The organism is Mycobacterium sp. Soil_C_30, assembly GCF_057656995.1.
Window position 1 is genome coordinate 1 of sequence record NZ_JBDGJH010000031.1, and the last position, 57093, is coordinate 57093.

Consider the following 57093-nt stretch of genomic DNA (forward strand, 5'->3'; position numbering starts at 1 on the left):
AGAACTCTCCCGCGCCATCGACGCCCTCAGCAAAGAAGTGAGCCAGGTCCAAGGTGTCATCGCCCCACAATGATTCAAGGCGCGGACGATTCAGGCGAGGACGGCGCGCTGTGCCAGCGACTCCAGCAGCACCAGCGCGTCGTTGAGCGCGGCGACCTCCGCCGGCGACAGGTCGAGCGCGGTCATCTCCACCAGGTCCGCGGCAGCAGCGCGTTGACTCTCCACGCCTTTGGTGGTGATCTGCACCCACATCTTGCGGCGATCCGAGAGATCCCGGAAGCGGCGAACCAGGCCCAGGTCTTCCAGTACCCGCATGTGTCCGGCAAACGCTTTCTGGGACAGACCCTCGTGTGCGGCCAGATCCGTGACGGGTACCCGGACACCGTCGCGCAGGACGTAGAGCAGTGAGCGCTGGGCCGGAGTCAACGTCTGGCCGTTGATCTCCAGGTGTTCCCGGCGGCGCAGTGACGAGATGACGCCGAACAGGCGGGAGTGCAGATCTTCGGCCAACTCGTGAACGTCGATGGGCGTTGCGTCAGATGGTCGGGCTTCCGCGGGCTGGTGCGGGACCGTCATGTGTGCACCGTGCCAGAGCAACGCTGAAGGCACGCTGAGAACCGTCAGGGCACGGAGAACGCGAGCACACCGCCATCTACCCGGATACCGATTTCTTGGCCGACGTGGCCGACGTCGCCGGGTTGGCGCACCTCGAGCGAGGTCCCGTCCGCCAGGGCGACCCGCACGGCGACGTCTGGACCGTAGAAGCGGTGTCCGGTCACCACGGCGGTGACGGCGCCGGACTCGGCGATGCGGACTTGCTCGGGGCGGAGGACAACAGTGACGCAACCTTCGCCCACCTCGTTGCTGACGGGGTGGCTGCCCAGGGCGGTGCTGACCACCCCGCGGTGGTGTTGTCCGGCGAGTTCGACTGTGCCGCCTACGAATCGGGCAACCTCCAGCGAGACGGGCCGCCGGTAGAGTTCATGCGGTTCGCCACATTGGGCGATCGACCCGGCCAGCAGGACGGCCACCTGATCGGCCAGCGACAGCGCCTCGGCCTGGTCGTGGGTCACCAGAATCGCGGTGGTCCCGGCCTCGCGGAGGATGGCGGTGATGTCTTCCCGGACCCGCACCCGGAGCCCGGCATCCAGCGAGGCGAACGGTTCGTCGAGCAGCAGTACGCGCGGACGGGCGGCCAGCGCGCGAGCCAGTGCAACACGCTGCTGCTGGCCACCGGACAACTGATGTGGGTGGGCGTCGGCCAGACCGTCCAGACCCACCACCGCCAGCCACTTCGCCACCACCGCGGCCCGCTCCGACCTCGACGTCCGGTTCAGCCCGAAGGCGATGTTCCCGGCCACCGTGTGGTGCGGAAACAACGCGCCTTCCTGCGGCATGAGCCCGACCCGCCGCCGATGCGCGGGCACCGACATCGAACCGTCGGCCAGGGCAGCCCCGGCGACCCGGACGGTGCCGCCGTCCGGGTTCTCGAAACCGGCCAGGATGCGTAGCAGTGTCGATTTTCCACACCCTGAGGGTCCGAGGACCGCGGTGACGGTTCCGGCCGCAACCTCGAGATCCACGCCCGTGAGAACCCGGCGCCGGCCGAAAGACTTGGTGATACCGGCGATTTCGACTTCCGCGCGGTCAGGCATCAAGAGTCCTCACCGTTCCGGACGTCCACACACCGAGCAGTGCCGTCGGAATCGCAGCGAAGACCAGCAGCGCCGCGGCGTACGGCGCCGCGGCGGCGTAGTCGCTGACCGAGCTGTATCCCCACAACCGCGTGGCAAGGGTGTCGACCCCGGTCGGGCGCAACAACAGCGTCACGGGTAGCTCTTTCATGCACGTGAGAAGGACAAGTGCTGCAGCAGAGGCGATTCCGGGAGCAGCTGCCCGCGCGGTGACCGCAAGGAACACCCGCACGGGGGAGTGGCCGAGCGATTGTGCCACCTCATCGAGTCGGGGTGGGCACGACTCGATGGCAGCACGCACCGACCCGACGGCCAGCGGCACGAACAGCACCAGATAACCCAGGATGAGCAGAGGCTCGCGTTGGTAGATCGGCAGCAACAGCAGCACGCCCACCGACACCATCGAGATCGCCACCACGATCGACGGCAGACCGTGCGCCAGGTAGCCGGCGCTTTCCAACAGCCGGGTGGCCGCGGTGCGGTACCGAGCCGCCAACAGACCGAGAGGCAACGCGGCCAGGGTGCACACCACGGCCGCCACCAGCGACAGCCAGACCGTGGCGGTCAGCGCGCTCCACCAGCGTTCGGTGTCCCACCGCAAGCCACCGGCAATCAGCCACTCCGCCAACGCGATCGAGGGGATGCCCATGGCGAGGGTGATGACCGTCAGGCCCGGCGCGGCAGCCAGGTGCCGCCACCGGCCCAGCCGGGCGCGCGGTGCGGGCCGTGGGGAACCGGGCCCCAGGCGCGACGCGGCCAGCCCGCGGGCCCAGCGTTCAGCGACCACCAACAGCACGGCGAAAAACAGCAGGATCAGGGACAGGACGGCCGCCCGGGACGGGTTGAATCCCGACCGGTAGGCACCGTAGATCACCCAGGTGAACACCTCATAACGCATCGCGGCCACCGCCCCGAAATCACTGAGCACATAGAGCGCCACCAGCAGCGCCCCTGCCGCGATGGCGGCGCGGGCCTGGCGCAGGGTGACCCGGAACAGCACCGCGACGCTGCCCAGCCCGAGCGACCGGGCCACCTCTTCGTGCGCGGGATCCACCCGGGCCAGCGCGGCCATGGTGGTCAACAGCACGAACGGATAGCTGACGAGCGTGAGAACCAGTGCGGCGCCCCAGAATCCGCTCACCGACGGGAACACCGACACCCACAGGAAGGCGAGCAGGTAGCTGGGCATCGCCAACGGCAGTGTCAACGCGACGGTCCACCACCGGCGTCCGCCCAGATCGGTACGTGACAGCAACACCGCGAACCCGACACCGAGTACCACGCACGCCGAGGTCACCACCCCCACCAGCAGCAGTGACCTCCCCACCAGCGCCACGGTGTGCGGACGGCCGAGTTCGTCGACCACATATGCGCCGCCGCGTTCGAAAGCGCGCTGCCCCAGGTAGATCAGCGGCAACAGGGTGGTCGCGACCACCGCCCCCGCCGCGAGCAGCAGGAACACCGGTGGGCGGCCCGGCCGGCGACGAACACCGGCCCGGACCGCCCCGACGGTGATCAATTGGTGAGCAACCCGGCGTCCACCAGCATCTGCTGGGTGGTCTCGATGTCATCGAGCTGGGACAGATCGACAGCGGGCGGCTGCAGATCAGCCAGCGGGGGCACCTCGCCCACCACGGCCACTCCGTCGATCAGCGGGAATTCGGCGGTCTCCGTGGCGAAGTACTGCTGCGCGGACTCGCCGACGAGGTAGGCCGCGAACTCCTGGGCCGCTTCCGGATCCGGCGCGGTCTTGAGCACGCCCACCCCGGCCACGTTCACCAGACCACCCGGATCTCCCGGGGCCATGAACTGCAGTCGCGCCGCGACGTTCTCGGCGCCTTTGCTCTCCATGAGCTCGTACATGTAGTAGTGGTTGATCAAGCCCATGCCGATTTGACCGGAATCCACCGCATCCCGGATCTGGCCGTTGCTTTCATACGGCTGGGGATCGTTCGCCTTGAACGCGCGCAGCCACTCTTCGGCGGCTTCGTTACCGCGCAGGACACGCAGTCCGGTCACGAACGACTGCCACGACGCGTTGCCCGGCGCATACGCGATCTGACCGCGCCACTGCGGATCCAGCAGCGCGTCGACGGTGTCCGGAGGGCTGGGTACCATTTCCTGGTTGTAGACGATGGCGCGCGCCCGGCCCGAAACACCGACCCAGGTGCCGTCGGCAGCCGAATACTCGGCGGGGACCGCCGCCAGTGTCTCGGCGGCGATCGGAGCGAACAGACCGGCTTTCGACACCGCGCCCAGCGCTCCGGCGTCCTGGGACAAGAACACATCGGCGGGGGAGTTCTCACCCTCGGTGATGAGCTGGGCGGCCAGCTCACCCGAACCCGCGTAGCGGACCTCGACCTCCACACCCGTGTCCGAGGTGAATTGTTCGAGCAGCGGAGCGACGAGCTCCTCGCTGCGGCCGGAGTAGATGACGACTTTCTGGGCGGCGGCATCCGCGCTCGCCGGTGTGGACGTCTCCGGTGCGGAGTCGGAGCCGGAGCTGCAGGACGTGAGTGCGAGCATCGCCGCACACGCGCTGAGTCCGGCGGCGAATCTGAGTGTCGACCTGGCCATCGCCTACCTCGAATACCTAGTTGCTGTGGAGTTACTGTGCGGTTGCCGTAAATAACCTGGGGGCACCGCACTCACTGTGGACAAACGTCGCTGTGAAATCGCTGAGAGCTGTTCGATGCCCCATCCGGGCGCGGACTCTCGGTACCGTGTCTGGGTTGGACCCGAAGGCGCCGGGGGAGTTGTCGTCAGATCTGGAGATGCATCGTGCCGTTGAACACCATCGCGCTGGAGCTGGTGCCGCCGAATGTCGAGCGCGGAACCGGGTTCGCACGCGACGAGGCGCACAAGGTGCTGCGCCTGGCGGCGGAATCCGGGATCGAGGGGCGGATCGGCCACGTCATGATCCCCGGCATGATCGACGAGGACGACGACCGGCCCATCGACATGAAACCCAAGCTCGACGTGCTCGACTTCTGGTCGATCATCGCGCCCGAACTGCCCGGTGTTCGCGGGCTGTGTACGCAGGTGACGGCGTTCATGGACCAGGAGTCGCTGCGGCAGCGCCTCACCACGCTGGGCGCCGCCGGGTTCGAGGGCATGATCTTCGTCGGTGTCCCGCGCACGCTCAAAGACGGCGAAGGCGGGGGTGTCGCGCCGGCCGACGCGCTGTCCCTCTACGGCGACATCGTGGGCAATCGCGGGGCGATCCTGATACCCACCCGCGAGGGCGAGCAGGGGCGCTTCTCCTTCAAGTGCGACAAGGGCGCCAACTTCGGGATGACGCAACTGCTCTACTCGGATGCCATCGTCGACTTCCTGACCGAACATGCCGCCACCACGGATCTACGGCCGGAGATCCTGCTGTCATTCGGTTTCGTGCCGAAGATGGAGGCCAACGTGGGTCTCATCAACTGGCTGATCCAGGATCCCGGTAACGATGCCGTGGCGCGGGAGCAGGAGTTCGTCGCAACCCTGGCAGGCAGCGATCCCGACAAGCGGCGCGGGCTGCTGGTCGAACTCTACAAGCGGGTGATCGACGGAGTCGCCGAGCTCGGTTACCCGTTGAGCATTCACTTCGAGGCCACCTACGGCGTCTCGAGAGCCGCCTTCGACACCTTCGCCGAGATGCTGGCCTACTGGTCACCGGATCAGGCAAGCTGACCCAAGAGCGAGCGCCCCGCCCGCGGGTAGGGTCCGGCCATGGCAGACAGTCGCAATCGGAACAAAGCCAAGCAGGCGCGACGTGACGCCCGGCAGAACAAGGCGCGTCGGCACTCGCAGCGGACAACGCAGGACGAAGCACCGCTGATCGACGAGATCCGCGAAGCCCTTGCCGGGCATCCGCTGGATCTGCTGTTCATGGGCAGCATGGTGATCGAGGCCTCGGCGCCGGCGAACACCCCGTTGTTGACCTCACCGGACGAGGTGGCGCCTCCCCGGTTGGACGAACTCTTGGCCGCCTTCATCGGAACACCCGTTCCCGAAACCACCGCGTTGCTGGCCGTCCTGCGTGAGTTGGTCGACGATGACCTCTTGCGCGCCCGGTGCCGGCGGGAGGTCGCCGCGCGCCACGACAGCCTGCCACGCTGGCTCACCGAACTGGCCGACACCACCGTCGTCCGAACGGTCCGGATGACCGACGTATTCGGTGACGCCGATGAACTGCTTGTCGGTGTGCGGCTCGCCGACGGGCAGGAGATCACTTGCGCAGTTCACGTCGACCATTTGATGATGTCGTCGGTCAAGGACGCGTTCTTCGTGCCGGAGTCCATCAGCACCGTGCTCGGTGTCGCCACGTCGAGCAACACCGATCCCGACACCAGCTTCCACGAGATGGAGCCGGCGGAGTGTCGCGTCCGTCTGCAGTATGCGCTGCAGCGGCCGCCGTCGCTGCTGCTGGTGCACCAGTCCGACACCTGGCCCAGCAGCCGGGCGCTGGTGCGGTGGCTGGTCCGGCTGATGCCCGGCGAAGGCTCGGCTTTCACTGTGCCGGAGAAGATCCCGGTCGACGAGGACCTGCTGGACCGGTTTTTTGCCTCACCGCTCGCGACGTCGATGAATGATCGAGATCACCGAGAGCTGCTTCGGCTGTCCATCGACGACGGCACCGGGGACCCGCTGCGCTGGAGCGAGGTACGTGTCCGGGAGCTGCTGAGCACCGCGGTGGTCTTCGACGACGAGATCCCGGTGGCGACGCAGCTGGACCTGCCGGCGCTGCTGCGTGCATTCGTGCCATTCGCCCACGCCGAGAGCGGGATTCGGCCCGAGCTGACCTCCGACGCCCTGGCCGCCATCGATGACGCTGCCGACCTGTACCGCGCCGAGGTGCTCGACGAGGCCGGCGACAGAGACGACTGAACATCAGAACGTCCGGCCCCCGCAGTGATTTTCGGCTTTGCCCAGGACTGTGGTCCCGGCCGCGTCGACACCAGGACGCTGCGCCACAGACCTCCGGCACGGCGTGCCACAAACTGTGATATCTGTCGCGCTGACGGGCCACAACTGGCATCTGCGTCGCGCCGGTGTCAGCATGCTAGGGGTGTTCTCGAGATTCGCAGTACTGCAGGTGGTGACATGTTGACGGGCGTCACATCGTTTGCTCGGAAGTGTCGCTGGTATTTGCGCGCACTGGGACGCAACCCGCTGGTTCGCCTCAGCGACCGGCTCGAGGCCTTTGCCGTTCTGGGAGTTCTGGTGCTGGCACTCATTGCGGTACCTGTCTCGGTACATCTCGGGAGCAAGACCTACGAGTCGCGGATGCACACGGCCGCCGAGCAGACCCAGACCCGCCACTCCGTGGAGGCCGTCGTCGTCGAAGGCAGCATGGGCATGCCGGCGGACTTCGACAGCCCTGCCTACGTCCAGGTGGAGTGGCGCGAGGGAGCGGTGACCCACAACGCTCAGGTCATCAGCCCCGAGACCGTGAAGGCGGGGGCGCCGCTGACCATCTGGCTCGACGACAGCGGGAAGGTGGTCGGTGCCCCCTTGACCCCCGTCGATGCGAAGGTGAGCGCACTGGGGGTGGCGTGGACCATCTGGATCAGTGCCGTGGTGCTCAGTGTGTTCGCCGCGTTGGTGGTCCGGCAAGGGCTGGACCGCTCGCGCGCCCGCGCCTGGGAACGCGAACTGCTTCTTCTCGCGCACAACGACGACGGCTGGGCGAACCGCCACACCTGAGCCCGGCTGACTAGACTCGCCATCCCGTGGCTTACATATTGCAGCTGGACTCGTCCGCCAATCTCGCCTCCTCGGTGTCCCGCCGGCTCACGGGGGAGTTCGTCCAGCGCTGGGCTGCTGCGGGCCCGGGCCGCGAGATCCGCCACCGGGACCTGCACGCCGAGCAGTTGCCGCACCTGCCCACCAATGCCCTGCACTTCGCCGAAGCACTGCGGCCGCAGGACGCGGTGCCCCCCACCGCCGAGGCCGCCGCACTCCAGTCGGTGTTGCTCGAGGAACTGGCCGGCGCGGCCGCGGTGGTGATCGGTACGCCCATGTACAACTTCTCGATGCCGTCGACGCTGAAGGCGTGGCTGGACTATGTGCATGTCATCGGCGTCAATTCGCCGGCCGCCGAAGGAATCGCGCCGTTGCGCTCCAAGCCCGTGGTGGCGGTGTCCGCGCGCGCCACCCCGACCGGCGCGGACACCCGCACGGATCCGGTTCTTGCGCCGTTCTACGCGATCCTCGGCGGCTTCATGAGCATGGACGTCCATGGCGTCGTCGTGCACACCGAACCGCCCGCCGCACCCGGCGACTTCCACCGTCCGGTCGACGAGGTCCGGGCCGAGCTCACCGCGCTGGCGGACAGCTGGCCCTGAGGCTAGGCGAGCACCCACGGGTCGCTGGCGCCCAGCGCCCACGGATACGGCTGCCCGTCGCGCTGCACCGTGGTCGAGGTGCTCGGCGGGATGACCCCGGCACCGGTCAGTCGAGCCACCACCTGAGCGATGGCGTTCGTCACCGCGTACACCGCGTCGCCGATGAACTGCACCGGGAACACCGCCAACGCCGCGATGTCACTCACCAGGAAGATCCCCTGGTCGGCCACGGCCCGCAGCTGGTCGGTGATGTCGGTGGTGAAGGTGTCCACGTAGTAGGGGATGGTGGCGAAGATGGTGCGCAGACTCAACGCCACGTTGGTCTGAATGTCCGGCCAGCCGTACATGTCGATCGCGTCCTGCAGGGCCTGATGCAGATCTTCGGGATCGACGGTGCTGGTGCCGAGATCGGCCAGGGGCACGCCGTCGGCGTCGCTTCTCGGGTTGAGACCGAACATGCTCACCACGGTGGGCGTGACGTCGACGATCGAATACTGCAGGTTCATCTGCCCGTCCCCGTAACCGGGTCCGTCGACGATCACGAATGTCGATGTCTCGTCCGGGGATTGGAAGCCGTGACCGAAGCCCTGCTGCGGCTGGTGGCCGTGGTCGGTGACCATGATGATGGTCCAGTCTTCGCAGGTGCTGGGGCCGGCCGCGCAGGTGGCGGCCTCCCGCTGCGCCACCGCGTCCAGGATGAGCCCGACGTTGGTGTCGGCGCGCTGAATCGCCGCCGCGTACTCAGGTGACGCGCCGCCGTAGAGGTGGCCGGCTTCGTCGACCCCGGTCATGTAGGTGAACAGGAAGTTGGGCACGTCCTGATAACCCAGCTCGGTGCCCAGGATGGATTTCACGGTCTCGTTGGTGACCGCGGCATCGGCTTCCGCATAGACGGGGTCGTTCTCGCCCTGCGGGATGTAGATCACCACGTCGGCCGGTGTCGTGCCGCCATTGGCGATATCGGCGATCACCTTCCAGTCCGCGATCGCCTTGGTCTCGATATCCCGGTTGTACTCCTCGAGCTGGTTGAAGACCGTCGGCCAGGAGTAGTAGGTCGACGGGGTGAAGACGTTGTTGATCACTCCGCTCTTGGTGTCCCACACGCCGGTCAGGATGGCGGTCCACGACGGGTTGGAGATGGTGGTGTGGCCGACGATGGTGGATGCCGACGTGGTGCCGGTGTCCATCAGCTCGAAGAAATTGGTGTTGGCCGGGTCGTCGAGGATGCGGCTGAGATTGGTGCCGTCCACGCCGATCACCAGGACCCGCTGTTTGGTGGGGTCCACCACCTGAGCGGTGACGTCGGCGGTGGTGATGGCGCGGTTGCGAGTGGTCGAGGCCGTGGCGGCGCTGACGGTGGTGGCGGCCGCCGGCGCGGGCAGCAACGGCAGCGGAAGGAGCGGAACCTTCGGGGTACGCGCCGGCAGGTAGGAGGACAGGATCTGCCGCTGCGGCGCAGGCGTCACCACTGTTTGGGCGACGGCTGTTTGGGCGACGGCGGCTTCGGGCGCCGGCGACGTACTCGCCTGTGCGACAACAGCCTGGGTGACCTCGGCGGGAGCTTCGCTTGTGGCGGGGGTGCTCTCGGGCCTGCGGACTCCGAAACTGCGGGTGCCGGCAGCCTGGGTGGGGGCCGCCTCAGTGTCGGAGTCCGCGTCGGTCTTTGTGCCTGACGCTGATCCCGCCGTGCGGCCGGTATTTCGGGTGGGGGAGTCGCTGGGCTCGGTACTGGCGTCGGCGCCTGCGGAAGCGGTGCTCGGCTGCCGGTCGGCCGAATAACTCGACCGCTGCCCGTCGCGCCGAGAAACCTTGCGCGACGGGGCTTCTGAGCTATCAGAAGTCTTCGAGGCCTCAGAGGAGGACGTGGCACCGGAGTCCGATGCGCTCGGTGCATCGGTGGGCTCGGCACAGGCAACGCCGGTGGCCAACACCGAGCCCGCGCCGGCGACCACACCCGCTACCGCAACACCAAGGCACAACTGCTTCACCGTCGTCACGACACGATCTCCCCTCGGATGTTCGGGCATGGCTGGTGCCCTCGCGCGCGACGGCAGGAGTCCAGGTGGTGCAGAGGTTACAAGCCGTGCGGCGGCCGCGGATCGGTTTCTGGACTGCGCGTCAATAATTCATGTCGGTGTGGTTCGCCAGTGGGGGCGGGGCGCAACGACTCAGTTCCGGCGCATGGAGCCGATGTAATAGGTCTCTTTCCCGCTCGGGTAGCCGCCACCGGTGGTGGCGATGTGAATGTGGTCGAAATGGTTCGCGGTTTCGTTGCCGTAGTCGGCGGTCCAACTCGGCGCGCCCACGCCGGGGTAGAAGCCCTGCCGCCAGATCACGTGAAGGACACCCCACCGCTCGGCATTGGCCAGTGCAAGTCCGGCGATCTGGTTGCCGAGCTGAATCCCTTCCTCGCTGTTGTGGTTCGGGATCATCACATCGATGGCCAGCCCTTCCGGGTGCCACCGCAGCGGATCCTGCCGATACCCGCCGATGGTGGTCACCTCGGGGAACAGCACACTGATGGCGCGGGCCACCCAGATGGTTCGGACCTGCAGGCCACCCTCGGGTGCGACGCCGGCCGGCAATGCGAACGGGACGTCCTGGGCGCCGACGGGCACGCTCGCCATCAACGGCGCGGCATCGGCAGCCAGCGCCGCGCTGGGCTCGGTGGCATCGAGGGCCTGACCGGCAGGCAAAGCCGTCGCGGGCTCGACAGGGCGCGGTGGCGGTGCACTCTGGGCGTAGAACATGGCGGCGGACACCGTCAAGGACGCACCGATCGCCAGCCAGCGGCCCCGCGAGCTGGTCAGCACTCCTTTGCCCACGAGCAGCACCATAGCGCCACGGCAGCGAGCCGGCAGGCGATCCGGGGGGAATAGTGCGGCGGGCGACGGGCATTCTGCTTCGAGAAGGCCACTGTGAGGAGACTCGTATGAAGTTCGGTATCTCGACGTTCGTGAACGACGACAGCATCGACCCGGTGACACTGGGCCGCGCCGTGGAGGAGCGAGGCTTTCACTCGCTGGTGGTGGCTGAACATTCGCACATCCCGGCCAGCCGCGAGTCCGCCTATCCGGCCGGCGGCGAGCTGCCGTCGGTGTACTACAAGACACTCGACCCGTTTGTTCTACTCGCTGCGGCCGCCGCGGTGACCGAGAACATCGAACTGTTCACCGGGGTGGCACTCCTGATCCAGCGCGATCCGATCCACACCGCCAAAGAGGCCGCGAGCATTGATCTGATCTCGGGTGGCCGGTTCGTGTTCGGTGTGGGGGCCGGCTGGAATCTCGAGGAGATGCGGCATCACGGCACCGACCCCAAGACCCGCGGCGCCCTCCTGGACGAGCGTATCGAAGCGATCAAGGCGCTGTGGACCGAGGAACCGGCCGAATACCACGGCAAGTATGTCGATTTCGACGCCTCCTACAGCCGGCCCAAGCCGGTGCAGAAGCCGCACCCGCCCATCTACATCGGCGGCGACTCCGATGCCACGGTCAGGCGCGTCATTCGCCATGGGGCAGGTTGGATCTCGAATCCGCTGCCGGTGGAGTCGCTGTCCAAGCGCATCGATCAGATGCGTGACGGCGCCGGCCACGACGTGCCGCTCGCGCAGTTCGGCACCCCGGCAGACCCCGAGTATTGGCGCGCCTCAGACGAACTGGGCTTCGATCAGGTGGCGCTGCTGTTGCCGTCGCGGCCCACAGATGAGTCACTGCGGTTGCTCGACGAGTACGCCGCACTGGTGGACAAGTATCGGGGCTGACCCTCGATCGGACTCGGGACTTCAGGCGGTGTGACCGCGCCAGATGCCCGAAGTGTCAAAGTGCGTGGTGCGGGCGGTTCACAGCAGTTTCTCGAGGGTGATCGGCAGGTCGCGGATACGCCTACCGGTGGCGTTGTAGACCGCGTTGGCGATGGCACCGGGAACCCCGACCATGACGACCTCGCCGAGTCCCTTCACCCCGATCGGTGCGGCGATATCGTCACGCGCGTCCAGGAAGTGGGCATCCAGTGCGGGAACGTCGGCGTTGACCGGAACCAGGTAATCGGAGAGGTTGGCGTTGACGATACGACCGTCGCGGTGATCGGTTTCGGCTGCCTCCAGCAGTGCCATTCCGATGCCCTGGGTCATGCCACTGAGAGCCTGGCTGTGCGCCAGACGCGGATTGATGATCCGGCCGGCGTCGTACACGGCGTAGATGCGCCGGATGCGCACGGTGCCCAGCAAGTCGTCGACGCCGACCTCGGCGAACACCGCCCCGTAGGAATGCATCGAGTAGCGACTCGACGCGTCGTCGGGGGTATAGGTCTGTGCGGAGTCCAGACTTTGTAAACCTCTGCGGCGCAGGAGATCCTGATAGGTCTCACCCCGCCCGGGCGCACTGCGAAGGTGCATACGGCCGTCGGTCACCACAACGTCCTCGGGACGCGCGCCGGTCAGCGGTGAACCGGGGTCCAGCACCGCGGTGCGGATCGCCCGGTCCCGCAGCATGTCAGCGGTCAGGGCGATGCTCGAGCCGACGCTGAGCATGGTCTGCGATCCGTATTGCACGGCGGCTCGCGGAAACTGGGTGTCTCCGAGTGAGAAGCGGACCCGGTGCAGCGGCAATCCGAGCGCATCGGCGGCCACCTGGGTCATCGATGTGTAGGTTCCCGGTCCGATGTCGCTGGTGGCGGCGAACACGTCGACGGTGCCGTCGGCATTGATCCGGGCCGACGCCGAGGATTCGTTGCGCACTACATGGTAGAGCGCCGCGGCGGTGCCCATCCCGATCAGCTGGTTGCCTTCGCGAACTGCACGCGGCGTCGCATTGCGTCGCGACCAGCCGAACGCCTGGGCGCCTTCGCGGAAGCAGTCGGTGACCCGGCGGGTCGAGAACGGCACATCCTTGCTCTCGTCGCGGCTCGGCTCGTTGCGCAGCCGCAGTTCGATCGGGTCCATACCGAGGCGTTCGGCCAATTCGTCGAGAGCGCATTCCAGGGCGAACGCGCCGGTCACCGCACCGGGACCGCGCATATATGTCGGCTCGCTGGTGTCGAGCGCGACCACCCGGCCGGAGGTGCGGATGGCCGGCGAGCTCCACAGGAACTGCGTGCCCTGGGTCGGCGCCTCCTGATAGCTGCCGTACCGGGACACCTCCACTTCGCTGTCGTGCTCGATGGCGGTGATCCGGCCGTCGGCGCCGGCTCCGATGGCCACGCGCTGGCGGCTGGCCGGTCGGTATCCGATGGCTGCGTACATCTGTGGGCGGGTGAGGGTGAGCTTCACCGGACGGCCCACCTGACGGGCCGCGTGTGCGGCCAGCAGCTGGTGCGGCCAGGTCTCGCCGGCGCTGCCGAATGCGCCGCCGACGAACGGGGAGACGACACGGATGTTGTCGGCGGGGATGCCCAGCGCGTCGGCGTACGCGTCACGCGAGTAGTGCACGCCTTGCACTTTGTCCCAGACGGTGAGTCGGTCGCCGTCCCACGCCGCGATGGTGGCCGGAATCTCCATGGGGTTGTGGTAGTTCCGCGCAATGGAATACGTGCTCTCGACGACCGCTGACGAGGCGGCCAGCGCGGCGGCGGTGTCACCGCGGGAATAGTCGGGGCTCGAGCCCGCCGCGGGTGGCGCGCCCGGTTCATCGAAGTCGGTGTGCTCGTTGGCCTGCCGGTAGCGTACCGAAACCTGTTGCGCTCCGTGGGTTGCGGCTTCCAGCGTATTGGCGACCACGATCGCCACCGGCTGTCCGAAGAACCACACACCGGCACCCCAGGGCAGAGTGACACCGGTGAAATCGGTGAGCACTCGCACCACGTCGGGGTGAGCTGTCGCTGCATCGGTGTCGAGGCCGTCGATGTCGCCTCGAGAGATGGTCGAGGTCACCAGGATGGCGTGCAGGTGATCGGGCACCGGGTTGTCAGCGGCATAGCGCGCCTGGCCGGTGACCTTGAGCCGGCCATCCACCCGGGTGATCGGCTGTCCGCTCAGTGGGGCGGCCGCGGGAACCGGGTCCGTCATGGCAGCCCCGCCACGGTGGTCAGCTGGCGTTGGACGGTGCGTTTGACCAGTTCCACTTTGAATCCGTTCTCCGACAACGGTTGTGCGCCGTCGCCGGCGGCTGCAGCGGCTTCCCGCCAGAGGGTGGGCACGGCTGGGCGTCCGATGAGTCGCTCTTCGACGGCAGGCAGCCGCCAGGGCACGGTGCCCACGCCGCCCACGGCCACCCGGGCGGCGCGCACCGTTCCGCCGACCAGATCGAGTGCGACCGCGGCTGAGCACAGGGCGAATTCGTAGGAGGCTCGGTCACGGACCTTGAGGTAGCCCGAGCGGCGGGTATCCGGGCGCACCGGGACCTCCACCGCGGTGATGATCTGACCGGGCGACAGGTTGTGCTCGACGTCGGGGGTGTCACCGGGTTGCCGGAAGAACTCGGCCACCGGGATCGACTGTTCGCCGTCGGAGTCTTTGACGATGACGGCTGCGTCCAGTGCCACCAGGGCCACAGCGAGATCGGACGGATGGGTGGCCACGCAATGATCGCTGGTGCCGAAGATGGCCAGCGTGCGGTTGCGACCCTCGATCGCCGCGCACCCCGCCCCGGGGTCGCGCCGGTTGCAGGCGGCGCCGACGTCGCGGAAGTACAGGCAGCGTGGCCGCTGCATGAGGTTGCCGCCGATGGAGGCCATGTTGCGCAGCTGCGCCGAGGCGCTCAACTCGAGAGCTTGGCTGATGACGGGAAACTGGTCGCGAACTCCCGGGTGGTCGGCGAGTTGGGCCATCCGGACCAGGGATCCGATGCGCAGGCGCGCCGAGTCCAGCTCGATGTCGCGGTAAGGCAACCCGTTGATGTCGATGATGCGGTCCGGGCGTTCCACCGTCTGACGCATCAGGTCCACCAGCGTGGTGCCCCCGGCGATGTAGCGGGCTCCGTCGGATCCTGCTCGGATGGCTGCGGATTCGTCTGCGGCGGTGCTGAATTCGAAGGGGAACACCGGCTCACACCTCGCCGTCTCGGGCGGTCCGGGCGATGGCGGTGGCGATGTTGGTGTAGGCGCCGCACCGACAGATGTTGCCGCTCATGGCTTCCCGGACCTGTTCGGGTGAGCCGGCGCGGCCCTCACGGATGCAGCCGATGCCGGACAGGATCTGGCCGGCTGTGCAGAAACCGCACTGGAAGCCCTCGTCGTCGATGAACGCCTGCTGCAACGGATGCAGCCGGCCGTTACGTTCCAGCCCCTCGATGGTGGTGACCTCGGTGCCGCTGGTCATCACAGCCAGGGTCAGGCAGCTCAGTACCCGCTGCCCGTCGACGAGCACCGTGCACGCGCCGCAGGCGCCCTGGTCACAGCCCTTTTTCGTACCGGTCGAACCGACTCGTTCGCGCAGCATATCCAGCAACGAGGTGCGCGTGTCGACGTCGACCTCGTGGGTCTCTCCGTTGATGGTCAGCTGCACCTGCGTCGAGTTCGACGCCGCAGCCGGTCCGGCACTGTCGTCGTCGGCGCCGCAGCCGGCCAGCAGGCCGGTCACTGCCACGGTGCCGCCGATGGCAGCCGATGTGCCGACGAAGGTGCGTCGGCTCATCTGGAAGCCGGGCGGCCGGGTTTCGGGTACGGAGGACTCGTCGTCGTTGATCAACGTCAGCTTCTCTCTGTCGGGCTGGGACAAAGTACGGCCATCAGACGGGGGTCTGGAGCGGTGTGGGCAACGGCGGGTCAGGTGGTCGAGTTGTCGGTGTCGGTGAAAGCCGTTGCCGCCCAGCTGGCCAGGAGTTTGAGGCCGTCGGCAGAGGTGGAGTCCGCCGCGGCGGTGTAGGCCGTCAGCGACAATCCACTGTCACCGGGCAGATCCATCACGTCATAGTTGAGGGTCAGGTCACCGACGGCGGGGTGGTGGAACACCTTGCAGCCGCTGTAGTGTGTGCGCACATTGTGCGAAGCCCACCGAACCCTGAATTCGTCACTACGCGTTGACAGTTCACCCACCAGGGCGGTCAGCGCAGGGTCGTGCGGATTGCGGCCGGCCTCCGTGCGGAGCAGTGCCACCGACACGTTGGCGGCGCCTTCCCAATCGGGGTAGAAGGCTCTGGCCGCTGGACTCAGGAATGCAAACCGGGCCAGGTTCGGCCGGTCCGGCTCTTCGTCGTAAGCGGGGGAGTACAGCGCACGGCCCAAGGTGCTGGACGCCAGCAGGTCCATCCGCCCGTTGCGGACGATGGCGGCGACATCGGACATGCCGTCGAGAACGCGTTGGATACTGGGGCTCAACTGTGGGCGCTTGGTGGCCCGCCGGGCGCGGGGCACGGGGTTGGCGGCGCGCGCCAGACGGTTTAGGTGCAGCCGCTCGGCTTCGTCGAGTCGTAACGCGTTGGCGATCGATTCGAGGATGGCCTCGGAGACACCGGCCAGATTGCCGCGCTCCAGCCGGTTGTAGTAATCGACGCTGACACCAGCCAGTGCGGCGACCTCTTCCCGTCGCAATCCGGGCACCCGTCGCTTCCCGTAGTACGGCAAGTTTGCCTGCTCCGGGGAGATTTTCGCCCGGCGCGTCGTCAGGAACTCGCGGATGTCGTTCTTGCTGTCCACCCCATCGAGAGTATGTCGGCTGCGGGCCGCCAGGGATGTACTGCCAGTACCTGGGTAGCCAGTCACTGCCTGGCCGCTCCAGACGGCGTCATGGTGGAGGAGAACCGCACAGAAGGAGTTGACGATGAGACGGATGATGTCCGTGGCCGCTGTCCTGGCCGCGGCGGTGCCGCTGGGGCTGTGGAAGGCGACCCCCGCCGGCGCGGAGGCCCCAATGGAGATCTCGCGTAATGACGAGCGTCCGGCGGCCGCGGGACCGGCAGAGACCTTCACCGGTGACGTGACCGTCAAACCGCTGTTCGACACCAACGACTCCCGCAACTTCAGCTCCGCGGAGGTGTCGTTCACTCCGTGCGCGCGAACCGCGTGGCACACGCACCCGGGCGGCCAGACGCTGGTTGTCACCGAGGGCACCGGCTGGGTGCAGGAATGGGGCGGGCAGAAGCAGCAGATCAGCGCCGGTGACGTGATCTGGACCCCGCCCGGCGTCAAGCATTGGCACGGCGGTGGCAACGAGACCGCCATGACTCACATCGCGATCCAGACCTTCGTCGACGGCACTCCGGTCCACTGGATGGAACACGTCACCGACGAGCAGTATTTTCAGTAGGGAGACGAGAACATGCGTGGTGTCGTCATGCACGCCCCCGGTGAGGTACGCGTCGAGACGCGGCCCGATCCGACGATCATCGAACCCACCGACGCCATCATCCGTCTGTCGGCCGCCTGTATCTGTGGCTCGGACCTGTGGCCGTGGCGCGGACTGGACGACGTGAGCTCACCCACCCCCATGGGGCACGAGTACGTCGGCGTCATCGAAGAAGTCGGCAAGGACGTCAGCACTCTGAAGCCGGGGCAATTCGTCGTCGGATCATTCTTCGCCTCCGACAACACCTGTGAGATCTGTCAGGCCGGTTACCAGAGCCGATGCGAACACGCCGTACTGATGGGCGCGATCGGCACCCAGGCCGAGTACGCGCGGATCCCGCTGGCCGACGGCACGCTGGTACCCACCCCCGAGGTGCCGGAGCCTGAGTTGATTCCCAGCCTCTTGGCTGCCTCGGATGTGCTCGGCACCGGGTGGTTCGGGGCGGTCGCCGCCGACGTGGGCCCGCGGAAGACGGTGGCCGTGGTGGGTGACGGAGCGGTGGGATTGCTGGGGGTTCTGGCCGCCAAACAGCTGGGCGCCGAGCGCATCATCGCCATGAGCCGTCACGCCGACCGGCAACGTCTTGCCCGAGAGTTCGGTGCCACCGACATCGTCGAGGAACGCGGCGATGAGGGTGTCGCCATGATCAAAGAGCTCACCGGTGGACACGGTGCACACAGCGTCATCGAGGCCGTCGGTACGCAGGAGTCGATGATGCAGGCCATCAGGTCAACCCGGCCGGGGGGCCACGTCGGCTATGTGGGCGTGTCGCACGGTGTCGAGCTGCCGGGCGAGGAGTTGTTCTTCTCGGCGGTACACCTACACGGCGGACCGGCCCCGGTGCGGCGTTTCCTGCCAGAGTTGATTGACGTGATCTGGAATCGAGACATCAACCCCGGCAAGGTTTTCGACAAGACGTTGCCCCTTGAAGCCGCTGCTGAGGGATACCGTGCCATGGACGAGCGCAGCGCGGTCAAGGTCCTGCTGACCACCTGATGCTCGGTCGGGCTGTCGGGTCACCACTTGCCCGCCGGACAGTGGCACCGTCACTGGGTGATACCGCCGGCCTGTGATGAGGTGTGTTGATCCGATACGGAGTTGGCTGTCCACGAGGCGAGTAGATCGAGCGCGTGCGCGGTGCGGGAGGCAGGTTCGGCCGCGTACAGCGTGAGGGTCAAGCCTGGTTCGGAGATCATATCCACGCTCTCGTAGAACAATTCGAGATCGCCAACCACCTCGTGATGAAAGTGTTTTGCGCCTGCGCCATGCTGGCGGACGTCGTGTGCGGCCCAGCGTCGGCGGAAATCTACGCTGCGCGTAGACAATTCACCTACCAGGTCCTGGAGCTGGTCATCGAGCGGGTCACGCCCCGCTTCGGTGCGCAGGATGGACACGCAGATGTCGGCGGCGTCATCCCAGTGTGGGTAGAAGCGATGGGAATCGTCGTCGAGGAAGGTGTAGCGGGCGAAGTTCGGTGGCCGGGATGGATCTGACCTGTCGAACAACGATGAGTGCATCCCGCGGCCGAGGTGGTTGACGGCCAAGAGATCCATGCGGCCGTTACGCACGATTGCCGGGGCGGCGAACTTGTCGAGCACCCACTGCAGACTCGGGGGCGGGCTCCAACGCTTGCTGGCGCGGCGGCGCGGTCGCATACCGGCGATGGTGCCGTCAGCGGCGTGCGCGAGATGGAACAGGTGGGCGCGTTCGGCGTCGTCGAGTTGCAGCGCGCGTGCGATCGCATCGAGGACCGAGGACGACACCCCGCCCAGGCCGCTTCGCTCCAGCTTGCTGTAGTACTCGATACTCACACCGGCCAGCGCGGCGACCTCTCCGCGGCGCAGCCCCGGCACCCGCCGCGTTCCGTACACCGGCATTCCGGCCTGCTGCGGCGTGATCTTGGCACGCCGCGACATCAGGAACTCGCGGGTCTCGGCACGATTGTCCATGCCATCTACGGTACGAGCGTTCCCCCGCAGCTGGGGTGCACTATCGGTACACCCCACCTCAGGCAGTGCCTGTCCGATCCGAAGCAGTGTTTCGTGGCAGCCATGCCAGTTACGGACCGACACAAGCCGAGTACGCGGGACTTCGGACGCACGCCGACCGAGCATGAGCAAGGCACCTACCGCGGCCGCCTCCCGAACCTCGTGTATGTGATCGGCGCCGGCATCTTCCTGATGGGCACCACGGAGTTCATGATCGCCGGATTGTTGCCCGAGGTGGCCGCCGGCCTCGATGTCGATACCGCCCGGGCCGGACTTCTGGTCACCGCCTTCGCAGTCGGCATGATCATCGGCCCGCCGGTGATGGCGCTGGCAACTCTGCGTTTGCCGGCCACCGCCACACTGGTCGGCGCGCTGACCGTCTTCGCTGCCAGCCATGCGGTGGCGGCGGTCAGTGACTCCTTCGCCGTCGTGACCGCAACGCGGGTTGTCGCCGCGCTGGCCACCGGGACGTTCTGGGCGGTGGGTGCGGTGTTGGCGACGACCTCAGCGGGGCCCGGGGCCGGTGCGCGGGCGTTGGCGGTGATGTCGGGCGGATTGAGCCTCGCGGTAGTCCTGGGCGTGCCGCTGGGAACTCTCGCCGGCCAGGTCGCCGGGTGGCGCGGACCCTTCTGGATGCTTGCGGTGCTGGCGCTGGTGATGATCGCGGCCGTCGTGCGGTTCGCGCCCCGCGCCAGCGGGGACCGGCCGGCGGCGACACCGATCCGTGGCGAGATCGCCGCCGTGCGGCCGTGGCGGATGTGGATGGTCCTGGCGGCGATCGTCTTCGCCCAGGCGGGCTTCCTCGGTGCCTACAGCTATGTCAGCCCGCTGCTGACCGAGCGCGCCGGAATTCCGGCGGCGCTGGTGCCTTTCGTATTGGTCGGATTCGGTATAGGAGCGCTGGCGGGGACAGCGCTGGGCGGTCGGTTCGGCGACCGTCGACCGCTGGCTGTGGTGGCGGTTGCAGTCTCGACCACCGCGGCGGCGTTGGCGCTGCTGTCGATGGTGGCGGATCATTCGACGATCGTGGTCGGGCTCGTCGTGCTTCTCGGCGCAAGCGGCCTCGGCGCCAACCCGGTGCTGATCGCTCAGGCACTCCAGCACGCGGTCGGCGACTCCACGCTGGCGTCGTCACTGGCCACCGCCGCATTCAACTTCGGCACCGCAGGGGGTTCGGCGTTGGCCGGCGCCACCCTCGCCGGCCCACTCCATCTCGTCGGCCCGGCGGTACTCGGTGCCGCGCTCACCGGTTGTGCGCTGGTTCCGGTGGCGGTGCTCGCGTTCACCAGGCAACCGGCCCGGGCATCGGCACCTGACCGCTGACGTTGTAACCAAACACATTGTGCGCGAGACAGTCTCGCGCATGACAGAAGGAGAATCGACCGTGAACAGACAAAATTCCGCCGACTACGTACCGACGGTGCCACGTCGGCGTCGGCGCAGCCTGGTGAGACTGGCTGGCGCGAGCGCAGCGATTGTCGGAATGCTCGCCGCGTCGGGCTGCACCGCGTCCGGTCCCGCTGACACTGCGGCGCCCTCGGCTGCCGAAGCGACCCCCGTACTACCGGCCGGCGACACCTCCGACGGGGCAGACAACTTCTACACAAGCGACCAGGTGAGCGTCGAGGACGTCAGCTTCCAGAACCAGTACGGGATGAATGTGGCCGGGAACCTCTTTGTCCCCAACGATATCGACCGCGACAGCGGGCACCCGGCAGTGGTGGTGGGCCACCCGATGGGGGCGGTGAAGGAACAGAGCGCGGATCTGTATGCAACCAAGCTGGCCGAGCAGGGCTTCGTCACCTTGTCCATCGACTTGTCGTTCTGGGGTGAAAGTGATGGCGAACCGCGCAACAGCGTCTCCCCGGACATCTATGCCGAGGACTTCAGCGCCGCGGTTGATTACCTGCGTACCCAGTCGTTCGTCGCTGACGAGAAGATCGGCGCACTCGGTATTTGCGGCAGCGGCAGTTTCGTCATCAGTGCGGCCAAGATCGATCCGCGGATCAAATCGGTTGCGACCGTGAGCATGTATGACATGGGCACGGCGAATCGGCAGGGATTAACCAGCTCCTTGTCACTCGACCAGCGGCGGGAGATCCTCGAGCAGGCGGCGCAACAACGGGATGTCGAGTTCACCGGAGGCGAGACCCAATACACCAGCGGCACCCCGGAGGAGCTGACCGACCAGTCGACGGACATCGACCGGGAGTTCTTTGATTTCTACCGCACCGAAAGGGGTTTCAGTCCTGACACCACCACCCACCCCACGCTGAGCAGCAACGTCAAGTTCATGAACTTCTATCCGTTCGAGGACATCGAGACCATCTCGCCGCGCCCCATGCTGTTCATCACCGGTGATGAGGCACATTCACGGGAGTTCAGCCAGCAGGCCTACCAATTGGCCAACGAGCCCAAAGAACTGGTGGTGGTGCCGGGAGCGGGTCACGTCGACCTCTACGACCGGGTTGACCTCATTCCGTTCGATGCATTGACAACGTTCTTCAGGACCAATCTGGACAATCGATGATGTGACCCGGGGCGTCCGGCGACTGGGCTCAACGAGTCCGTCGCCGGGCGCTCTGCTGTCCGGACCATGGCAGCTCACGCGGTCCGAGGCCCCTGAGCGTCAATCCTCGGTTGCTTCGAGGTTGTGGGCACAACGCTGCAGCAGCTTCACCAGATGTACCCTGTCGGTCCTCGAAAGACCTTGCAGCATAGCGAAATCGATGGCCATCACCGCATCGTCCGCGGCAGCCAGCCGATCGCGTCCGGCCGTGGTCAACTCCAGCGAGCGCGCCCGCCCGCGCGGGGGAGTGTCGGCGTCCTGCACCAGCCGCGCGGCTCGGAGACCGGCCAGCACGTCCTGCAATGACTGACGGGTCACGAAGCACAACCGGGCCAGTTCCGAGGCCGAGGCGTCGGGATGGTCGGCCAGCGCCCGCAACACGGCATACTGCGCCATCGACACCCCGGCACTGCGCAGGGCGGCATCGCTGCGCCGCCGGAAAGCCTGCTGCACCCGCTTGATCAGATAACCGGCCGCACGCTCGGTCGCGGGCACCTCCATGACAGGAACCTTACAGCAGTGCTAACCTGATCATGTGTAAGGAACCTGACAAGGAGGAACGATGACCACCATTCAGGCCGGCGGGCCTTACGTCACCCTGATCAACGTCTTCACCGTGGAGCCCGGCAAGGCGCACGAACTCGCCGCGGTCTTGACCGCCGCCACCGAGAACGTCATGCAGCATCAGCCGGGCTTCCGGGCGGCCAACATCCACGTCAGCACCGACGCCACCCGCGTCGTCAACTACGCCCAGTGGGACAGCGAGGAGGCCTACCGGCGCATGTTCGAGAATCCGGTGGCCCGCGAGCACATGGGGCAGGCGGCCGCGCTCGCCGTCGGTTTTGACCCGCATCTGTACACGGTCGAATCGGTCCACACGAATTATTGACCAACTGTTTTCGCACGAGCCGCTGCGGGTATTTCGCGGCCATGACCATGCCCGGTACTCCACTTCCCGATCCCTTGGGTCACGGACTCCGAGAATCCGACATCGGCCGACGTCGTTTCGGCGGTCAGTGACGACATCGAGACCTGAAGCAGCGTTATGCTTCTCGATGAGTTGAACGATGTCGCCGTGATCTCCGGTGGCAACTAGTCGAGCGTGGCGCCAGCGACGGTGAGGTCTTCTTGCGCGACCGACGGCCTCGAGGGCATGGCAAGAAGAGTGCCTGCTGACGTCCCCCGTGATGAACGCTGGCCCGGACGTGCTTCCTGATGGGGTGGAACACGCGCGCTGCTGTGTGTCAAGACCCGCGCCATCAGACTGTGGATAAGTAGGCGCTTGTCGTGGTGGATTGCCTTGTGGCGCATGTCTTGTCGGTGGGTGTGGGTAGTGCCGAAAGCATGTTCGAAGAGCTGATCGATCCGTCCACCTGCGTGGATCTGTCCCCGCGGCGATGGTCGATGCCATCGGCGCCTTCCACCGGGCCGAGGCCACCATGGTCGCGCACAAGTGGACGATGATCGCCCAGCCCCGAGTTCAGTTAACTCGCGTGTGTGAATTTCCGCCGCGGTTGCGACTGGTGTGTGGAGCAGTTCGAACTCTATCGGGGTGAGTCTGCCGAGGGCGCTTTTGCCGGCGGCGTCGGTGGTAGGTCCGCTCTATCCACGACACGGTCGCCAGCCTTCGTTCGGCTCGAGCGGACCAGCGCTTCCGGTCGAGGACGTTGCGTTGCAGAAGTGCGAAGAACGACTCCATCGCCGCGTGGCCCGCAGGGCATCAACGCGGCTCACCGATCCGTGTAACCCGTTGTGCGACAGTGCACGGCCAAATTTTCGCGACCGAAAATGACTAACCCGGTCGGAGTGAACGCTCGTCGCCACAGGTGAGCGCAGCGCCTCGGCGTAATCTAGGGCAGCCACTGCGAGTGAGGACTTCATTCGCGAGTCGATCGAGTACCTCACCGGTTCCGGGCAAGCCAACTCAGATGACCTATCCGTGCAGCAGGCCCCATCGACCGCCCATGCTGATCACGGCAGTCGTAGCTGTTGTGTGGCTACAGCCGACTCAGCTCTCCGTATTGTCCGTTCGCCTCGCCTTTGACCCGGCCAGGTGCGTGATGCCGAGTCCGGAGGTGTGCGGTGGGTCGCTCGAGAGATTGCAGGCGACCCACCGTATTGACTGTCCGGCTAGCGAATGAACTCCCCGGCGGCGGCGCGGGCGACCAGACTTTCCGGCGGCAGGAAGTGGTCGCCGTAGCGCTCGGCGAGGACTCGTGCCCGATCCACGAAGCTCTGCAGGCCACCGGGATAACCATTGATGTACTGCACCACTCCACCGGTCCAGGAGGGAAACCCGATCCCGAACAGAGAGCCGATGTTGGCGTCGGCGACCGAGTTGAGAACGCCCTCGTCGAGGCATCTCACCGTGTCGATGGCCTCGGCGAACAGCATCCGCTCCTTGAGATCCTCGAACGGAATTTCGGTGGCGCCGTCAGCTCCGAAGTGTTCCCACAAACCGGGCCACAGACGGGTGCGCCTACCGGCTTCGTCGTACTCGTAGAACGCCCCACCGGTCGAGCGGCCCTTGCGGTCGAATTCGTCGATCATCCGATCGAACACCACCGCGCACCCGTGCTCCACCCACGTCCCGCCCGCGGCTTCCAGCGCAGCGCGGTTCTCCTGGCGGATCTTGCGCGGAAGCGTCAGCGTCAGCTCATCGAGGAGTTGCAACGGCGCCGACGGGTAGCCGGCCTGCAGGCCGGCCTGTTCGATGACGTTCGGGTCCACACCCTCGCCGACCGCGGCGAGCGCCTCTTCGATGAACCTGCCGATCACCCGGCTGGTGAAGAACCCTCGACTGTCGTTGACCACGATGGGGGTCTTACGGATCTGCAGCGTGTAGTCGAACACCTTGGCCAGCGTGGCATCGGAGGTGTTCTTGCCCTTGATGATCTCGACCAATGGCATCTTGTCCACCGGTGAGAAGAAGTGGATTCCGATGAAGTCGGATTGGCGGTCCACACCCTCGGCGAGCGTGGTGATCGGCAGTGTCGACGTGTTGGATCCCAGCACCGCGTCCGGCAGAACGACGTCTTGAATTTCCTTGAACACCCGGTGTTTCAGGTCGACGCTTTCGAACACGGCCTCGATGACGAAGTCCACTCCGGCGAAGTCGGCGGGGTCGCTGGTCGGTGTGATCAGGTCCAAGAGGGCACGGGCGCCGGCTTCGGTTTGGGTGCCCCTGGCCACGGCCTTGGCTTCCAGCTTCTCCGAGTACTGCTTACCGCGTTTGGCCGCGTCGAGATCCACGTCCTTGATGACGACCTCGATACCGGCCTTCGCCGACACGTAGGCGATGGCTGCGCCCATCATGCCCGCCCCGAGCACCCCGACCTTCTTGGCCCGGTAGCGTTCGAAACCTTCCGGCCTGCTCTTGCCGGCATTGATGGACTGCAGGTCGAAGAAGTAGGCCTGGATCATGTTCTTGGCGACCTGGCCGGTGGCCAGGTGCACGAAGTAGCGGGTTTCGATGAGCGAAGCGGTGTCGAAATCGACCTGCGCTCCTTCGACAGCTGCCGCCATGATGGCGCGGGGAGCTTCTAGTGGTGCTCCCCGGAGCCGTTTGCGCAGCACCGCCGACAGTGCCGCGACACTTGGCGGGATGCCGCCGGGGATCTTGTATCCCGGGGTGTCCCACGGCTGCGAGGCAGTGGGATTAGCGGCGATCCACGCCTTGGCCGCCGGAATGAGCTCGTGCGCGGAGGCGACCGTCTGATCGATCAGCCCGATTTCGCGTGCCGCGTCCACGCCGAGGCGCGGGCCGCTGAGCAGGACCTTTTCCAGTGCATTCTCGACCCCGAGCATACGTACTGTCCGGATGACTCCGCCGCCGCCCGGTAGCAGCCCGAGCCCGACCTCGGGTAGTCCGACTACCACGCTCGGGCTGTCGACAGCGATGCGGTGGTGCGTGGCCAGAGCGATCTCGAGGCCGCCTCCCAACGCGGCGCCACCGATCGCCGCGACAACCGGCTTGCCGAGGAGCTCTAGTCGGCGTAGTTGTCCCTTGACCCGGTTGGTGTGCAGCGTCAGCGCTTCCGCATCTTCGGGCTGCGCCGCGATCAGCTCATTGAGGTCGCCCCCGGCGAAGAACGTTTTCTTGGCCGACGTCACGATCACCCCGCTGATCGTGTCGCGAATTTCATTGAGCCGCTGGACAACAGCGTCCATGGACTCAACGTATCGCGAGTTCATGGTGTTCGCCGATTGTCTCGGGTCGTCGAGCACCAGTACGACTATGCCGTCGGGCCCCTGCTCCCAACGGATGGTTTCAGATTCAGTCACGTCTGCCTTCCCTCTACACGCGTTCGATGATGGTGGCGATGCCCATGCCGCCGCCGACACATAGGTTGATCAGCGCTCGGCGCTGCTGTCGTCGCTCGAGTTCGTCGACCACGGTGCCGACCAACATGGCACCGGTGGCTCCCAATGGGTGACCCATGGCGATCGCGCCGCCGTTCACGTTGAGGATCTCGTCGGGGATGTTCAGGTCCTTTTGGAACTTCAACACCACTGACGCGAAGGCCTCGTTGAGCTCGAAGAGGTCGATGTCACCGACGGACAGTCCGGCGACGGCGAGTGCCTTCTCTGCGGCGGGGGTCGGCGCCGTCAGCATGATGGTGGGGTCGGATCCGGTGACGGCCGTTGCCACGATGCGTGCGCGAGGCGTTAATCCTGCCTTGGCGCCCGCTTGTTCGTTGCCGATGAGCACCAGTGCGGCGCCGTCGACGATGCCGGAGGAGTTGCCGCCGTGGTGTACGTGCTGGATGTCCCCGATGTCGATGTACTTCTGCAGCGCTACCGCGTCGAAGCCCAGCGCGCCGACTCCGGCAAAGGACGGCTTGAGCTTTGCGAGGGTGTCGACGGTGGTCCCTGGGCGGCGGTGCTCATCGTGATCGAGGATCGTCACACCGTTGAAGTCCTTGACCGGAACCACCGACTTGGTGAAATAGCCACTGCTCCAGGCGACGTCGGCGCGTTCCTGGGATCGAACTGCGTAGCGGTCTACGTCTTCGCGGCTAAACCCCTCGATCGTCGCGATGAGGTCGGCGCCGATTCCCTGCGGCACGATGTAGTTGTCGTATCCGATTGCCGGATCGTTGAACAGTGCACCGCCGTCGGAACCCATGGGCACGCGGGACATCGACTCCACGCCACCGGCGAGCACCAAGTTCTCGAACCCGGACCGGACCTTCTGCGCTGCCAGGTTGGTCGCCTCCAGGCCGGATGCGCAGTAGCGACTGATCTGCACCCCCGCCACGGTGTCGGGAAGGCCGGCGACGATCGCGGCGGTCCGGGAGATCACGGCGCCCTGATCTCCGACCGGTGCCACGACGCCCAGCACGATGTCGTCGATGTCGGCTGGATCTAATTGCGGATGCCGGGATTTCATCTCGTGGATCAGGCCGACAACCAGATCCACGGCTTTGGTGCCGTGAAGTGCGCCGTTCTTTCCTTTGCCGCGGGGTGTTCGAATTGCTTCATAGATGAATGCTTCGTTGGTCAACAACAGAACCTTTCGTATCTCGGGGCGTCGAGGCTTGTCTCGGGTGGTCCGGGCTGTTCGGCGATTTCAACGGGACATGAACCTCATCATTCGCTGCACGATTCCGTTGTGAGGGGGGTATGCGAACGACGGGTCGAGTGAGGCGGGCTTGCGGAGCACGGCCTTTCGGTGGCTGAACGTCTCGAATCCGGCACGCCCATGGTAGGCACCCATGCCGGATTCGCCGATTCCACCGAACGGGAGCTCGGTGAGCATGGTCTGGTAGAAGACGTGGTTCACACACACCGAGCCCGACGACGTCCTCGCGAGCACCGACTCCTCGTCCTCGCGGGACGCGGAGAACAGATACAGCGCCAGCGGTTTGTCGCGCCCAGTGATGAAATCGACTGCTGAATGCAGTGATTCGACCTCCACCACCGGCAGGATCGGACCGAAGATCTCTTCCTGCATCAAGGGTGAGCTCAGGTCAGGATCGACGATGACCGCGGGACCGAAGGTTCCGTCACCGCGAGCGCCGCCTGCCACGGCCTCGATTCCACCGTGATTGTCGAGCAGTGCCGTCAGTCGTGCGACGTTGCGATCGTCGATGATGCGTGTGGTTTCGGCGAAGCGGTCGGACGTCTTCACCTCGTTGGTCAAGGCCTCGATGAACTCGGCCCGGACCGACGACTCGACGAGTACGTAATCTGGTGCGACGCAGGCTTGGCCGGCCGCGGTGACCTTCGCCCAGGCCAGGCGGCGCGCTGCCACCGCGATGTCTGCGGTGGAGGTGATGATGGCGGGTGTCTTGCCGCCGAGTTCGAGTGTCACGGGGGTGAGGTGTTTGGCAGCGGCTTCCAGCACGATGCGGCCCACGCGTCCGCTACCGGTGTAGAGGATGTGGTCGAATCGGGTCTTCAGGAGGGCCGTTGTGGTGGCCACGCCTCCTTCTACGACCTTGACCGCATCGGGATCGAGATACAGCGGCAGCAGTCGGGCCAGGGTTCGTGCGACCGACGGTGCCATCTCGGAGGGTTTGATGACGACGGCGTTGCCGGCGGCCAGCGCGTTAACCAAGGGTGCCAGGCAGAGCAGGACGGGAAAGTTCCACGGCGCCACGATGAGAACGACACCCTTGGGCTCCGGCTGCGTCCACGCTTTGGCGGGTGCAAAAGCCATCGGCACGGTCACCGCGGTCCGTTTGGTCCACTCCTGCAACTTTTTCAGCGCGTGTCGCGCTTCGGCCTTCGGAGGTGAGATCTCTCCGAGAAAGACTGTCATGGGCGGCTTGCCGAGGTCCTGCGCGAGTGCCTTGGCGATCTCGGCTTCACATTCTTCGAGCAGCCGGACGACGCCTTTGAGCTGCTGACGGCGCCAGCGGAGGTCCTTGGTGCGGCCTGTCTGGACTACCGATCGCATTTTGTCGACCAGCTCTGCAGCCTGATTTGCCTCGAGCTCCGTGGGGACCAGCGCGGTGGGTGCCATCGTTACTCCGTTGTGTGTGCGGGTGACTCGAGAGAAGCAACGCCCACTCGGAGCGTGCCGACCTCTGCAAGCTACGCTGTGTTCATACATAATGTCTAGCCGCGGCATTCAGTGAGATCTGAGTCGTACGGTTTATGGCCTCTCAAGCCCGACCTAACGGCTATACACTGCGTATGAACTATATGTATGCTACCGGCATGTCTACCACAGTTCCCTCCAGGACGAAGCGGAATCTCTACGACGAAGAGCACGAGTTGTTCCGGGACAGCTTCCGGCGATTTCTCGAATCGGAAGTCGTTCCGCACTATTCGGAATGGGAGCGCAACGGAATCGTCCCGCGCCAACTCTTCGAAGCCGCAGGAAAGTCAGGATTCCTGGGGATGGCGATTCCGGGGGAGTTCGGTGGTGGCGGAGTGGCCGACTTCCGCTTCAATGCCGTGATTGCCGAGGAGATCGCCGCCACCGGCACCGTCTCGTTCGGCATCAATCTTCACAACGACGTCTGCCTTCCGTACTTCCTCGAATACGGTAACCCCGACCAGCACCGGCGCTGGCTGCCTGGTCTCGCCTCGGGGGAGCTCATCGCCGCGGTCGCGATGACCGAGCCGGGAACCGGTTCTGATCTGGCCGCCATCAAGACAACCGCCACTCGCAGCGGCGACGACTATGTGCTCAACGGCAGCAAGACCTTCATCTCCAACGGCATCAATGCCGACCTGGTGATCACAGCAGCGGTCACCGACGGCGCAAGTGGCCGAGAAGGTCTGTCGCTGTTCATCGTTGAGCGTGGCACGCCGGGATTCGAACGTGGCCGCAACCTGGAGAAGATCGGCATGCACGCGCAAGACACCGCGGAGCTGTCCTTCCAGGACGCTCGGGTGCCTGCGGCCAATCTGCTCGGCGAGCTCGGCGGTGGCCTGACCGCGCTCAAAACCAACCTCGCGCAGGAGCGGATGACCATCGCCGTCGCCGGGGTCGCCGCCGCCAGGCAGGCACTCGACTGGGCTATCGATTACGTGCGCCAGCGGAAAGCCTTCGGCAAGTCGATAGGGGAGTTCCAGAACACCCGCTTCGAGCTAGCCAGCGTCAAGACCGAGGTCGAGGTGGTACAGGCGTTCGTCGACGACTGCGTGCGTGAACTGGTGGCGGGCACGTTGTCCGCCGACCGCGCAGCCATGGCCAAGCTGGCCGCCAGTGAACTGCAGGGGACTGCCGTCGACCGGTGCCTGCAGCTGTTCGGAGGCTACGGCTACATGACGGAGTATCCGATCGCCCGGGCCTATGTCGATGCACGTATCGGGCGGATCTACGGGGGCACCAGCGAGATCATGCGGCAGATCATCAGCCGTTCAATGGGGCTGTAGCCATGGAACGTGTTCTCTTCGAATCCGAGCACGAGCAGTTCCGCGAGATGGCGCGGTCGTTCCTGATCAAGGAGGCGGTGCCGCACTCGGAGGCCTGGGAAGCCGCGGGGATGGTCGACCGCTCGTTCTGGCGCGTCGCCGCAGCCCAGGGGTTGGTCGGATTCTCCGCGCCCGAGAGTCTCGGAGGCGCGGGGCAGCGTGATTTCCGGTTCAACGTCGTCCTCGACGAGGAGGTGGTGCGTACCGGTGCTGTCGGCGATGGATTCTCCCTGACCAATGACATCGTGCTGCCGTACTTCCTCGACCTCGCCGATGACGAGCAGCAGAGCCGTTGGGTGCCGGGAATCTGTGACGGCTCGTCGGTGGTCGCCGTCGCGATGAGTGAGCCGGGTACCGGTTCGGATCTGCGCGCGATGACCACCACCGCGCGTAGGGACGGCGATGGCTGGGCGCTGACGGGCACGAAGACGTTCATCACCAACGGGCTGCGGGCCGACCTGATCATCGTCTGCGCCCGGATCCCCGAAGCCGACGGTGGGGGATTCGGTCTCTTCGTCGTCGAGGGTGACCAGGACGGCTTCGAACGCGGACGCAAGCTCGAGAAGATCGGCCGCCGCGCCCAGGACACGGCGGAGCTGTTCTTTCATGACGTCCGGGTGAGCGGTGCCAACGTCATGGGCCAGCCAGGTCATGGCCTGCGGTACCTGATGGCCAACCTGTCGCAGGAGCGGTTGTCCATGGCGGTGACGGCCGTGGCGAGTGCCGAATACGCACTGTCCATCGCGCTGTCATACAGCAAAGAGCGCAAGGCATTCGGCCAACCCATCGGCAGCTTTCAGGCCAACCGTTTCACTCTGGCCGAATTGGCGACCAAGGTGCAGATCGCGCGGGTTTTCGTGGATCGATGCGTGCAATCCCACTGTGCCGGTGAGCTGACGCCCGCCGAGGCGGCCGGCGCGAAGTTCTGGACCACCGAGTTGGAGTTCGAGACGCTGGACACCTGCCTGCAACTCCATGGCGGCTACGGCTACATCGAAGAGTATGAGGTCGCCCGGCGCTGGCGTGATTGTCGCGTGCAGCGGATCTACGGCGGCACCAACGAGATCATGCGTGAAATCGTCGGACGCTCACTGGGTCTCTAGTCCGCTTCTGACTGTCACCTAGTCCATACATGTTGTATGGTTCGACGTCACGGCAGTGTACGGCGGCCGCATCGGAACGAGATCGGGGTAAATCTTTTCATGGCAACACAATCGAGTGTCTCGCAGGCGCAGGCCCTTTCAGATCTGGTGTCCGAACGGTGGAGTTGCCGAGGGTTCCGGACCGATCCGGTCCCGCGGCACGTGATCGAGGACATCATCGACGTCGCCCGCCGGACGCCGTCGTGGTGCAACACGCAGCCCTGGCATCTGCACATCACCTCGGGGACCGCCACCGACCGGTTCCGCACCGATCTGGCCGCGAGCTGGGCCGCCGATCCACAGCTACACACCGACTTTCCGTTCCCGGAAACCTACGAGGGGGCGTACCTGGATCGCCGGCGTGCCAGCGGATGGCAGTTGTACGAGGCCTTGGGCGTGCAGAAAGGTGACCGCGCGGCCTCGGCGCGCGAAATGCTCAGGAACTTCGATCTTTTCGGGGCACCACATGCGGCGATCGTCACCACCCCGGACTCCCTGGGTGTGTACGGCGCGGTGGACTGTGGGCTGTTCGTTCAAAGTTTCCTACTAGCTGCGCACAGTCTTGGGGTGGCGGCGGTGCCACAGGCGGCGCTGGCCAGTCACTCCGACTTCGTCCGGAGCCATTTCGGCATGCCGGACGACCGGCGGGTGCTGCTGGGTATCTCGTTCGGCTATCCCGACGACGAGCACCCGGCGAACTCGTATCGGACGCCCCGGCGCCTGACCGACGACGTTGTGACGTGGGCAGGAGAGTGAACACCCTGGTCGATGTCGGTGACGGAATCCGGTTGAACACAAGGGTCCTGGGCGATGGGCCGCCGATATTACTTATCCACGGGTGGAGCCTGGCCCACGACGTGTGGGATCGGCAGATGCGGGTGCTTGCCGGCGCCGGCCACAAGGTCATCGCCATCGACATGCGCGGACACGGTGCATCGGATGCTCCTCTGCAGGGATACGACATCATGCAGCTTGCGGCAGACGCTGCCGCGGTGCTTCGGGCGCATGGGGTGGATTCTGCGTCGGTGGTCGGTTGGTCCCTCGGCGGTATGACAGCGCTGCGAATGGCGCACGCGTACCCGGATCTGGTATCCAAGGTGGTCATGGTGGCCTCCGTCGGCGTGGCCCACGTTCGCCAAGATTCCTACCCGTACGGCCGTCCAGCGGGAAAGCGAGCCGAGTCCGGGATGCAAGACCTGGAACACCAGGATCGGATTAGCTTCCGCCGCAGTGCGATTGGCAGTTTGTTCAAGAACTCGCCAGAACCCCACGTACTGGACTGGCTCCATCGGGTCTCGCTGCGGACCCCGAGTTGGGCTGCGAGCGCCTGCTTGTCGACACTGCTGCGTACCGAGCAGACCGATCTGCTGAGTGAGATCACGGTCCCGGTGTCGCAGATCATCGGCAGCCATGACCCGGGACTGTCCGTCGACGGCGCGCGCTGGGTGCAGGAACAGTTGAACGGCAAGCTGATCGAGCTCGACTGCGGGCATTACCCGATGCTCGAGTGCGCCGACGATTTTGATGAGGCGCTACTGGCCTTGTTGTGATGGTAATGCCTGCTCAAGTGTGTTGACACGACGTATGAACGCTCCGTATGGTCATGGCATGCACACTGGCTATGATTCGTCGGAGAATGCTCTATCGTTGACCGACGCGGAACTCGAAGGCCTTCTCGGTTCGGCCAACATTCCGACGTTGTTGGCGACGCTTGCGCACCTGACGGGTGAGGATCGATGGATAGAACCGCCTTTCACACCCACCCATCGGCGGGACATCGACGATCACGATGACGGTGGGCTGCCCGCCGATGTCGTCCAGACCATCCGCGACGAGGCGCTCGTCGTTCTCCGTGAGATCCGCGACGGTCAGAGGGCGGTGGCGGCGCCACCGAGTCCGGAGCGCCTGGTGCGCATCTTGGAGGCATCAGTCGCAGAGTCACTGCCCCCCGACTACGGCCAGTTGCTCGGCGAGGAGCTGGGCATCTATCCCCGCAGCGGAGTACCGCAGGCCGCAGCTGATGTGCGCGCGGCATTCCACGTCGCCATCATCGGTGCCGGTCTCTCCGGTCTGTGCCTGGCGATCAGGTTGGAGCAAGCAGGAATCGGATACACCGTCTTCGAGAAGAACGACGATGTGGGCGGCTCTTGGCAGGAGAACATCTACCCCGGCTGCGGTGTGGACACTCCCAGTCATCTGTATTGCTTCTCGTTCGACCAGAATCCGGATTGGACAAGGTATTTCGTCCACCGCGACGAGCTGGCCACGTACTGGCATTCGCTGGCCGACCGATGGGGTGTCCGCAAGAACATCCGATTCGGGACCAAGGTGGAGACCGCCCGGTACGACGAGGATGCCTCACGCTGGCGGGTGCGGGTGAGCAGCGCCGACGGAACCGTCGACGAAATCGAGGCCAACGCGGTGATCAGCGCCGTCGGTCTGTTGAATCAGCCTGCGCTGCCGACGATCGAGGGCATCGACGACTTTGTGGGCCCGTGCCTGCACACAGCCCGCTGGGATCGATCGGTCGATCTCACCGGCAAGCGGGTGGCCGTCGTCGGGACCGGTGCCAGCGCAATGCAATTCGTTCCCGCAGCTGCGGAGATTGCCGGCAAGGTCACCGTCTTCCAGCGCTCGCCGCAGTGGGCGATGCCGCATCCCAACCAATCCCGCGAAGTGCCCGAGGCGGTTCGCCTGCTCCATCGGCACATCCCGCACTACCTCGGTTGGTACCGGGTGCGGGTGTTCTGGCGGATGGGAGACCGTCTGCACAGCCTCCTGCAGGTCGACAACACCTGGGAACACGGCGAGCGCGCCATCAACAAGAGCAACGACGCCTTGCGCAAGATGCTCACCAGATACATCGAGACCCAGCTCGACGGCCGGCCCGACCTCATCGAGAAGAGCGTGCCGAGCTATCCGGTCTACGGAAAGCGGCTGCTCGTCGATCACGGTTGGTACCCGGCCATCCGCCGGGGCAACGTCGAGCTGGTCACCGATCCGATCGCCCGTATCAAGCCGAAGGGAATCGAGCTCTCCGACGGCACCGAGCACGAGTTCGACGTGATTGCGTTCGCCACCGGCTTCGATGCGGTCAACGTCCTGGGATCCATCGACGTCTACGGCCGCGACGGTCGCTCCCTGCACGAGGAGTGGGGTCACGACGACGGCCGCGCGTACCTCGGTATCAGCGTCCCTGGGTTCCCGAACTTCTTCTGCCTTTACGGCCCCAACACCAACACCGGTCACGGTGGCACGGTGATCGCAGGCACCGAGATGCAGGTGCAGTACGTGACCCATCTGTTGGCTCAGATGATCGACGGCGACCTCGCCGCGGTCGAGATCCGGCAAGACGTGTTCGATGCATACGACGAGGAGCTGGGGGAGGTCCTGGCCAATTCGATCTGGACCCATCCGGGCATGAGCACCTACTACCGGAACTCCAAAGGCCGTGTCGTGACCAATAGCCCGTGGAAGTACATCGACTACTGGCGCCGCACGCACCAGCCGGATCTCGAGGAGTTTGTCGTCACCCCCAGCGCGGTGATTCGAGGCGGTGACCTGCAACCCCTGTCCTAGCCGAGACGGTGTGGGGGTGGCGGTGTCAGGCACAGCATCATTACGTTGGCAGAGGACACACCGGGCACGCGCTTGTCCGGACGGGATGACCAGTCAGTCTATCCATACACTGGTATCCTGAGGTGGTGAAACCGTCGCTACCTGTCCGGCAACGTCCCCGTACGCACAGCGGCTCCGGAAACGCTGAACGTGCCATCTTCACCGCGTTGGAGGAGTTGCTGGGGGAGTCGGCCTTCCAGGACATCACGGTGGCCCAGATCATCAAGCGGGCCAAGCTGTCTCGGGCGAATTTTTATCACTACTTTGCCTCGAAGTACGACGTCCTGGTGGCGTTGGTCGCCCGTCTGCTCGATGACACCTACTCGCATGGTCCGTGGGAGTTCGGCGAGGGCAAATCCCGGGAACGTGCCATGGACGCGTCCCTGCGACGGACTATCGACATGTGGACCGAGCATGGCGCCGTGGTGTGCGCGGCGGTGGAACACATGCATGGAAACCCTGCGCTGGCTGTGGCGTGGAACCAGATGTTGGAACGCTTCGTCACGGCCATCGCCGAGCAGATCAACTACGAACGCGAACAGGGCAAAGCGGAAGGTGAGGTCCCGCCGGACCTCATTGCGACGGTGCTGGTGTGCGGTCTGGAGCGGTCGTTCTACATCGGCTCGCGTGGACTTGACCACCGAATCCCTAACGCCGAGGCGGCCGTCGAGTCCATCGTGGAACTGGTCTTCGCCTCCACCTACGGAGCCAAACGCCCCGCGTCCCGCCTGCGTCGCCGGGTGAAGCCGAAAGCGCGGTCCTCGGCGCCCGTCCCGCTGAACCGACCCGACGACGAACAGTCCACCGCCGAGGTGGGCGGAGAACTCGCCACGACGATCCTCGAGGCGATGAATGCGGTGCTGGCAGAACGGTCGCTGGACGATTTGAGCGTTGCGGACGTCCTGACCGCCGCCAACGCATCGCGGGCGTCGTTCTATTTCTACTTCAGCAGCAAAGACGACGCTTTTGTGGCGCTGTTCCGGAACGCAGCGGAAGGCATCGCCTCGGGATTCGAACGTCTGGCTGAAGCCGACCGTGCCGATCCGGTGGCGGTCGAGCAGGTGATCTCGGACTGGCTCCACTACGACACCGACACGCAGGCCGTGGCGCGCACCGCGATTCACGAATGGTCGAGGCGGCCAGAACTCCGCGAACTCTATCTGGCGACCATGGCCCGGATGACCGACGCGCTGGAAGCGGTCATCGAGGCGGACCGTGCCACCGGGCTGGCCATCGAAGGGCCACCTGCGCCGCAGTTGGCCGCCGTCTTGATGTGGACGCTGGAACGCAGTTTCGCAGGTGCGATGGCCGGCGAAGCGCACCTGGGTGATGTTGACGAACTCACCAGCTTCCTGGCCACGCTGGTGAATGCGGTCATCTACGGGCGTTGATTGCCGCCGCCGTCAGAATCGCATGAACGGCCGACTGTTGCAAAAGTCTGGTCGAGCTGTCTGAACATGATGTATGTTTCCCCTCATGCACGCTCCCTTCTGGTTGAACCAGATCTCAAGCGCGTCAAGGCTGGGCGTAAATAGTCTGTGTTACAACAGTTTTCGTAAACTGTTCGCACTCTTGCTGCTTGTGATGACGACCTCGGTAACGGGCGGCCCGACCGCGATGGCTGCCCCGGGAGCGGCCGAGGCGGCCGTCGAGCCATTTCCTGACATCAGGTACTACGACCAGGTCGACGCGGCACCGTTTGCCGTGCCCGGTGGGGTGTGGTTTCGGACGCCGGGCGGACAGAACTGCGGGATCTGGAACCGGGGGAGCTTCGGGTGCACCGGCTTCATTCCCGGTGCGCCGGCCGGCACCCGGCACATCGGTTGGATCGACGGCGACCGGGCGGTTCATTACGACTGGACTGTGGCAGTACGGTTCCCCGGATCGCAAGCGCAACTGCCGCTCGCGCCGTACAGCGTCATCACCCATGAAGGTACGACGTGTGCGGTGACTCCGAACGGTGCAACGTACTGCGAGCGAGGGCCGATGAGGTTCCTGATCGAGTCGACCAAGACCTGGCTGTCGGCTCCGTGGATCGATTTGAGCTGGGTGGAACTCGGGCCGGCATCATGCAGCCCGCCCGATGCCCCGGGTGCTCCCTGCTACAGCTGACGTCACAGGAACTGCGGCAAGAGCAAACCTTCCGACATCTGATCACGATGACCATACGAGGCGTTCATACGTAGTGTACTGTGTCTCGGACGGCGTGATGCGGGACACAGCTGCTAGAGCCTGTGAGTCACAAAACCACCAGCAAGCCGACCGAGTACGTGGGAGGAATGAGCGCCAGATGTCAGTACAGACCAGGGGTACCGAGGTCACCGGACGGGCCGCCGAGCCCCCCGGTGATGGTCCTTCCCCTGCGGCGGGCGGACTCTCGGGCACTTCCCACCGCGCGACCCAGCAGGGCAGATTCTCCAAGCGAGTGGCCAAGGTGGCCTCGATTCCGGTCACCAGTGCCGGGACGGTCGGGCGGTCCGTTCTGCTGGCGGCCTCGGTCCTGCGCTACGCGGTGCTCGACACGATCACCTTGAAGCTGCCGGTGGGCGAGTTCATCGTGCAGGCGTGGCAGCTGTTCAAGGTCACGGCACTGCCGGCGATGCTGATGGCGATCCCCTTCGGCGCCATGATCGCTGTGCAGTTGTCGGGCCTGGTCAACGAGGTGGGGGCGAATTCGCTGGTCGGTTCGGCCACCGGCGTCGCAGTGCTGCGCCAGGGTGCACCGGTGACCGCAGGCCTGTTGATGGGCGGAGCTGCAGCGGCGGCGATTGCCTCCGATTTCGGCGCACGCGCCATCCGTGAGGAACTCGACGCCTTGCGGGTGCTCGGAATCGACCCGGTTCGTCGTCTGGTGGTTCCGCGATTCCTGGCACTGATCACGATTGCGCCCCTGCTCTGCACCATTATCATCGCGATGGGCGTCGGCGCGGCGTTCGTCATCGCCGTGACGATCAATGATGTGACACCAGGCAGCTTCTGGCTGTCGTTCGGTGCCTTCGCCAAGCCCATCGACGTGTGGTTCACCATCGCGAAGGCAGTGATCTTCGGTGCCATCGTGGCGGTGGTCTCGGCACAGCGCGGAATTGAGGCCAAGGGTGGGCCCCGTGGTGTCGCCGACGCCGTGAACGCCTCTGTGGTCATCAACGTCATCAGCATCGTGTTCGTCAATCTTGGTGTGACACAACTGCAGTCGATGTTCTTCCCGATGGCGGTGGCGTGATGGCGACCGCTTCCACCCGTGCGGCAGCCGGGCCGGCCAGATATCTACGTGCACCACGATTGTTCGCCGGAGCGGGCAGGGCACTGCAGGAGGCCGGACAGTGGGCGGCCTTCATCGCGCAGATCGTGTGGCTGTTGCCCACCACGGTGCGTCGATATCGACGCGAGACCTTGCAGGTGATGAACAATTTGGCCTGGGGTAAAGGATCCCTGGTTGTCGACGGCGGAGTGATCAGCGTGCTCGCCATCCTGGGCATCACGGTCGGGGCAATCGTCGCCATCGAGGCTTTCGCCACGCTCAACCTGATCGGGCTGGGCGCGTTGTCCGGGATCATCGGAGGTTGGGGCAACGTCCGTGAGATGGCTCCGCTGGTGGCCGGGGTAGCGTACGCGTCTCAGGCCGGTTGCCGGATGACCGCGGAGATCGGATCCATGCGCATCGCGGACGAGATCGACGCAACCGAGGCGATGGGCCTGCGTTCCATCCCGTTCGTCGTCGGAACCCGCGTCATCGGCGGATTGCTCTGTGTCCTGCCGGGGTTCCTTCTGACGCTGGTGGTCAGCTTTTATGTTTCGGCGCTCATCATCGGTGTTGCCTACAACCAGCCGGAAGGCACCTACAACCACTACTTCGTACAGTTCCTCACGCCGCAGGACATCGCGTTGTCGTTGCTCAAAGCCGCGGTGTTCTGCACAGCCGTGACGATAATCCATTGCTATTACGGTTATTTCGCCTCAGGTGGGCCGGTCGGAGTCGGACAGGCGTCCGGTCGTGCCATTCGGGCCAGTCTGGTCACGATCATGGTCCTGGATCTGGCGATGACCATCCTGCTGTTTGGTATCCAGCCGACGTTCGTGTTCAAGGGATAGGGGACCGGTCGTGTTGTTTCGAATGACGGCCGATGCCGAGGCACGCAGACTGCGGCTCATCGGGGCCATCCTGCTGCTGAGCCTGGTCCTGGTCGGTGCGCTGCTGATCGTCAACCCGTTCCGCGGTCGCGCGGATGACCGGTTGTCGGTGGCCCTGACCGTCCCGTATCTGGGACAGGGAGTCCAAGGCGGCACCCCGCTGATGATGCACGGGGTCACGGTCGGTGAAGTCACCTCGATCACGAACCTCCCCAGCGGGCAGGTCCGCATCGACACTGCCTTGCAGTCCCAGCCGACGGAGGGCCTCAGCGACACCTTCGGAATCGACTTCCGGACGGCCAACTACTTCGGCGTCACCGGCATCAACATCATCCCCGGTTCGGGTGGGAGCCAGGTCCGCACCGGCACCAGCATCACCACGACGCCGAAGGGCAATTACACCCTGCAGACGTTGCTGTACCGACTCGGTGAGATCACCGGAGGTGTGATCACCCCGCAGCTGGTCCAGGTGATCGACCGAGCCACCCGGTACGCCGACGGTCTCACGCCCCTGGTCGAGACGATGATGGTGGTCGCCGAGGCGGTCACCTTGGTTCAAACGGTGTCCACAGAGCAGCTGTTGCGCAACGCGACCGGGGTGAGCGTGGCTCTGCCCGGACTGGTGCGCGGCGTCTCCGATGCCGGATGGCACATCAACCAAGGATCGGGATTCGCTATCGCCAGGGTCTCGGCCCCCGATGCGCTCCTCGGAAGGGATCAGATTCCGGTGATCGGCCAGGTGGTCTCAGACGATTACTGGAACACACGTATTCAGCCCACATTCGACGTGATCTCAGGGGAATTCTTCGGAGCGCTTGGGTATCTCCTGTCGTCGCATCCGACGAACTTGGCGCCGGCAGTGAATCTCGTCAAGACGATCACCGACACCGTTCCCGGACTGATCGCTCCGGAGGACATCGACGCCAGCCTCAAAGAGCTGCGGAGCCGTTTCGAGAAGATGTACGCCGGCTCACCGGAACAGCGGGCGCTACAGGTCCACATCGTGCTGGACCAGCTCCCCGGGGTCGCGGCCCCGATCAACGCGATGGGCGGTGTGTCGTGACCGCTCGGTCCGCACTGTGGCGTCTGCTTATCAGCACAGCACTGGTTCTTGTGGTGTTCATCGCGATCATGAACGTGCTGCGTCAGCCGGTGGCCGGTGAGACACGCCTGTTCACAGCACAATTCACCGACGCGTCAGGTCTACGGATCGACGCGGACGTGCGGGTACGCGGCGTCCGGGTGGGCAAGGTCCAGGAGATCTCGCTGGAGCGACGCTCCGGACAGAGTGTTGCGGCGGTGCAGTTCAGCCTCGACGATCACTACGGTGTCGCCCCCACGACGCGGCTGTCGATCAAGTACCAGGCGCTGACGGGTCTGCGCTACCTCGACATCACCGAGCCCACCGAATCCGCTGCCGCCGCAAATTCGATGACGACAATTCCGGTGAGCATGACACTTCCGTCGTTCGACATCACCACCCTGTTCAACGGACTGCAGCCGGTGTTGGCAACTTTGAGCCCTGAAGAGATCGATACCTTCACCGATAACGCGGCGAACCTGTTGACGGGTGACGGTGGTGGTCTTGCGCCGATGCTCGACAGCATTCGCAAGCTCACCGAGTTTGCCTCTGACAGGCAGCAGGTCATCGCCACCCTGATGGCGAACCTGAGTGCTGTCGCCGATGAAATCGGGGGACATTCCAAGGGTTTCGTCCAGATCCTCGATTGGGTCAACCGTCCTCTGGACGCCTCGTTGGAGGTGCTGGACGAGTTCCGGAAGTCGGAGCTTTACGGTCCTGGGTTCACCAGCGCCGCATCCCGGCTTCTGCTCAACATGGGTTTCGACGGTGAGACGGCAGACATCGACCAGGGGCTCGACCGTGCTTTCACCGTGCTCGACGACTTCACCGAGTCGGTCAAGAAGATCCCGGTCATCTGGGACGACATCGGCCCGCCGGCCGCGCCGGGGGAGCCGCTTCCCTGCTCGCGAGGTGCGGCGCAGCTGCCGGAGTCGATGGACGTACTGCTGAATGGGCAAAGGGTGATCCTGTGCAATCAGTGACAAAGTCGTGGGCCAGCCTGAAAGGCAATGCGACACTGTGGGGTAGCGGCGCGCTGGTGATGCTGACGGTTCTGGCGGTGGTCGCTGGACTGCTGTACGTCAGCCCGCCCGGTCAGCGTCAGGTGGTCTTCTACACCGATGACGCTGCATCGCTGCGCTCCGGGGAGGACATCCGGATAGCCGGCATCACCGTCGGCAAGGTCAAGGACCTCACCCTGGAGCCGGATCAGGTCAAGGTCACCGCCATGGTCGACAACGAGGCGTTCGTAGGTGACCAGTCACTGATCCAGGTGAGGATGCTGACGGTGGTGGGCGGCTATTACGTCAACCTGGTCTCCCTCGGCGACGAACCGCTGGGCTCGAACCCGATTCCGCTCGAACGGGTCACCATGCCGTACAACCTGATGAGCGCACTCGCGGATGCCACGAAGATCACCGAAGAGGTCGACCCTCGACCCATCCGGGAATCGCTGGACCAGATCCAGGCCGGCATCAACGACGGCAACGTCAGCACCATCTCGGCGATCATCAACGCCGGCAACGCATTGACGGCCACCATGGAGCGCCAGCGCGGCCAGATCTCCAACATTCTCAATGTCTCTGATGAGTACCTGGAGGCCTTGAACGGCTACACCGACCAACTCCGCCAGATGGTCTCCAAGATCGCAATCCTCGAACAGACCCTCACCGTGTACAGCAAGGGATTCGCGGCGGCGCTGTCCGGCATGGGTGACATCGGTGATCGGTTTCTGAAACCGTTCGGAGAGTTCTGGGTGAACAACCGCGATGCGTTCCTACAGAAGGTCCGCGATGCTCAAGACAGAGTCAGGCGATGGGCAGACAACAACAGCCGGATCATCCCCAGGCTGCGCAGGGTGCGAGACAAGATCACCCGCATGCTCGACGCGCAGAACGCCGCACCGGAGCTGCTGGCCACTGACTTCTGCATCCCCGTGCCCGGAAGCCCGTGCTGATGAGATACCCAATCGACCGCACGTTGGCCAGGCGGACGCTGGCCACGTCAATGGCTGTGACCGCAATCGTGGCCGCAGTGAGTTCGTGCTCCTCGGAAGTGCAGCAGGCGGCGACGGATCGATGCGCGCTCATGCCCGACACCATCGGTCTCTACGTCGGCAACCCGGTGACGCAGATGGGTTACGAGATCGGCCGGGTCAGCGCCATCAAGCCGCAGGGTACTTCGGTACGCGTCGATTTCACCGTGACCGAGAACAGGCAACTACCCGCGGATGTCCGAGCCGTCATCCGGTCACCATCGATCGTCGCGGACCGGGCGCTGGAGTTGGTCGGCAACTACAGTGGCGGCCCCGAACTGACCGCGGACACCTGTGTTGAGTTGGATCGGTCGTTCTCCCCGAAGACGATCTCGCAGGTGATCGGATCCGCGGACCAGTTCCTCGACTCCATCACGGCGGACGGGTCCACCAACATCGCCGGCACCATCAGCGGACTCGACCGGCTGGCGCAGAACAACGGTGCCGGTGCCGCGCAGCTGTTGCGGTCCTCGTCGGCCCTGCTCGACAGCCCGGACCAGGCGCTTGGCGATCTCGGATCCATCACGCAGAACCTTGCGGAGCTCACCACGGTGCTGACCGACCTCCGCGGCCCGATCAAGCAGATCATGCTGGACGCCCAGCAGACCACCCCCGACTTGGCGCGGGCACTGGACGGCGGCGCCCGGATGGGTGGTGTGCACGAGATGAGCAACTTCGGGCCGCTGGCCGAGTTGGTCGCCATCCTGCAGACCCGAATGGGCGACGAAACGCAGATCACGCTCGACACTGTGAGCGCACTCATCAGGAAGACGACTCCGCATGCCAATGCCATCTCGGATCTGTTCACACCGGTGCCGTGGTGGATCAACACCTTCGCCAACCACTTCAACAACCGACAGTTCCACACCTTCAACATCGCCTACCGACCACCGATGTTCCGCGTCCCGACGCACAACGGGCTGGCGTTGTGCGGCATGATGAACGCCTCGACGCCCGGAAGTTGCGCCGATGTCAACGGAGTTCCGTACGCCGTCGACGTCGCGCTGTTGCAGTACGCCCTGACCGAGGCGGCACGCAAATGAGGTTGCGCATCGTCACGTGTTTGGCCGCAGTCTCGACGGCAGCGCTGGTGTCGTCGTGCGCAACGTTGACCGTCAATTCGCTTCCGCAACCGGGCAATCAGTACAGCGACGGGTATCAGCTCACCGTCGAGTTCGCCAACGTGCTGAACCTGCCGGACCGGGCCAAGGTCGTGTTTGATGGGACTCCGGTGGGTGTCGTCACCGGCGTGCGCGTCGAGCAAGGCTGGGTCGACGTCACCACTCGGATCGATTCTGTGGTGGCCGTGCCCTCGGACGTTCGTGCGACGCTGCAACAAGCGACCGTGCTCGGCGATACCTACCTGGCGCTGGAGCGGCCAGCCACCGGTACCGCCGCCGCCTCTGTCATCGAGCCAGATGGACGAGTTCCGCTGGCGCAGACGACCTCACCGCCGCAACTCGAGGACACTCTCGCCAATCTGGCGAACTTCGTGGGCAGTGGTTCCGTGCAGCGTATCCAGGCCAGCATCATGGGTCTGAACCGTGTGACCCCGGAGAGATCGGAAGAACTGCGCGCCATCGTGGCCCGGGTCGCTGAGGATCTGTCGGACGTCGGCGACAACATCGACGTCGTCGATCAGTGGCTCAACGGTGTGTCGGGAACTGGCGAGGTCCTTTTCGCCAACATTCCCAACTACGACTTCTGGTTCTCTCCCCTCGGGATGACCGGATTCGACCGGGCGACTGTCACCGCCAGCTACATCGGAACGCTGGTCCCTTCGGTGGGCAGCATCTACAGCGGCGGCTACTGGCTGACGCCGATGCTCAGCTCGCTCGCCGATGCGATGGGCGCGGTGCAGAAGAGCAAGTGGTCGTTTGAAGAGGAATACCCTAAGTGGCAGACGCTCATGACCGAATACTTCATGCCGGTGGACAAATACCCCGCCATCAACATCACGTCCATCACCGGCCCCGACGGTCGGGAACTGCTGCCCAACGTGCAGGACGTGCTACGCGTGCTGGGGGCGATGCCATGAGAATCGTGCGGAACCTGTTGTCCTTCGGGGCTTTCGGTCTGATCATCGTGCTCTCGCTGATGTATATCGGATCCTTCGGCCTGCAGGCCAAGCCGCCGACCGACCGGGCCAACTATTCCATGGCCGTACCCGACATCAAGGGCCTGGTGGTGGGCTCCAGCGTGCTCCTGCGCGGAGTGCGGGTCGGTGAAGTCACCGGCGTGAGGTCGGGGATCGACGACGCCACCATCGACTTCTACGTCCAACGTGGGTACGAAATACCTGTAGACACCGACGTTCGCCTGGAGAACTTGTCGGCACTCGGTGAGGCATTTGTGGGCCTGGCGCCGCGGAGCACCGGCGGACCCGTGCTCCAAGACGGACAGCACATCGTCGCCGAGGCTGTCACGGTGCCTCCGTCGATCTCCGAACTGGCCACCAGCGTCGTCCGCGTACTCAATCAGTCCGACCCCGAGCAGCTCAAGAGAATTCTCGCCGAGGCTGACACAGCTCTGCCTGACCCGCAACAGGTTCTGCCGAATCTGGCCCGCACCAGTGAACTTCTTCGCACCACCGTCGAAGGCATGCAGGGCAAGGGTCAGCAGACGCTGGACAACTTCCAGACCCTGCTGCGCAACGCCGAGTGGGTTGGTCCGGTGCTGGCCGACCTGGGGCCGATGGTGGGTGAGACGGGGCTGCAGGCCAGCCGGGTGTTCAACTCGTTCATGACCGCCGTCTCCTGGAACAACCCGCACAACATGAGGGACTTCGGCGCGTTTCTGGCGCGCATCCAGAAGTTCCTCGACGAGCGGGCGCCCGACCTCAAGGTGCTGACCGAGGCGTTGATGCCTCACTTCAAGGGGATCGGGGGGTCGTTGATGAACTTCGACTCGGGTCGAATCCTGTCGAACATGCTCAAGAACATCCCCGAAGACGGCGCAATCGAATTGCACGTCACCATCCCGGACGCCCATCAGCCGTGAATTCAGGAAGGTCAGCAGAGATGAGCAAGACGAGTCTGAAAGCAAAGACAGACGACACCCGCGACGAGGTAGCCGAAAAGGACACCGCGCAGTCGGAGGACAACGACACACCGCCCCCTGCTGCACCCTCGGACCGGCGACTGTCGATCTCCGTGCGGAGCCTGGTCTACTCGTCGGTGGTGGTGCTCCTCGGGGTCGCCGTCGGGGTGCTGGCCTGGCTGTATATCGGAGTCCGAAACGACCTGGACACCCAGGCCGCCTTGGCCGCCAAAGAGCAACGGGCAGAAGAGATCGCATTGGAGTATGCCGTCAACGCCGCCCAGATGAACTATCAGGACTTCGCCGGCTGGAAGGTCAAGCTGGTCGACAACACCACACCGGAACTGAACGAGAAACTCGGCAGGGCCGCCACCGATATGGAGCAAGTGCTGGCGCCTCTTCAGTGGGAGTCGACGGCGCGGCCGCTGGCGGCCGCTGTGCGGTCGAGCGCCGGGGGCATCTACGTGGTTGACACCTTCGTCAGCGTGCTGACCAAGACTGCGCAGGCACCGGAAGGCATGCAATCGACTGCCACCTATGGGATCACCATCGACAGCAGCAACAACTGGCAGATCAGCGATGTCGGCGGTATCGACGCCGTGCTCGGATCGAACTGACTCGCGGAAGGACCATAGCTGTGCGCCTAATCGCCTGTGCGGTCCTCTTTGCGACCGCGATAATCAGTGCCGGCACCGCTGTGGCCGAACCTCGCGACAGCGACATACCGCCTCCACCACTGCCGGATGTGGTTCCGGTGGCCACTGATTGGCAACCTCAGTTCCCGTTCCCCTTCGACAAGCTGCGCAGCCACATCACCGAAGCCGACATCACCGCACAACGTGAGATGTGCCAGTGGTTCTATCCCCAGTATCAGGAACTCAAGATCCAGATCGAGAACCTGAACAACACGGTGATTCGCAACAACGGCAACTTCAACGCCCCGGGCGTATCGGCCCACGCCGACGCGGTGACGGCCAACATCGACAAATCGGTGGCGTTCCTGACACCGCGGGTGCAGGCACTCACTCGGGACCAGAATCATGCGGGGGACATCTACTTCCCGCTCTATCAGGGTGAGAGCTTCTATCGTCTGTGGGAACAGCTGTCGAATGTGAGCAACGGAATCAAGGCGCGCCAGCCCACCTGGTTCGTCGGCCCGTCTTTCCAACATGCACAACGTTTCGGCAGCAAGATCAACCGGTCCCATGTCTGCGGCTGAGCGGCGTGAATCGACCAGAGAAGGAGCGTTCGACGTGTATCGGTCAGTCCGGCCCGGATTCTCTTGCGCGGTAGGTGCGTTCGTGACCATGGCGGCAGTGTCGTCGGTTGGCGTCACGGTGGCGTCGCCGGTAGCGGCGGATCCTGACTCCGGATTCGCAGCCGCGATCACCGAGGTGCGCGGATCCCTCTGTCCACCCTTGCGGTATGACCAGGCCATCGCGCGGGCCGCCGACATCGTGAACCGCTCGACGCAGGGCTACTTCGACACCACCTCGGTGGTGACTCCGGCGGACACCAAGCCGCAGCCGCTACCGATTCTCAAAGATCTGGGGAGTGGCGCTACCAAAGCCGTTCTGCTCCAGGGTGCCTCGCTCATCGAGGGAGAGGCGGTCAAAGGGGCCGTAGTCCAGGGCTACGCGACCATCGCTGACTGCTCGTACACCGACTTCGGAACCAGCATCGTCTACTCGGAGACCACCGGCTACGCCCTGGTGGTGGCCGTTCTCGCCGGCCCGTGAAGTCCTGAGACAGGAATGCTTGTGAAACGACTCGTCACTCTGTGTGCAGGAACGGCACTGGCCGTGCTGCCTCATGTCGCTCCGCCTGTTGTGCACGCCGAGGACACGGTTCCCCAGGACGTCGTGACCTACGAGGTGGTGTCACCGGTTGTGCTGTCCACGGCTGTCCAGTATCAGACGGTGAACGGCCGGATGTTCAATCCCAGCGTCACACTCCCGTGGCGGTACACCGTGCCGGTCGACGAGGCACTGGGCCCACCGCCCAACGGTAGTCAGGTGCGGGCCGACTGGAGATCCACGGCAGGCCCGGCGAGGTGGGTCACGGTGCGGATCTTCTACAACGGCGAGCTCGTCTGCCAGAACACCCTCGACGTCGGAAACGCCGCGTGCTATGGCAACACGCGGCGGATCACCTGACGTTCCGGGAAGATCTCGGCCGTTCCTAGAAGATGATGAGGGGCCGGCCGCGCAGACCGCCCGCCTCCACCATCCGATGGGCGTCGACCGCTTGCTCAGGCCGAAACTGAGCGCTCACATTCAGAAACGGGAAGGCACCCTCGGAAGCCAGCCGGCTGAGGTGGAGCAGCCCCTCGGTGTCGAGTAGCCGTTCGCGTACCCACACAGGCTGCACGCTGATGTCGCGGGGTGCGGCATCGGTGAAGGTTCGGACCGTGGCGAATCGGCCCCCGTCCCTGATGCAGTCGAACAGCTCAGCGCCGATCAAAGCGGTGTCGAGTACTGCATCCAAGCCACCGGGAGCCGACTCGGCGAAGCGCTGCGCAACATCGGGTCCTCGGTCGACCACCAGATCGGCGCCGCGGTCTTGCACCAGTGCGCGTTCCTCGGACCGGCTGTCTGCGATGACAGTGAGGCCGGCGCGTTTGGCCAGAACCGTGACAAACGCGGCGAGAAATCCTGCGCCGCCGGTAATACCGAGCGTCGAGCCGGGCGCTAAGTCCAGGCAGGCAAGGGCTTCCAGAGCCGTGAGACCGTTCATCGGCAGCATTGCTGCTTCTTCGATGCTCAGACCGTGCGGCGCCGGGACCACCGCCGCCTCGGGCACGACGACCAATGCGGAATGAGCGCCGCCTTCCGGGCGGCGGGGCATGACGATGGCCATCACGGGGTCACCCGGGGTGAACCGGGTGACCCCGGGCCCGATCGATTCGATGGTCCCGGCCGCGTCCATGCCGGCGATGTACGGTGCCGTGAAATCGGCGTACGCAGCAGCCACCAGCCCGCTGCGGGTAGCGATGTCGGTGGGGTTCACCGCGGCGGCACGGACCGCGATCCGCACTTCGGCTGCCTCGGCAGGACGGACGTCGACGGTGCCCACCTCGAGTACGTCCGGTGCGCCGAATTCAGGAATCAGAACTGCTCGGGCTTCGGTCATGTGAACCTCAATGCTCTCATCGGGCACCCGGACACAGCGCGTCGCACGCTGCCTTCGAGTGCTTCGGGGATGTTCTCCGTCGCATGCAGTTCGTCATCCTCGTTGAGGCTGACGATGTCTGGAGCATGAGTCTTGGAGTGGCCGATTGCTGTGCACCGGCGCCTGTCGACGGTGACGTGCACCTGGTCTCACCTCCCCGCCGAGTCTGGCTTGGCGCCGGGCACGGCGAGCCCGGCGGTCGGTCCACAACCGACGAGCCCGCCGTCGACCGGGATCACCGCTCCGGTGATGTAGCGGCCGGCGCGGGAGCCGAGCAGAATGGCGACGCCGGCGATCTCGTCGGGTGCGCCGAATCGGCCGAGCGGAATGGTGGCATCGATGGCTTCCTTGGCCGAGGCATCTTCGACGACGAACTTGGTCATCTTGCTCTCGAAGAGGCCAGGAGCGATGGCGTTCACCCGAATTCCTTCCGACGCCAAGCGTTTTGCGAGGTGGCGGGTCAGGTGGTGCACTGCGGCTTTGCTGGCGCCGTAGCTGTAGCTTTCCATGGCCGGAACGTTGATGCCGTCCGCTGACCCGATGTTGATGACGCTGGCGCCCTGGGTTGCTTCGCGCAGTGCCGGAAGCGTCGCCACAGTGAAGTGGAACAGGCCCTCGACGTTGGTGTGGATCACCTTGTCCCAACCGGCGTCCGGAAACTCCTCCAGCGGTGCGCCCCACGTGACACCAGCATTGTTGACCAGCACATCGACGCGGCCGAGGAGGTCGGTTGCCGAGGCGGCAAGCGCCCGTGCGTCGGCCGGAGACGACACATCACCGACGATGGCGGTGACGGCACCGATCTCGCGCAGTTCCCGCTGCGCCACCTCGGCCGCCTCGCTGTTGCGGGATGAGATGACGACCTTGGCCCCTGCCGCGGCGTAGCCGGCAGCGATCATCCGGCCGATCCCGCGGGTTCCGCCGGTGATCACGACGTGTGATCCGGACACGTCGAACATGCTCGACGGGACCTCTGATGGCGCCATGTTGTGCCTCCATTCTGGTCAGCTGTCGAGCAGCATACATAGTGTTCATACAGCTACAACAGACACGTTGACTTATGGTCCACGCCACAGTAGCGTCGATCACACCGCACACGTAATTGCAGGCCCTCTGGGTGAGTTGTCAGCTCGGACAGTGGGCTGGATGAGTAAGGAGAGTCATGACGACGGATCAGCCCGGGCAGTACCGCGAAGGGTCACTCGACGTACCCGAGGGCCTTCCTCGGGGTATCGACTTGGGTCGGATCAACAATCGTGAAATCGCACTCGCCCGGTTCGGTCGGGAGTACACGGAGCGTCTGACCGACCACGCACTGCTCGGCGACGACCACGGGTACCGCGCCTTCCTGGATTTCAAGGACCAGTCCAAGAACGCCAACTGGAAGATGTTCGAGCAGGCGCTCGAACACGGCATCGATTCGCTCGACGATCCTTCGGACGGGCTCGTAGGTCTGTTTGAACAGCTCGACCACGTGCCGGACTGGGTTGACTGGGATCAGCTGTACCGCGGAGCTATAGCAGTGTGGCGGGTTGGACCGGCGGCTCCGATGGTGCTCACCTACTGCTCGATCGGTGCAGGCTTCTCCATGTACAGCTCCACCCGGCCGGTGCTGTTCAGTGGGCGGCTCAAGGATCAGCAAGCGGTCGGCGGCCGGCTCACCGAGAGCTTCCGCTACGTCGTCTCCGCCTATGGGCCGGGCGAGATGGCCCGCACAGGAGCGGGATTCCGCCTCACGGCCAAGGTCCGCATGATCCACGCCGCCGTCCGGAACACCCTGAGCCACTCACCGCACTGGGACTGGGAAGCCTGGGGTATGCCCATCAGCAACCTGGACTCGATGAACACCCAGGCCGGCCAGTTCGGGGTCACCCTTGTCGACGGCATTCGGGCCGCTGGCATCAGGCTCAGCGACCAAGAGGAAGAAGACATCTTCGCTCTCAGCCGCTACGTCGGTTGGGTCATCGGTATTCCGGAGGCGGTGCTGCACACCAACGTCGACGACGCGCGGATGAAGGTCAAGTTCCACAAACTGATCGAGCTGCCGGCCGACGATCTGTGCCGCGAGGTCGTCAAGACAATCATCGAATACGCCTCGGAGAAGCCGCCGGGCGACGCCGAGATTCTGCCCGCTGCAGTGGCCAAGTTCATGACCACCGAGCGCCGCACCCACCTGGCATGGGGCCTCATCCAGAACTGGCAGCCCAAGTATGTCAACGAGATGCTCGGTGTCGAGAAGACGGCGTGGCGCTTTGCAATGCCGGTGGCCAAGCCGTTCATCTCGGCGGCCGACCGCATCATGCGTCTCCTGCCGCACGATGACGAGGCCAAGGCGATGAAGACGATCAAGCTGCTCGGTGGCGCGATCGAGCTGCCCGACGACCAGCGTGAGCAGGAAGTTGCCGACCCCGAGACGCTGACGGCTGATATCGCCGCGAACAAAGGCAAGGTCCCGCGCCGCCCCAAGCAGACAGTCAGCGTCTGAGGTAACGCTCGCCGGCGCTTCGAGATGGCCGCGCCCACATGGATGTCCGTTCGCATCGCCGCGAACGATTCCGAGTGTGGGCGCGGCCTTCGGCATTTCGGTGGCACCTGCATGACCATACATTGTGTGTGGACGTTATGTATGCTCTACTGGATTGCGGCGGGCATCGCAAATCGCCGACGGCCGCCGTTCTATACGGCGTTGCCACCTCGCGAAAACCGGAGCGGAGTCGGATGAGTTACATTGCCAACGCGGTGTTCATCACCGCCTTCGTCGTGATCTTGAACGGGTCGGCGTCCGCCAGCGGCGATGAACTCCAGATCATCGCATTCATCGTTGCGGGGCTGTCCGGGGCTCTGAGCCTGGCGCGGGCTTCCTTTACCGCCAACAGAATGCTCGTCGAGAATCGCACCGCGAGAACTGCCGCGTTCTGTCCACTTACCGATCTCGGAGCAGAGCAGTGACTTACGCGATACTTGTTCACCTTCGGGTGACCGGACTTGGCAAGGCGGCGGAATCGTTAAGTCGCACAAATGAAAACGCTCGGCCTGGGGGCCCCGGCCGAGCGTTCCCATCTTGGGTAACGAACGTCACGCGTGCGCGGTGAACTCCGGCCTCTTGTCCGAAACTCGCTGTGGCCGTGGCACGCTCACACGGTCGTAGAGCTCCTGGGGAATGGCTTCCTCGGACTTGAAGATGTTGAACCGGCAGTGCCCGGTGATCCTGCCGTCTTTGATGCCGGGTTCGACCAGCAGGAAGTGCGGCCTGCCGTGCTCCAGCACGTACTTGTTGGTGCCGGGGCAGTGCATGCAGTACACCGGCATCTCCTCTAGTCCGAAGCTCTCGACCGACGGCCCCTTCACCAGAGGTAGGTTCTTGGGCCCGTCGTAGGCACCCTCGTCGATCAACCGGCCGCCACTGCCGCATGGTGCCGCGTCCAGAGCCAAGCGTCCTTCGTCTTCGAACAGGGTGTACTTCATGCCATGTTGATGGAACAGGCCGGCAAGCCACTGCATCTGGTCGCGGTACGGCATGGCGTCGACCTGGCCCAGGACCGCGCCCATTGTGGGCAGGTTGTAGCACTGGTCAACGGCCTCCCAGCAGTGCTTGACACCGTGGTTCTCCAGGATCCATCCTGTCTGGGCGGTGATGAGATCGCGTCCGAAGTGATGTCCCAGATACCACTCCGTCTTCGACAGGACCAGGTGTCGGCGCGCCAGTGCAAGATCTCCGGCGTCAATGGCCTTGACCGCCAGCGCATACGCCTGGAAGCGCATGTTCTCCAGTTCGTCGGCGTCGAACAGCAGGGCGCCAGAGACATCGAAAGCGGCCCCGATGCGGGCCACATCGCGCTCGGCGCCCAGCCGTCGGAACACATCCTCCGGAACGTCCAGCGGGTTCTTGTACATCGTCAAGCGCAGTGGCGCACCGTCTTTGCCGTCGGCGAAGACAAACGGCGGATAACCCATCCACTCGCATGCCCACCGTTCGATCGCTTCGCTGAACAGTCGCAGGTCGCCGCCACCGGGGATGGCGTCGGACCGATTGCCCGCCCATCCGGTGGAGACGAAAACAATGGTGGATTCGTCCTCGACAACGGCGTCCAGTTGGGCGCCGTCCATGCGGAAGATCGTGGCCATGGAGGCAACCGCCTCGCGGGACACGCCGTTGCGGAACCACTCCACCCACGGTCGTGAGATAGTGCGCACGGAAGCAGGAACCGAGTCTGTCAGTGCCTCGGCTCCGAATTCGCGCACGATGTAGCTGACGGTCAGGCTGTTCCACAGGGTGTAGATGTCGCGCGTCGAAAAGTGGGCGTCGACCGATCCCGCCGCGATTTCGCGTGCTGCGGCCAAGTCACCTCGATCCAGTGCTGCGATTGCCCTGTCGCCGGGGGCAATTGCGAGTTCGATCAACTCGTCCCTGCTGAAGGCCAGCTCTGTCATGTGTGTTCTCCTGGTAGGTGGGCGTTCTTCCTCGGTCGTGGCCGTGTTGAGCGGCTGACGGCCAGTTCCGCGGAATCAGGGGCGAGGGACGAGTCAGATGGACGCCGCCAGCAGACCACCGTCGACGGCATATGCCACCCCGGTGACCCAATCGGCGTCGTCGGAAGCCAAGTGCAACACCACTTTTGCGATGTCCTCGGGCTGACCGATTCTGCCCTGCTTTTCGGTGAAGTACTTCTGAGCCGAGGCGCCGGTCGCGCTTTCGAAGCCGGTGATCAGCGCATCGGAGAACGGTGTTTCGACCAGGGCGGGGCACACGCAGTTGACCCGGATGCCCATGGGACGCAACTCAGCAGCGGCGGTCTTGGTCAGGTTGACGATGCCCGCTTTGGTGGCGCCGTAACCGCCCAACAGCGGTGCGCCGTTGAGACCAGCGGTCGACGCGACGTTGACGATGGCTCCGCCGTTGGCGGCAAGGTGGGGCACGGCGGCGCGCAGTCCGTGGAACGTCCCTTTGAGATTCACTGCGATCATCCGGTCGAAATCGGCATCCTCCAGAAGGTGAAGAGGTCCCAGAGTGCAGACGCCGGCGTTGTTGATCATGATGTCGAGTCGGCCGAACTCCCTGACTGCCAACGCCACGGCGTTCTCCACAGCGCTCGGATCGGTGACATCGCATGCCACCGCTCGGCCGTTTTCCCCGAACTCGGCTGCCACGGCCTTCGCGCCGGCTTCGTTGAGGTCGGCCACGACAACACGTGCGCCAGCTCCCGCGAACCGCTGAGCCACCTCGCGACCGATGCCGCTTGCTGCGCCCGTGACGACAACCGAGGAACCCTGATGACCTGACATGCGTGCTCTCTTCCGGAAATTGCGTGCGCCCCCAAGTGCTGCGGGGCTTCTGGTTACGTGGCGGTCTGACGGACATGGCCTGTCGCGCGTAGCCGCGATCATCGATGATGTGACGAACGCCACCCCAAGATACAGATCGTATGGACACGATGTCAACGTTGCCCTACCGTGTCGGCTCAACGGATAGAGGAGCGTGATGACGAGTACTCAGGGTGCGCCGCTGACGGGCGTACGGATCATCGAACTGGCAGGTATCGGACCGGGGCCGTTCGCGGGAATGATGTTGGCGGATCTGGGCGCTGATGTCGTGACGATTGATCGACCGGGCGGCAATCCCTGGGCAGCTGGGGGACATGACGTGATGTTCCGCAGCAGGCGGTCCATCGCCGTCGACTTGAAGCACTCGGGCGGCGCCGCCGTTGTGAAGGAACTGTGCAGAACCGCCGACGGGCTGATCGACACCTACCGGCCGGGGGTCGCGGAGCGTCTCGGTGTCGGTCCGGACGACTGCCTTGCGGTCAATCCGGCCCTGGTCTACGGCCGCATGACGGGTTGGGGTCAGGACGGGCCCATGGCGTCCATGCCGGGCCACGACATCAACTACATCGCGCTCACCGGAGCTCTGCACGCGATCGGTCGCAAAGGTGGGCCTCCCACGCCGCCCTTGAACCTGATCGGTGACTTCGGTGGTGGCGGTATGTTGCTGGTGGTCGGAATGCTGGCCGGACTGCTGTCGGCGCGGGTAAGTGGTCAGGGACGGGTGATTGATGCAGCGATGATCGACGGGGCCTCTGCACTCATGGCTATGTTCCATGCCTTGCGCGGCAACGGAGAGTTCACCGAGGACCGTGGCACCCATCTGCTGGACACCGGTGCGTTCTTCTACGACGTCTATGCCACCAGTGACGGCCAGTGGGTCAGCATCGGTGCCATCGAGGATCAGTTCTGGGCCGAACTGTGTGACGTCCTGGAACTGCCTGATCAGGTGCGGCACAACCAATTAGACCGCTCGCGGTGGGGCGAGTTCCGATTGTTGCTCGGGCAGCGTATCGGTTCGATGACCCGCGCTGAACTCGACAAGGTCTTCCTGGGCAAGAACACCTGCTATGCGCCCGTGTTGAGTCTGGGTGAAGTGGCCGACCATCCGCACAACGCGGCGAGAGGTACCTTGATCGAGGTCGACGGGGTGGTGCAGGGTGCACCGGCGCCGCGGTTCGAAGGCTCTCCTCCGACTGTTCCCCGGCCACAGCGTAGGCCCGGCGAGGACACCCGGGAGGTGCTGACCGGTGCCGGTTTTGGCGAGGAGGACATTGACGCAATGCTCCACGCCGGGATCGTCACACAGACGTAGGCGTCGAGAATCGCTCGGCGAAAACAACTTTCTCGCCTCGAAACAGTATTCACCGAGTCCATACAGAGTGTATTGTCGCCGCATGAGTACTTTGACCGTGCCGTCCGACGATCGACCCAAAACACCAGCTGCAGCAACAACGCTGTGCGGGCTCTTTCAGCAGACCATCGCGTCCGATCCGGATGCGATCGCACTGCGCGAGCACGGTGGGCCGGGTGTGTTCACTCGGCGGGAGTACGGGCGTGCGGTCGAGGCCATTGCCGGCGGCCTGGTCGGACTGGGCGTCCGTCGAGGGGACACGGTTGGTCTTATGATGGCCAACCGGCCCGAGTTCCACCTGGTCGACACCGCGGTCGTGCACGTGGGTGCGGCACCGTTCTCGATCTACAACACGTCGGCGCCGCAGCAGATCTCCTACCTTCTCGACCATGCCGAGAACCGGGTGATGTTCTGCGAGAAGAGTTTTGTGGAGCGGGTACGCGCGGCCAGAGGAAGTCATCTCGAGCACATCGTGGTGATCGACGCCGACGGCGAGCCGCCCAGCGGTACGCTGAGCCTGCAGCAGCTCGTGGAAAGTGCGCCTGCAGATTTCGACTTCGAAGCAACATGGCGTGCGGTGCAACCGGACGACGTTCTCACCCTCATCTACACGTCGGGCACCACCGGCCCTCCGAAGGGCGTCGAGCTGACCCATGCCAATGTGGTCTTTGTTCTCGAAGCGTGTAACACCCGGTTTCCTTTTGCGGCGCAGGGGCGTTGCATCTCCTACCTGCCCACTGCGCACATGGCGGACCGAGTGTTCTCGCACTACCTCTTCATGGCAACAGGGTGGGCAATCACCACCGTGCAGGATGCCCGACAGATCTTTGCGGCCGTCACCGACGTCCACCCGACGTGGTTCATGGGCGTGCCCCGGATCTGGGAAAAACTCCGCGCCGCGCTACTCGCCCGATTCAAGTCGCAACCGGCCGAGCAGCAGGTCGCCATCGATGCGGCGATCGACCTCGCGGTGATGAAGCGGCGGGTTGAAGAACAAGGCAGCCGCATCGACACCGACATGGAAGAGCAGTGGCGACAGGCCGACCGAGAGGTTTTTGAACCGCTTCGGCGTGAACTCGGTCTCGATCGGGTGGATCTGCTGATGACCGGTGCTGCGCCCATCGCGCCTGTGGTGCATGAGTTCTTCCTGGCGCTGGGTATCCCGCTGGCAGAGGGCTACGGAATGTCGGAGACGGGGGCTCTCGGAATGACGAACCTGCTCAACGACATTCGTATGGGAACTGTGGGCCAGCCGATGCCCGGCACAGCGGCCAGGCTGGCCGCCGACGGAGAGTTGTTGCTCAAGGGCAAACACGTGATGCGCGGCTACCGGAAAGACCCCGGCAAGACGGCTGAAGCCATCGATGACGAAGGGTGGCTCCACACCGGAGACGTTGCGACCATCGACGCCGAAGGATTCGTGCGGATCGTCGACCGCAAGAAAGAACTGATCATCAATGCCGCCGGGAAGAACATGTCGCCGGTCAACATCGAAAGCGCCCTGAAAGGGGCCTCGCCCCTGATCGGTCAAGTATGTTGCATCGGCGACGCCCGGCCTTACAACGTCGCGCTACTGGTCCTAGACCCGGACATGGCCCGGACGTTCGGCCGCGAGCGCGGACTGTCCGGTTCGGACACCGGTGAACTCGCCGAGGATCCGCAGATCCAGCAGGTTGTTGCCGAGGCCGTTGAGCGGGCCAATAATCAGTTGTCCCGAGTGGAGCAGATCAAGCGGTACCGGCTCCTGGATCATGAGTGGTTGCCCGACGGCGACGAACTGACCCCGACCTCGAAGTTGAAACGCCGTGCTATCGCGGCCAAGTACGCCGAGGTCATCGACGGGCTTTACGCACCCGTCTGACGGGGCGGGCTTTCTGCAGACAGCTGTTGGCAACGTGAGGACACGCCGTGGGTATCGGTATTCGGGTCGAAGGCCTGACTAAATCATTTGGTTCCCAGCGAATCTGGGAAGACGTGACCTTCGACCTGCCCCCGGGTGAGGTCAGCGTGCTCCTGGGCCCCTCCGG

General features: G+C 64.9%; 53 protein-coding genes and 3 pseudogenes. 34 read left to right on the forward strand and 22 right to left on the reverse strand.

All coding sequences use genetic code 11. From position 1 onward, the window contains the following. Nucleotides 1-90: 90 nt before the first annotated feature. The 5 genes and pseudogenes from AC3A6P_RS33705 to AC3A6P_RS33725 all read right to left on the reverse strand — a co-directional run bounded on the left by AC3A6P_RS33705 (nt 91) and on the right by AC3A6P_RS33725 (nt 4271). Entirely contained in the window at nt 91-576 is a 486-nt protein-coding gene (locus AC3A6P_RS33705; RefSeq protein ID WP_487696747.1) for a MarR family winged helix-turn-helix transcriptional regulator, read from the reverse strand. A gap of 44 nt (nt 577-620) precedes the next feature. Continuing rightward, a complete protein-coding gene (locus tag AC3A6P_RS33710) occupies nt 621-1133 on the reverse strand; it encodes a TOBE domain-containing protein (RefSeq protein ID WP_487696793.1) in 513 nt (170 codons plus the stop codon). Nucleotides 1134-1214: 81 nt separating this feature from the next. Continuing rightward, nucleotides 1215-1547: pseudogene (locus AC3A6P_RS33715) on the reverse strand (ATP-binding cassette domain-containing protein); the annotation flags it as partial. A 100-nt stretch (nt 1548-1647) separates the two neighbouring features. Next, on the reverse strand, nt 1648-3210 hold the full coding sequence (locus tag AC3A6P_RS33720; RefSeq protein ID WP_487696794.1) for an ABC transporter permease: 1563 nt from the start codon (nt 3208-3210) through the stop codon (nt 1648-1650). Next, complete coding sequence (locus AC3A6P_RS33725) at nt 3210-4271, reverse strand: iron ABC transporter substrate-binding protein (RefSeq protein WP_487696748.1); 1062 nt, start codon at nt 4269-4271, stop codon at nt 3210-3212. The genes AC3A6P_RS33720 and AC3A6P_RS33725 overlap by 1 nt, the downstream gene beginning before the upstream one ends. Before the next feature lie 204 nt (nt 4272-4475). On the opposite strand from AC3A6P_RS33725, the gene AC3A6P_RS33730 reads away from it, so the two are divergent. The 4 genes from AC3A6P_RS33730 to AC3A6P_RS33745 all read left to right on the forward strand — a co-directional run bounded on the left by AC3A6P_RS33730 (nt 4476) and on the right by AC3A6P_RS33745 (nt 8029). Continuing rightward, a complete protein-coding gene (locus AC3A6P_RS33730; RefSeq protein WP_487696749.1) occupies nt 4476-5372 on the forward strand; it encodes a mycobacterial-type methylenetetrahydrofolate reductase in 897 nt (298 codons plus the stop codon). Between the two features lie 39 nt (nt 5373-5411). After that, complete coding sequence (locus AC3A6P_RS33735) at nt 5412-6569, forward strand: hypothetical protein (RefSeq protein ID WP_487696750.1); 1158 nt, start codon at nt 5412-5414, stop codon at nt 6567-6569. A gap of 261 nt (nt 6570-6830) precedes the next feature. Further along, entirely contained in the window at nt 6831-7388 is a 558-nt protein-coding gene (locus AC3A6P_RS33740) for an Rv1733c family protein (RefSeq protein ID WP_487696751.1), read from the forward strand. 26 nt (nt 7389-7414) lie between these two features. Then, nucleotides 7415-8029, forward strand: coding sequence for an FMN-dependent NADH-azoreductase (locus AC3A6P_RS33745; protein ID WP_487696752.1), 615 nt, complete (start codon nt 7415-7417; stop codon nt 8027-8029). A 2-nt stretch (nt 8030-8031) separates the two neighbouring features. Here AC3A6P_RS33745 and AC3A6P_RS33750 read toward each other — a convergent pair whose 3' ends face one another. Continuing rightward, entirely contained in the window at nt 8032-10026 is a 1995-nt protein-coding gene (locus AC3A6P_RS33750; RefSeq protein ID WP_487696753.1) for an alkaline phosphatase family protein, read from the reverse strand. Between the two features lie 171 nt (nt 10027-10197). Then, a complete protein-coding gene (locus AC3A6P_RS33755; RefSeq protein WP_487696754.1) occupies nt 10198-10866 on the reverse strand; it encodes a VldE C-terminal domain-containing protein in 669 nt (222 codons plus the stop codon). Between the two features lie 95 nt (nt 10867-10961). On the opposite strand from AC3A6P_RS33755, the gene AC3A6P_RS33760 reads away from it, so the two are divergent. Then, nucleotides 10962-11792 (forward strand): LLM class F420-dependent oxidoreductase, encoded by an 831-nt coding sequence (locus AC3A6P_RS33760; RefSeq protein ID WP_487696755.1) that lies wholly within the window; start codon nt 10962-10964, stop codon nt 11790-11792. Nucleotides 11793-11870: 78 nt separating this feature from the next. Here AC3A6P_RS33760 and AC3A6P_RS33765 read toward each other — a convergent pair whose 3' ends face one another. From AC3A6P_RS33765 to AC3A6P_RS33780, 4 genes are all read right to left on the reverse strand, one after another. Then, nucleotides 11871-14033, reverse strand: a complete 2163-nt coding sequence (locus tag AC3A6P_RS33765; RefSeq protein WP_487696756.1) for a xanthine dehydrogenase family protein molybdopterin-binding subunit — start codon at nt 14031-14033, stop codon at nt 11871-11873. Next, nucleotides 14030-15007, reverse strand: a complete 978-nt coding sequence (locus AC3A6P_RS33770; protein ID WP_487696757.1) for an FAD binding domain-containing protein — start codon at nt 15005-15007, stop codon at nt 14030-14032. Before AC3A6P_RS33770 ends, AC3A6P_RS33765 begins: the two co-directional genes overlap by 4 nt. 4 nt (nt 15008-15011) lie before the next feature. Continuing rightward, nucleotides 15012-15599, reverse strand: a complete 588-nt coding sequence (locus tag AC3A6P_RS33775) for a (2Fe-2S)-binding protein (RefSeq protein ID WP_487696795.1) — start codon at nt 15597-15599, stop codon at nt 15012-15014. Between the two features lie 131 nt (nt 15600-15730). Next, nucleotides 15731-16600, reverse strand: a complete 870-nt coding sequence (locus tag AC3A6P_RS33780; protein ID WP_487696758.1) for a helix-turn-helix transcriptional regulator — start codon at nt 16598-16600, stop codon at nt 15731-15733. A 124-nt stretch (nt 16601-16724) separates the two neighbouring features. Between AC3A6P_RS33780 and AC3A6P_RS33785 the strand changes: the two genes are divergently transcribed. After that, nucleotides 16725-17210, forward strand: a complete 486-nt coding sequence (locus tag AC3A6P_RS33785; protein ID WP_487696759.1) for a (R)-mandelonitrile lyase — start codon at nt 16725-16727, stop codon at nt 17208-17210. A gap of 12 nt (nt 17211-17222) precedes the next feature. After that, nucleotides 17223-18245: a zinc-dependent alcohol dehydrogenase family protein gene (locus AC3A6P_RS33790; protein ID WP_487696760.1), complete on the forward strand. Its 1023-nt coding sequence runs from the start codon at nt 17223-17225 to the stop codon at nt 18243-18245. Nucleotides 18246-18295: 50 nt separating this feature from the next. Here AC3A6P_RS33790 and AC3A6P_RS33795 read toward each other — a convergent pair whose 3' ends face one another. Beyond that, entirely contained in the window at nt 18296-19198 is a 903-nt protein-coding gene (locus AC3A6P_RS33795) for a helix-turn-helix transcriptional regulator (protein ID WP_487696761.1), read from the reverse strand. A 102-nt stretch (nt 19199-19300) separates the two neighbouring features. Between AC3A6P_RS33795 and AC3A6P_RS33800 the strand changes: the two genes are divergently transcribed. Both AC3A6P_RS33800 and AC3A6P_RS33805 read left to right on the forward strand, forming a co-directional pair. After that, nucleotides 19301-20560, forward strand: a complete 1260-nt coding sequence (locus tag AC3A6P_RS33800; RefSeq protein WP_487696762.1) for an MFS transporter — start codon at nt 19301-19303, stop codon at nt 20558-20560. Between the two features lie 61 nt (nt 20561-20621). After that, on the forward strand, nt 20622-21767 hold the full coding sequence (locus AC3A6P_RS33805; RefSeq protein WP_487696763.1) for an alpha/beta hydrolase: 1146 nt from the start codon (nt 20622-20624) through the stop codon (nt 21765-21767). Nucleotides 21768-21866: 99 nt separating this feature from the next. Here AC3A6P_RS33805 and AC3A6P_RS33810 read toward each other — a convergent pair whose 3' ends face one another. Continuing rightward, nucleotides 21867-22307 (reverse strand): MarR family winged helix-turn-helix transcriptional regulator, encoded by a 441-nt coding sequence (locus tag AC3A6P_RS33810; protein WP_487696764.1) that lies wholly within the window; start codon nt 22305-22307, stop codon nt 21867-21869. 61 nt (nt 22308-22368) lie between these two features. Between AC3A6P_RS33810 and AC3A6P_RS33815 the strand changes: the two genes are divergently transcribed. Continuing rightward, nucleotides 22369-22695, forward strand: coding sequence for an antibiotic biosynthesis monooxygenase family protein (locus tag AC3A6P_RS33815; RefSeq protein ID WP_487696765.1), 327 nt, complete (start codon nt 22369-22371; stop codon nt 22693-22695). Between the two features lie 617 nt (nt 22696-23312). Here AC3A6P_RS33815 and AC3A6P_RS33820 read toward each other — a convergent pair. From AC3A6P_RS33820 to AC3A6P_RS33835, 4 genes and pseudogenes are all read right to left on the reverse strand, one after another. Beyond that, nucleotides 23313-23711 (reverse strand): annotated as a pseudogene (locus AC3A6P_RS33820) (IS3 family transposase); the annotation flags it as partial. Between the two features lie 225 nt (nt 23712-23936). Beyond that, the gene (locus AC3A6P_RS33825) at nt 23937-26090 is read right to left on the reverse strand and encodes a 3-hydroxyacyl-CoA dehydrogenase NAD-binding domain-containing protein (RefSeq protein ID WP_487696766.1); all 2154 of its coding nucleotides are present in this window, start codon (nt 26088-26090) and stop codon (nt 23937-23939) included. A gap of 13 nt (nt 26091-26103) precedes the next feature. Continuing rightward, nucleotides 26104-27312: an acetyl-CoA C-acetyltransferase gene (locus AC3A6P_RS33830; protein ID WP_487696767.1), complete on the reverse strand. Its 1209-nt coding sequence runs from the start codon at nt 27310-27312 to the stop codon at nt 26104-26106. Nucleotides 27313-27378: 66 nt separating this feature from the next. Continuing rightward, nucleotides 27379-28776 carry an aldehyde dehydrogenase family protein gene (locus AC3A6P_RS33835; RefSeq protein WP_487696768.1) on the reverse strand — a complete coding sequence of 466 codons (1398 nt, stop codon included), beginning with the start codon at nt 28774-28776 and terminating at the stop codon, nt 27379-27381. A gap of 197 nt (nt 28777-28973) precedes the next feature. Between AC3A6P_RS33835 and AC3A6P_RS33840 the strand changes: the two genes are divergently transcribed. From AC3A6P_RS33840 to AC3A6P_RS33930, 19 genes are all read left to right on the forward strand, one after another. Then, the gene (locus AC3A6P_RS33840) at nt 28974-30140 is read left to right on the forward strand and encodes an acyl-CoA dehydrogenase family protein (RefSeq protein ID WP_487696769.1); all 1167 of its coding nucleotides are present in this window, start codon (nt 28974-28976) and stop codon (nt 30138-30140) included. Between the two features lie 2 nt (nt 30141-30142). Then, nucleotides 30143-31282: an acyl-CoA dehydrogenase family protein gene (locus AC3A6P_RS33845; protein ID WP_487696770.1), complete on the forward strand. Its 1140-nt coding sequence runs from the start codon at nt 30143-30145 to the stop codon at nt 31280-31282. A gap of 99 nt (nt 31283-31381) precedes the next feature. Further along, on the forward strand, nt 31382-32077 hold the full coding sequence (locus AC3A6P_RS33850) for a nitroreductase (protein ID WP_487696771.1): 696 nt from the start codon (nt 31382-31384) through the stop codon (nt 32075-32077). Continuing rightward, entirely contained in the window at nt 32062-32871 is an 810-nt protein-coding gene (locus AC3A6P_RS33855; protein WP_487696772.1) for an alpha/beta fold hydrolase, read from the forward strand. The genes AC3A6P_RS33850 and AC3A6P_RS33855 overlap by 16 nt, the downstream gene beginning before the upstream one ends. A gap of 58 nt (nt 32872-32929) precedes the next feature. Next, nucleotides 32930-34900: a flavin-containing monooxygenase gene (locus AC3A6P_RS33860; RefSeq protein ID WP_487696773.1), complete on the forward strand. Its 1971-nt coding sequence runs from the start codon at nt 32930-32932 to the stop codon at nt 34898-34900. A 125-nt stretch (nt 34901-35025) separates the two neighbouring features. Next, complete coding sequence (locus AC3A6P_RS33865) at nt 35026-36330, forward strand: TetR/AcrR family transcriptional regulator (RefSeq protein ID WP_487696774.1); 1305 nt, start codon at nt 35026-35028, stop codon at nt 36328-36330. Between the two features lie 193 nt (nt 36331-36523). Further along, nucleotides 36524-37051: a hypothetical protein gene (locus tag AC3A6P_RS33870; protein ID WP_487696796.1), complete on the forward strand. Its 528-nt coding sequence runs from the start codon at nt 36524-36526 to the stop codon at nt 37049-37051. Nucleotides 37052-37229: 178 nt separating this feature from the next. After that, the gene (locus AC3A6P_RS33875) at nt 37230-38159 is read left to right on the forward strand and encodes an ABC transporter permease (protein ID WP_487696775.1); all 930 of its coding nucleotides are present in this window, start codon (nt 37230-37232) and stop codon (nt 38157-38159) included. After that, complete coding sequence (locus AC3A6P_RS33880) at nt 38159-39028, forward strand: MlaE family ABC transporter permease (protein ID WP_487696776.1); 870 nt, start codon at nt 38159-38161, stop codon at nt 39026-39028. The genes AC3A6P_RS33875 and AC3A6P_RS33880 overlap by 1 nt, the downstream gene beginning before the upstream one ends. Nucleotides 39029-39050: 22 nt before the next feature. After that, entirely contained in the window at nt 39051-40130 is a 1080-nt protein-coding gene (locus AC3A6P_RS33885) for an MlaD family protein (protein ID WP_487696777.1), read from the forward strand. Beyond that, a complete protein-coding gene (locus AC3A6P_RS33890) occupies nt 40127-41131 on the forward strand; it encodes an MlaD family protein (RefSeq protein ID WP_487696778.1) in 1005 nt (334 codons plus the stop codon). Before AC3A6P_RS33885 ends, AC3A6P_RS33890 begins: the two co-directional genes overlap by 4 nt. 59 nt (nt 41132-41190) lie before the next feature. Then, a complete protein-coding gene (locus AC3A6P_RS33895) occupies nt 41191-42105 on the forward strand; it encodes an MlaD family protein (protein WP_487696797.1) in 915 nt (304 codons plus the stop codon). After that, nucleotides 42105-43226, forward strand: a complete 1122-nt coding sequence (locus tag AC3A6P_RS33900) for an MlaD family protein (protein ID WP_487696779.1) — start codon at nt 42105-42107, stop codon at nt 43224-43226. The genes AC3A6P_RS33895 and AC3A6P_RS33900 overlap by 1 nt, the downstream gene beginning before the upstream one ends. Further along, nucleotides 43223-44221, forward strand: coding sequence for an MlaD family protein (locus tag AC3A6P_RS33905; RefSeq protein WP_487696780.1), 999 nt, complete (start codon nt 43223-43225; stop codon nt 44219-44221). Before AC3A6P_RS33900 ends, AC3A6P_RS33905 begins: the two co-directional genes overlap by 4 nt. Next, nucleotides 44218-45183, forward strand: a complete 966-nt coding sequence (locus AC3A6P_RS33910) for an MlaD family protein (RefSeq protein WP_487696781.1) — start codon at nt 44218-44220, stop codon at nt 45181-45183. The genes AC3A6P_RS33905 and AC3A6P_RS33910 overlap by 4 nt, the downstream gene beginning before the upstream one ends. A 20-nt stretch (nt 45184-45203) precedes the next feature. Next, nucleotides 45204-45839 carry a hypothetical protein gene (locus tag AC3A6P_RS33915; protein ID WP_487696782.1) on the forward strand — a complete coding sequence of 212 codons (636 nt, stop codon included), beginning with the start codon at nt 45204-45206 and terminating at the stop codon, nt 45837-45839. A gap of 20 nt (nt 45840-45859) precedes the next feature. Continuing rightward, nucleotides 45860-46441, forward strand: coding sequence for a hypothetical protein (locus AC3A6P_RS33920; RefSeq protein WP_487696783.1), 582 nt, complete (start codon nt 45860-45862; stop codon nt 46439-46441). Between the two features lie 88 nt (nt 46442-46529). After that, complete coding sequence (locus AC3A6P_RS33925) at nt 46530-46961, forward strand: hypothetical protein (protein WP_487696798.1); 432 nt, start codon at nt 46530-46532, stop codon at nt 46959-46961. Nucleotides 46962-46976: 15 nt separating this feature from the next. Beyond that, nucleotides 46977-47378: a hypothetical protein gene (locus AC3A6P_RS33930; protein ID WP_487696784.1), complete on the forward strand. Its 402-nt coding sequence runs from the start codon at nt 46977-46979 to the stop codon at nt 47376-47378. A gap of 25 nt (nt 47379-47403) precedes the next feature. Here the strand turns inward: AC3A6P_RS33930 and AC3A6P_RS33935 are convergent, their stop codons facing one another. The 3 genes from AC3A6P_RS33935 to AC3A6P_RS33945 are packed head-to-tail and all read right to left on the reverse strand — an operon-like array spanning nt 47404 to nt 49379. Continuing rightward, nucleotides 47404-48354, reverse strand: a complete 951-nt coding sequence (locus AC3A6P_RS33935; protein WP_487696785.1) for an NADP-dependent oxidoreductase — start codon at nt 48352-48354, stop codon at nt 47404-47406. Continuing rightward, on the reverse strand, nt 48351-48536 hold the full coding sequence (locus AC3A6P_RS33940) for a ferredoxin (protein ID WP_487696786.1): 186 nt from the start codon (nt 48534-48536) through the stop codon (nt 48351-48353). The genes AC3A6P_RS33935 and AC3A6P_RS33940 overlap by 4 nt, the downstream gene beginning before the upstream one ends. 6 nt (nt 48537-48542) lie before the next feature. Further along, nucleotides 48543-49379 (reverse strand): glucose 1-dehydrogenase, encoded by an 837-nt coding sequence (locus tag AC3A6P_RS33945; protein ID WP_487696787.1) that lies wholly within the window; start codon nt 49377-49379, stop codon nt 48543-48545. 176 nt (nt 49380-49555) lie between these two features. On the opposite strand from AC3A6P_RS33945, the gene AC3A6P_RS33950 reads away from it, so the two are divergent. Together AC3A6P_RS33950 and AC3A6P_RS33955 are read left to right on the forward strand one after the other, a co-directional pair. Continuing rightward, nucleotides 49556-50878, forward strand: coding sequence for an oxygenase MpaB family protein (locus tag AC3A6P_RS33950; protein WP_487696788.1), 1323 nt, complete (start codon nt 49556-49558; stop codon nt 50876-50878). Between the two features lie 233 nt (nt 50879-51111). Beyond that, a complete protein-coding gene (locus AC3A6P_RS33955; protein ID WP_487696789.1) occupies nt 51112-51342 on the forward strand; it encodes a hypothetical protein in 231 nt (76 codons plus the stop codon). 126 nt (nt 51343-51468) lie between these two features. On the opposite strand, the gene AC3A6P_RS33960 is transcribed toward AC3A6P_RS33955, so the two are convergent. Further along, the gene (locus AC3A6P_RS33960) at nt 51469-52824 is read right to left on the reverse strand and encodes a hypothetical protein (protein WP_487696790.1); all 1356 of its coding nucleotides are present in this window, start codon (nt 52822-52824) and stop codon (nt 51469-51471) included. 93 nt (nt 52825-52917) lie between these two features. Then, nucleotides 52918-53676, reverse strand: coding sequence for an SDR family NAD(P)-dependent oxidoreductase (locus AC3A6P_RS33965; RefSeq protein WP_487696791.1), 759 nt, complete (start codon nt 53674-53676; stop codon nt 52918-52920). Between the two features lie 196 nt (nt 53677-53872). Between AC3A6P_RS33965 and AC3A6P_RS33970 the strand changes: the two genes are divergently transcribed. From AC3A6P_RS33970 to AC3A6P_RS33980, 3 genes and pseudogenes are all read left to right on the forward strand, one after another. Then, entirely contained in the window at nt 53873-55027 is a 1155-nt protein-coding gene (locus AC3A6P_RS33970; RefSeq protein ID WP_487696792.1) for a CaiB/BaiF CoA transferase family protein, read from the forward strand. Nucleotides 55028-55109: 82 nt separating this feature from the next. Continuing rightward, nucleotides 55110-56927 carry an AMP-dependent synthetase/ligase gene (locus tag AC3A6P_RS33975; RefSeq protein ID WP_487696799.1) on the forward strand — a complete coding sequence of 606 codons (1818 nt, stop codon included), beginning with the start codon at nt 55110-55112 and terminating at the stop codon, nt 56925-56927. Between the two features lie 47 nt (nt 56928-56974). Beyond that, nucleotides 56975-57093, forward strand: a pseudogene (locus AC3A6P_RS33980) (ABC transporter ATP-binding protein); the annotation flags it as partial.

Excerpts from the sequence above, each read along its gene's own strand:
- AC3A6P_RS33705 (WP_487696747.1), bottom strand. The coding sequence starts at position 576 with ATGACGGTCCCGCACCAGCCCGCGGAAGCCCGACCATCTGACGCAACG.
- AC3A6P_RS33725 (WP_487696748.1), bottom strand. The coding sequence starts at position 4,271 with ATGGCCAGGTCGACACTCAGATTCGCCGCCGGACTCAGCGCGTGTGCG.
- AC3A6P_RS33735 (WP_487696750.1), top strand. The coding sequence starts at position 5,412 with ATGGCAGACAGTCGCAATCGGAACAAAGCCAAGCAGGCGCGACGTGAC.
- AC3A6P_RS33755 (WP_487696754.1), bottom strand. The coding sequence starts at position 10,866 with ATGGTGCTGCTCGTGGGCAAAGGAGTGCTGACCAGCTCGCGGGGCCGC.
- AC3A6P_RS33760 (WP_487696755.1), top strand. The coding sequence starts at position 10,962 with ATGAAGTTCGGTATCTCGACGTTCGTGAACGACGACAGCATCGACCCG.
- AC3A6P_RS33765 (WP_487696756.1), bottom strand. The coding sequence starts at position 14,033 with ATGACGGACCCGGTTCCCGCGGCCGCCCCACTGAGCGGACAGCCGATC.
- AC3A6P_RS33775 (WP_487696795.1), bottom strand. The coding sequence starts at position 15,599 with ATGAGCCGACGCACCTTCGTCGGCACATCGGCTGCCATCGGCGGCACC.
- AC3A6P_RS33785 (WP_487696759.1), top strand. The coding sequence starts at position 16,725 with ATGAGACGGATGATGTCCGTGGCCGCTGTCCTGGCCGCGGCGGTGCCG.
- AC3A6P_RS33790 (WP_487696760.1), top strand. The coding sequence starts at position 17,223 with ATGCGTGGTGTCGTCATGCACGCCCCCGGTGAGGTACGCGTCGAGACG.
- AC3A6P_RS33795 (WP_487696761.1), bottom strand. The coding sequence starts at position 19,198 with ATGGACAATCGTGCCGAGACCCGCGAGTTCCTGATGTCGCGGCGTGCC.
- AC3A6P_RS33800 (WP_487696762.1), top strand. The coding sequence starts at position 19,301 with ATGCCAGTTACGGACCGACACAAGCCGAGTACGCGGGACTTCGGACGC.
- AC3A6P_RS33810 (WP_487696764.1), bottom strand. The coding sequence starts at position 22,307 with ATGGAGGTGCCCGCGACCGAGCGTGCGGCCGGTTATCTGATCAAGCGG.
- AC3A6P_RS33815 (WP_487696765.1), top strand. The coding sequence starts at position 22,369 with ATGACCACCATTCAGGCCGGCGGGCCTTACGTCACCCTGATCAACGTC.
- AC3A6P_RS33835 (WP_487696768.1), bottom strand. The coding sequence starts at position 28,776 with ATGGCACCCACCGCGCTGGTCCCCACGGAGCTCGAGGCAAATCAGGCT.
- AC3A6P_RS33840 (WP_487696769.1), top strand. The coding sequence starts at position 28,974 with ATGTCTACCACAGTTCCCTCCAGGACGAAGCGGAATCTCTACGACGAA.
- AC3A6P_RS33845 (WP_487696770.1), top strand. The coding sequence starts at position 30,143 with ATGGAACGTGTTCTCTTCGAATCCGAGCACGAGCAGTTCCGCGAGATG.
- AC3A6P_RS33850 (WP_487696771.1), top strand. The coding sequence starts at position 31,382 with ATGGCAACACAATCGAGTGTCTCGCAGGCGCAGGCCCTTTCAGATCTG.
- AC3A6P_RS33860 (WP_487696773.1), top strand. The coding sequence starts at position 32,930 with ATGCACACTGGCTATGATTCGTCGGAGAATGCTCTATCGTTGACCGAC.
- AC3A6P_RS33870 (WP_487696796.1), top strand. The coding sequence starts at position 36,524 with ATGACGACCTCGGTAACGGGCGGCCCGACCGCGATGGCTGCCCCGGGA.
- AC3A6P_RS33875 (WP_487696775.1), top strand. The coding sequence starts at position 37,230 with ATGTCAGTACAGACCAGGGGTACCGAGGTCACCGGACGGGCCGCCGAG.
- AC3A6P_RS33880 (WP_487696776.1), top strand. The coding sequence starts at position 38,159 with ATGGCGACCGCTTCCACCCGTGCGGCAGCCGGGCCGGCCAGATATCTA.
- AC3A6P_RS33885 (WP_487696777.1), top strand. The coding sequence starts at position 39,051 with ATGACGGCCGATGCCGAGGCACGCAGACTGCGGCTCATCGGGGCCATC.
- AC3A6P_RS33895 (WP_487696797.1), top strand. The coding sequence starts at position 41,191 with ATGCTGACGGTTCTGGCGGTGGTCGCTGGACTGCTGTACGTCAGCCCG.
- AC3A6P_RS33900 (WP_487696779.1), top strand. The coding sequence starts at position 42,105 with ATGAGATACCCAATCGACCGCACGTTGGCCAGGCGGACGCTGGCCACG.
- AC3A6P_RS33905 (WP_487696780.1), top strand. The coding sequence starts at position 43,223 with ATGAGGTTGCGCATCGTCACGTGTTTGGCCGCAGTCTCGACGGCAGCG.
- AC3A6P_RS33910 (WP_487696781.1), top strand. The coding sequence starts at position 44,218 with ATGAGAATCGTGCGGAACCTGTTGTCCTTCGGGGCTTTCGGTCTGATC.
- AC3A6P_RS33915 (WP_487696782.1), top strand. The coding sequence starts at position 45,204 with ATGAGCAAGACGAGTCTGAAAGCAAAGACAGACGACACCCGCGACGAG.
- AC3A6P_RS33925 (WP_487696798.1), top strand. The coding sequence starts at position 46,530 with ATGGCGGCAGTGTCGTCGGTTGGCGTCACGGTGGCGTCGCCGGTAGCG.
- AC3A6P_RS33930 (WP_487696784.1), top strand. The coding sequence starts at position 46,977 with ATGCTTGTGAAACGACTCGTCACTCTGTGTGCAGGAACGGCACTGGCC.
- AC3A6P_RS33935 (WP_487696785.1), bottom strand. The coding sequence starts at position 48,354 with ATGACCGAAGCCCGAGCAGTTCTGATTCCTGAATTCGGCGCACCGGAC.
- AC3A6P_RS33945 (WP_487696787.1), bottom strand. The coding sequence starts at position 49,379 with ATGGCGCCATCAGAGGTCCCGTCGAGCATGTTCGACGTGTCCGGATCA.
- AC3A6P_RS33950 (WP_487696788.1), top strand. The coding sequence starts at position 49,556 with ATGACGACGGATCAGCCCGGGCAGTACCGCGAAGGGTCACTCGACGTA.
- AC3A6P_RS33955 (WP_487696789.1), top strand. The coding sequence starts at position 51,112 with ATGAGTTACATTGCCAACGCGGTGTTCATCACCGCCTTCGTCGTGATC.
- AC3A6P_RS33960 (WP_487696790.1), bottom strand. The coding sequence starts at position 52,824 with ATGACAGAGCTGGCCTTCAGCAGGGACGAGTTGATCGAACTCGCAATT.
- AC3A6P_RS33965 (WP_487696791.1), bottom strand. The coding sequence starts at position 53,676 with ATGTCAGGTCATCAGGGTTCCTCGGTTGTCGTCACGGGCGCAGCAAGC.
- AC3A6P_RS33970 (WP_487696792.1), top strand. The coding sequence starts at position 53,873 with ATGACGAGTACTCAGGGTGCGCCGCTGACGGGCGTACGGATCATCGAA.
- AC3A6P_RS33975 (WP_487696799.1), top strand. The coding sequence starts at position 55,110 with ATGAGTACTTTGACCGTGCCGTCCGACGATCGACCCAAAACACCAGCT.